Below are 50145 nucleotides of genomic sequence, written 5' to 3'. Positions count from 1 at the left end.
AGGTGTCTGGAAATATAGGGGCAAATCCAAATATCTTTAGTAAATACCAGAAACACTACCCTCTCCTGCAATGCATAATTTGATTAACAAATCTTATAGTTACTTTGCGAAACTATCTATACAACATCGTTTCAAAATCATTCCATTACTGACAATATTGGGGAATATATGAATACTTCAGGCTGGCTACTTAAAAGAGGTGAAGCAAAAACATCCGTCTTCCATCTCGGCAGATATTGTAGTGAATGGAAAGCATCAACATACTCCTATGGAGAACCGAGCTTTCATATCGTTCTGGGTGGAGAATGTTGGCTGGATTTGTTAAACCAACAACCCCGCATTATGCTGGAACAAGGAGATATTCTCTTTTTTTTTAATAACTTCCCATTTTTTCTCACCTCCTCACCAGATACAAATATTGATGACTTACCCCGCAGACAAATGGTTAAAATTGAAGATTCCTTTTCTAACTCCACCGATCTGCTATGTGGTTTCATCCAACCTAACTCTATCGCCAGCCAATTGCTGTTTGCCTTACTACCGGATATATACCTTATTAAGAAAAAAGATGACGTCAGTAACAAAATACACTCTCTATTTGAGTTATTAATGACAGAAGTTAATGCTTCTGCCGATGAAAATAATTGCATTATTGCTCACTTAACTGACGCTATTTTGTACTATGTGGTTAGTGAATCTACCTCCTTATATGACATTGATATAAATATACTGAATACCGCTAATGATGAACCGTTAGCAAAATTAATTATTGCTATAATAGACAATCCTGAGCATTCATGGACACTGGACGATATGGCTCGCTTCACTTACATGTCTCGCTCAACATTCATTCGCCGCATATTAAAAACGACAAGCTATACACCGAATCTGGTATTAAGCAAGCTAAGAATTTATGTGTCATTAAACATGCTCAGAAGGGGAATTAAAATAGAGGATATTTACAGCCGCGTCGGGTATGAGTCATTGTCTGGATTCTATCAGGCATTCAAACGCGTTATGGGAACTGCACCCGGGGACTATCTATCTTCCTTCAAATAAAACGACCAGCGGGATGAATGTTAGGGGCTCGAGAAAAGCTCCGCATTCTGGCTTCCCACCGAACGTTAAGGTTATAATCCCTACAACGATTTTATTGGATTAGAAGCGACGATGACAAAACTTACCCTACAAGAACAGATGCTTAAGGCAGGTCTGGTCAGCAGTAAAAAAATGGCAAAAGTGCAGAGAACGGCGAAAAAATCGCGCGTTCAGGCTCGTGAAGCCAGAGAGGCGGTGGAAGAGAATAAAAAAGCACAGGTCGAACGTGATAAGCTGCTTAGCGAGCAGCAAAAGCAGGCTGCGCTGTCTAAAGAGTATAAAGCACAGATCAAGCAACTTATTGAAATGAACAAAATCACCATTACTCGTGGCGATATTGGTTACAACTTCACTGATAATAATCTGATCAAAAAAGTCTATGTTGATAAAGTGACCCAATCACAGTTGATCAAGGGCCGCCTGGCCATTGCGCGTCTGACGGCTGAAAGCAGTAGCGATAGCGAATATGCCATCATTCCGGCTGTCGTCGCCGATAAAATTGCCCAGCGCGATGCAAACTATATTGTATTAAATTGCGAGCTGAGCCAGGAAGCGAAGGACGAAGACGATCCGTATGCTGATTTTGTCATCCCTGATGATTTAATGTGGTAAGAAAACAAGCAGATAATTCAAACTTCCGTCGCGTATTTCGGTGAACGCCAACGCTACCACCGAAATACCGTTGACATCACCTCTGCCCAATCCTGTCAGCTAAAACTTATAATGTTCTTTGCTCAGCCCGTATTTTCTCATGCGTAAATACAGTTTTTTACGCGGGATTTGTAAATACTCCGCCACTTCATTAATGCGCCCCTGATGAATATTTAACGCCTCGGTAATAATCTGCCGCTCGTACTCCTCCACCCGGCGATCGAGCGGCGTCGGTTCAGGCATATGCAGCTGCGGATTTGCGGTTTCAGCCAGCGGAAGTAGCCCAACGGCAAAAAGCTCAGCGGCGTTCGCCAGTTCCCGAACATTACTTAGCCACACGCGGCGCCGCATGCCTTTCAGGAGTTCCCCTTCAACGTCAGGTACAGGATGATTCAGGCGCAGACAGGCTTTTTGCAGATAATGGCGAAACAGTGGCTCAATATCATCGGGACGCTGCGACAACGACTGACAAGCGATTTGCGTCATCGCGAAACAGTAATAGAGTTCGGCCACAATTTGGTTAGTTGCCGCCAGTTCCACCAGCGATGTGGCGCCAATACCGATCAAGCGAAACGGACGCCTCTCCTGGCTTTGCAGGTGCACCAGTTGGTGCTGCTGTTCGCGCGTCAGGCATTCAATATGGCTCAGGACCAGCGTACCGCCTTGCGCCTGGGCAATAAGATCATTGAGTTGTCCCGCATTCGCGGGCGTCAGCTCACCGCGGATAAACGGTCCCTCGGTGCTGCGCCCAAGCTGATGCAAATAACGGGCTCCCGTCATACGCCCCGTTCCCGCCTCGCCATAAAACCAGACGGCGATATCCGTTTCCGCCAGTTGCTGCAGACGCTGACGGTACTGATTGACCCAGTCACTGTAACCGATCAGCTCAACCTGCAGCTTTTGCTGACAATAGTGGCGACGCGCAATCACAGATTTTCGCTGACGCAACGCATCTTCTACCAACAACAGCAGTTTGCCGGGGTCGACCGGTTTTTGCAGAAAATCCCATGCCCCTTTCTTCACCGCTTCCACGGCCATCGGGACGTCGCCATGCCCGGTGATCAACAAGATCGGCAGCTGATTATCATCCTGATGAAACAATGTCATTAGATCGATTCCATTGCAGCCAGGCATACACACGTCGCTCAGGACAATCCCCGGCCAGTCGGCCTGGAGCCAATTTCGGGCGTCAAAAGGGTTACTGCATGCGTATACACGATAACCCTCTTGTTCAAGCAACAGCGTGTAAGCGTCGAGAACATCAGCATCGTCATCAATCAGCAAAACAGCATATTCATCACACAACATCGTTTACATCCGTCAGATTAAATTCCAGCACGACGCAGGCATTCCGCCCCGGCGTCGAGGCCAGGCGCAGCTCGCCGTTCATTTGCGTCATTAACGATACACAAATCGATAAACCAATACCGAGACCCACATCCTTACTGGTGGTAAACGGCTTTAATAGTGATGGCAACAACGCGCCTGGCCAGCCGGGGCCGTTATCACAGACTAAGACGCACAATCGGCGGCCCTCGGTCTGCCAGTGAACCTCTATTCCCGCGGCAGCCGGACAGGCATCCAGCGCATTTGTCAGTATGTTTACCAGTACCTGCTGAATACGCACTTCATCACCTGCCACCCACACGCTGTGAGCAGGAAGCGTCAGCGTGCCCTGCTGCTTATGGCGCATAGCCAGCAGTTCCCAGGCAGCAGTAAACGTTTGTCGTAGATCGACCGGATGTAAAGGCGCGCCCGGCTCAGCCCGGCGCGCAAACTGACGTAGCGAACGGATAATGGCATCGATGCGGGTAATCAGCCCCTCTGCTTTGGTTAACGTGCTTCTGGCCTGAGCGGATTGCCCCTGCTCAATTGCCTTTCCCGCCGTAAACAGGTACATCGACAGCGCATTCAGCGGTTGATTAATTTCGTGTGCCAGAGTGGTCATAGTCTGGCCGACGACCGCCAGTTTAGCCGTCTGGATCAGCTCATCCTGCGTCGCCCGGAGATCGGACTCAATCTCCTTACGCTCCGCCACTTCCTGCTCCAGCTGATTTTTTTGCGCATTCAACTGGCCCAGGGTATGGCGCAGCAAGCCCGCGATACGCCCCAATTCATCGCGCCCATAAACCGGGATAGTGGCATCCGTTCGGCCAAGACCAATTTGCACCACGGCCTGGTTGAGCGCGGTAAAACGCTTCACCAGCCGGGAACGAATGAAATAATGGTTAAGTCCCCAGGCGAGAAGGAGTGCCAGCAGCGTCGCCAACAGAATAAGTCCGCCACTGACGCGAACAATTTGTTCCAGCCGCTGGTTAAACATCTGCATTTGCTGATGGCTACTTCCCAATTGCGCTTCAAGCAGTGTTCGAAAGCGCCCGAGCGTTGCCTCTCTGGCATGGTTGGCATCAATGAGCGCCTTTTGCGCAGCGACATAATCGCGCATCGTATCGGGCATTTTATTTTTCATCATCCCGATTTCCAGCAGTTCATCAATGGTTTGCCGCAGGGTGATTGTACTGGGCCAGTCATCGAGGGTACGGATGTTTTCATCGGCGGTTTTCTTCAGATTCTCCAGGTAGCGGATATGGTTCTCCACCAGCATCCCGTCGTCGCTGCCCGACTTCAGTTCATTAAGCCGGTCGCGTAAATCATCCACGATCTGGTTTTCAATTCTTGCCAGGGTGTACACCTGCTGCTGCTCGTTTTGCACCTCTCGCGCACGTTTGAGATACAGCGCCGCATCGCCACTTTTTGCCTCGATTTGATCCAACAACGTCCCCTGCTGCCAGGTGAAATCCTGCACCAGTGAATTCAGCTCGGTGTTAAAATCATCATGTAGCCAGTCGATGCGTGCGGAGAGTTCACTCACTTTTTCACGCACGAGGAACATGTTGTAGAGCACCCGGTCCAGTTCCGCCATCAGCGCCCGGCTGTCCTGCAAAATCACCGCCAGCTGCTGTTGTTCTGCGGGTTGTAGCCCCCGGCTCAGTGCCTCAATTTTATCCAGATGCGAGATTATCTGATTGCGCAGTTGCAGCCTCACCGTCGTATTGGGGGCCAGCAGGAATTCATTAAGCTGATCCACAACCAGGTTAAGATTGCCTTCAATCAAAAAAGCGGAATGCACGCGCGGGAAGTAATCATCAAGCGAATAGCGTATTTGCGAGCTCTGCTCGTGCCATGAGTACAAACTGACGCAGCTCACGCTCAACGTCAGTAGTGCGCCCGTCAGAAAGGCTCCCCGCAGGCTGCTGCTGATGTTGAGCTGCCGCAGGCGTTGCAGTATCGATCCACCTTTCATTTTAACTCTTCCAGTTTTGCTATCGCCTGACGTTGATTTTTAAGAAACCACAGCTGCCACTCCATCATCTGCTGTTCGGCAAAGCTTTTGTTATCGAATTGAGCAAGCCAGGCCTCATCTTCACTACGCCTGGCATCTATCGGGACGCTGGTCAGTAAGGCTCTGATTTCGGGTAACGGGCGTTTCAGTCGCGCTTCCGCACTGTATAGCGCCCGCCAGGCATCTTTCAGCTGTGCGAGACGAAAACTGATGGCGGTATCAAACATTCGCTGCACCAGCCGCTGCCGCTTAAGGATCAGCCGATAATTAAGCGCAGGCTGGTTCATCAACATCGCCTGTTGAGCGGCCCGTGGGTTATCTGGCGCGAGCTGGGTAACCGGATATTTTCCCGTATTCGCATCCGCAAGGATCCGCTGTCCTTCCGGACTTAATAAGTAGCGGATAAAACGACGCGCTTCACTGGCGTGCTGGCTGTTCTTGAGCACGGCGACATAGGTTGGCGACACTGCCGAGCGTGGAAAATAGCTAAAAGCCAGATGCGGATCGTTGAGCAACAGGTTGGCATAGTTATCAATGACCGGCCCGGCAACGCCAAGACCGCTCTTAATTTTGTCGGCTACGCCAAAACTGCGTGATGAAATCGTCACCAGATTACCGGCGCTCGCTAACAGCGTCGCCCAGCCCTCTTCCCACCCTTTTTGCTGCAACAGCGACTCAACCATCAAATGGTTGGTATCGGAACGAGACGGGCTACTCATCAACAACGCATTCTGATATTTAGGCTGCGTTAAATCCGCCCAGTCAGCAGGAGGAGAAAGGTGTCGCGCCGCCAGCGCAGAACGGTTAATTAGCAGGCCAAAACCGGATATCGCCACGGCCACGGAGGTAGAACGAATAGACTCAGGCACCAGCCTCTGGCTTTCCGGCAACGCATTATCAAAGAGCGCCAGCTTCTGATGCTCCTGAAGATGCTGTAACAGCATGGGCGATGAGGTCAAAATGAGATCAACGTTTTCCGCATTCGCGGTATCAAGCAGTTGTTCCAGCGAACTGCTGGTCCGGTTTAACGTGCGAATCATCACCGACCCCGGCTCCGTCTGCCAGCGCTGAATAATCCAGGCCGTGGCTCCGGGTGAGAAGGTTGTTGCCATCACCAGCTCTTTACCCAAAGCCTGGCAGCTCGCCGACAGCGACATGAAACAGAGCGAGATTGCCCAAAAACGCCGCCAACAGTAAAGTCTGTTTGTGATCCCGTTCATAAATACCAACATATGCAAAAAATAATATTGAGACAAAACTTACCCGTTTATCCCTACAGGAGAGAAGAATAAGGTTTTTCGCAATAATAACCATACGAAAAGTGACTACATCAGCTAAGAATACCCGAAAACACAGTCTGAATTTGTTAATATCCGCACATGCCAGCAATAAAACTTCGCGCAAAAGAACAGAAATAAAATGCCATTATTTAAAAAGAGTCAAAATCTGCCGCACCATCTATAAAATGAGTCAATAGTGACCCATTTCATCGACTTGAGTTTCTCTCCTGCCTATTTCACTCTTCACCACGAAAACTCCTGATATTCACATCAATATAAATTTAGGTGATGATATGTTATCAATATTTAAGGCAGGGCCAGCGGCAAATAAAGTCCCGGCAGAGAAAGTCCAGGAAACTTATGGCCGCTACCGCATTCAGGCATTACTCAGCGTATTCCTGGGCTATCTTGCGTACTATATTGTGCGCAATAACTTCACGCTCTCAACTCCATATCTGAAAGAGCATCTGGATCTCAGCGCCACGCAGATCGGTTTACTCAGCAGTTGTATGCTTATCGCCTATGGCATCAGTAAAGGCATTATGAGCAGCCTGGCAGACAAAGCCAGCCCCAAAGTATTTATGGCATGCGGTTTGATTCTGTGCGCCATCGTCAACGTAGGTTTAGGGTTCAGTACCGGATTCTGGATTTTTGCCGCGCTGGTTGTCTTCAACGGCTTGTTCCAGGGGATGGGCGTCGGCCCTTCATTTATTACTATCGCTAACTGGTTCCCGCGTAAAGAACGTGGACGCGTTGGCGCGTTCTGGAATATCTCACATAATGTCGGTGGTGGTATTGTTGCCCCGATCGTTGGTGCCGCCTTTGCCATTTTGGGAAGTGAACACTGGCAAAGCGCCAGCTATATTGTTCCGGCCGGCGTTGCCGTACTGTTTGCAGTTATCGTGCTGATGCTGGGGAAAGGCTCACCACGCCAGGAAGGTTTACCGGCTCTGGAACAAATGATGCCGGAAGAGAAAGTTGTATTAAATGCCCGACACGCTGTCCAGGCGCCAGAAAATATGAGCGCCTTCCAGATTTTCTGCACCTATGTCCTGCGTAATAAAAATGCCTGGTATGTTTCACTGGTAGATGTCTTTGTCTATATGGTGCGTTTTGGCATGATTAGCTGGTTGCCAATTTATCTGTTAACCGAAAAACATTTCTCGAAAGAGGAAATGAGCGTCGCGTTTTTGTTTTTCGAATGGGCGGCAATTCCTTCCACATTACTGGCGGGTTGGCTTACCGATAAACTGTTTAAAGGCCGCCGCATGCCATTGGCAATGATTTGTATGGCGCTGATTTTCGTCTGTCTGATCGGCTACTGGAAAAGCGAATCGCTGTTGATGGTGACTATTTTTGCCGCCATCGTTGGCTGCCTGATTTATGTTCCTCAGTTCCTGGCCTCCGTTCAGACCATGGAAATCGTACCCAGCTTCGCAGTGGGTTCCGCAGTAGGATTACGCGGATTTATGAGCTACATTTTTGGCGCATCATTGGGTACCAGCCTGTTTGGCGTAATGGTCGACAAAATGGGATGGCATGGCGGTTTCTATCTGCTGATGGGGGGAATTGTCTGTTGCATCCTGTTCTGCTACCTCTCTCATCGCGGGGCGCTGGAACTTGAGCAACAGCGGAAAAATGCTCAGCAAGAAGAAGCATCACTCCAGTTGGCTGACGCCCGTTAATCGATTCCAGTCTCGCAAAAAGTGCCAGCACCGCTGGCACTTCCCTACGCTCAGCTAAATAAATCTCTAACCGTGATAATTCATTTCCAATCGTAACGTGCCAGGTTATTGCCTACCGTCCCCCACCATAAAGCGAATGATCAAACCGCATGTCGGGGCAAGAAAAAGGAATAATCCGGTTACCATTTCGTTACCATTAGTCAACCGCATAGTGAAAACGTAAATTAAAGCCGTGAGTATGCCCATGCCGATAAAAGCGCTTATTGACGCCGCCGCGCCCATTACCTGCCAGATGTAGCAACTGACGCTCAGAATGCTCAATGCGAGAAAGATCCAAAAATAGAGCATTGCGATACCTCCTGTTTGCCGTAAAACTTTACGTAAGTCCTTACACTCCCTTGATTTTATATTCTAAGACAATTCCCATTAGTTCGCAATTTAAGCAACATTTACGTTACAAAAATCACTCATCTGCTTACTATTTAGATATTCACCTGGATTTTATTTATTCATCATAAAAACAATGGATTATATATAGGCTTTTTTTTGTTCTTAATCGCCCCAAAAATATTTACGAAACTTGAGTAATTATTTCTGGCTGACATTAATCTTCGGGTGTACATTGTGCGTCCGATCATTCATGCCCCTCGTGGTTTTGTCCTGACTCAGTTTTACACTCTTTGCAGGAACCAATGTCGTTTATGGCGGCCTAACGATCTGTGCAGAGTGTAACGCGCCAGACCCAGCGTCTTCGCGATACATCTATTTCGTATCAACAACAGGTGCTTATGTTTCCCCAATGTAAATTTTCACGCGCGTTTTTGCATCCGCGCTATTGGCTCACGTGGTTTGGCGTCGGTGTGCTCTGGTTACTGGTACAACTTCCCTATCCCGTATTATGTTTTCTTGGTACCCGTACAGGAACACTGGCTCGTCCATTTTTAAAGCGCCGTGAATCTATTGCACGTAAAAACCTCGAACTCTGTTTCCCCAATCTGTCGCAGGAAGAGAGAGACAAACTGGTCGATGAGAACTTCCGTTCACTCGGCATGGGACTGCTTGAAACAGGTATGGCCTGGTTCTGGCCGGATCACCGCGTTCGCAAATGGTTTGATGTAGAAGGGTTGGACAACCTGAAACGCGCCCAGATGGAAGACCGTGGCGTGATGGTCGTAGGCGTACACTTTATGTCGCTCGAATTAGGTGGCCGCGTAATGGGGCTGTGCCAGCCGATGATGGCAACCTATCGCCCACACAACAATAAGTTGATGGAGTGGATCCAAACCCGCGGTCGTATGCGTTCCAACAAAGCCATGATCGGCAGAAATAATCTGCGTGGCATTGTCGGCGCCCTGAAAAAAGGGGAAGCGGTATGGTTCGCTCCCGATCAGGACTACGGCCGTAAAGGAAGCTCGTTCGCGCCCTTCTTCGCCGTTAAAAACGTGGCAACCACCAATGGTACTTACGTGCTGTCACGCCTATCGGGCGCAGCGATGCTGACCGTAACCATGGTGAGAAAAGCAGATAACTCAGGTTACCGCCTGTTTATCACACCACAAATGGAAGGTTACCCGGCAGATGAAAGCCAGGCTGCGGCTTATATGAATAAAATTATCGAAAAAGAGATCATGCGCGCGCCCGAGCAGTATCTCTGGATCCACCGTCGCTTCAAAACCCGCCCCATGGGTGAAGCCTCGTTATATATCTAAAAAGAAAGGCCTTACGGCCTTTCTTTTTGTCTGTGGCTGAATTACTTAACGCCCCACTCGTTCTGTAGTTCAGCCATGCGCTCATTGTAGTTACGAGCAATACAGGCTGGTTTATCCTGCTCTTTCCAGCACTCGTTTCGTCCTTTAACCCAGCCGCGCTGCTCAGCTTTCAGCGTTGGGTTATTTTTCGATTTAACCAACGCCTGTTTGTAGACCCCGTTCAACTTAACATCCAGCGCGGAGAGTGATGGACTCTGGCAAATAACCTCTTCAATACTTCCCTTTGCCACCGCTGAGCAAGAGAAAGAAGGACCGCTGTAGGTCGATTTTTCCCCCGGAGCGTAGTCAATATTGTCTTCAGGCTGACAAATTCCGTGCTTACGATTAGGTCCTGTCCATGAAACTTCCGGGTTGCCGTCATCTTTACGGGAGATGGAAAGCGTATTTTTCCCGCTTTTGGCTTCCCAGTAGTTGTCATTGAAGCTCTTTACGGTTGCCTTTGAGCCATCAATCCAAACGTTGCCTTTACCATCACTATTCACACCACCAATACTTGCGCAGCTGAAATTAAACGCCAACGGAGAGGCCGCCATCGACGCCACTGGCGTAAGAACGAGTGCTAACATCATTAATCTGGTCATTTTTAACCTTTTCATTATTGAATTCCGCGAAAAATTAACCGTATTCATATTATGGTGATATGAGAATTCTCCGACTAATCATTACGTCGCTCAATAGCAATTTATTACCGGCAGAAATTAAACTGTCGCCGAATCACGACACTTGTAAGTTATTAAAATTAAATAGAAAAATGCCTCTTGTCTCACCTCATTTTTAGGCGTACATTAGCGCCGTCTGGAGCACTAAAGCTCAGAATTCTGAGGTGATGCAGCCAGGCAAACGAGGGATATTCTCCATTTCGTTTGCGCGTGCATCAGCTCTCTGTCAGGTAAGCATATGTTCATTCAGACGTACCCAGGTACGCGGAGAGATGAAAAGTGAAATATTTCTTTATGGGCATTTCTTTTATGGTCATCGTTTGGGCCGGTACGTTCGCCCTGATGATCTAAATAAAAGACGCAGCAAAAAAACAGGAGCCATCAGGCTCCTGTTTGCTTTTGGGGATCTCACGATTGGTTAGTCGGTACTTTCAATAGCCGATTTCGCACTGGCAGGCAGTAAGCCATCTGCGCGAAACATCGCTTTGATGCCGCGGATCGCCTGGCGGGTACGGTCACGGTTTTCAATTAAGGCAAAACGCACGTGTGTATCGCCATAATCACCAAAGCCAATCCCCGGCGAAACGCATACTTTCGCTTCGTTCAACAATTTTTTGGCAAACTCAAGTGACCCCATCGCGGCATATTGCTCAGGAATTTTCGCCCAAACGTACATTGAGGCCTTTGGCATCTCAACCATCCAACCGGCCTCATGCAGCCCTTTAACCAGCACATCGCGACGGCGTTTATACTGCTCGGCAATATCCCGTACGCATTGCTGATCGCCTTCCAGCGCCGCGATTGCCGCAACCTGCAACGGTGTAAACGTCCCGTAATCGTGATAGCTCTTGATGCGTGCCAGCGCATTGACCAGCGTTTTATTGCCGACCATAAAACCGATACGCCAGCCCGCCATGTTGTAGCTTTTCGACAGGGTGAAAAATTCAACCGCGACATCACGAGCGCCTGGTACCTGCATAATCGATGGCGCTTTCCAGCCATCGTAAACGATATCGGCATAGGCGAGATCGTGAACCACCAGCACGTCATAGCGTTTAGCCAGCGCGACGACTTTTTCGAAAAATTCCAGCTCGACGCACTGTGCTGTCGGGTTGGACGGGAAACCTAAGATCATCATCTTCGGTTTCGGGTAGCTTTCACGGATCGCGCGCTCCAACTCATTAAAGAAATCGACACCTTCCACCAGCGGCACTGACCGTACCTGCGCCCCGGCAATCACCGCGCCATAAATATGGATCGGATAGCTCGGGTTGGGTACGAGAACCGTATCACCATGATCGAGCGTTGCCAGCATCAGGTGCGCCAGTCCCTCTTTGGAACCAATAGTCACAATCGCTTCGGATTCGGGATCAATTTCAACGTCATAGCGTTCCTGATACCAGCGGGAAATCGCCCGACGCAGACGCGGGATGCCGCGAGACGTGGAATAGCCATGCGTGTCCGGGCGCTGCGCCACGGTACACAGTTTTTCAACAATGTGAGGAGGTGTGGCCCCATCCGGGTTCCCCATACTGAAATCGATAATATCTTCGCCGCGCCGACGCGCAGCCATCTTCAGTTCAGCGGTAATGTTAAAAACGTAAGGGGGAAGGCGATCAATACGCGTAAAGCGACGTTCAGGGCGGGAGTCAGCCATAATATCCTCAGATTAACGTTAGCGCCCGGACCGTCCGAGCGACGCTGCCACGATGGTGGCACGTTTAGAAAATAGCCTGAATAATTTCCTTCTGTCGAGAGGCAATACAAAATATTTTTTTTCGACACAAATGAGGAACAGGCAAACAAAATGAGGAAATATTCAATTTCACACACAGCCAAAAATTACCATCATTTAACATTTTGTTGTGAAAAACATTACCTTGATCTTTGCGCTTAGAAGACAGGTATTGTAAATACAACAACAATGCAACAATCCCCTTTTAATATTAAGGTTTTTCCTCATTAGCCGCAGGCTGAGCGGGCGCTGGTCATCCAGACTCAGGTTGCCTATCATAGAGGTTTAACCCCTGCGCAAGAGTCACCCGTGCACGAAATATTTAATATGCTGCTGGCGGTATTTGACCGGGCAGCGCTGATGCTGTTTTGTCTGTTTTTCCTGATTCGTATCCGCCTGTTTCGCGAACTGTTGCACAAGTCAGCTCACTCCCCGAAAGAGTTGCTCGCCGTCACCGCGATTTTCTCGATGTTTGCCCTGTTCAGTACCTGGTCCGGCGTACCGGTTGAAGGCTCACTGGTTAACGTACGTATTATCGCGGTCATGTCAGGGGGAATTCTGTTCGGTCCGTGGGTCGGCATCATTACGGGGCTCATCGCCGGCACCCACCGCTACCTGATTGATATTGGCGGCGTCACCGCCCTACCCTGCTTTATTACCAGTATTCTGGCAGGCTGCATTGCCGGGTGGATCAACCGTAAGATCCCCAAAGCGCAACACTGGCGCGCAGGTATTTTAGGCGGAATGCTGTGCGAATCCCTGACCATGATCCTCGTCGTTGCCTGGGCGCCTACGACCGCGCTGGGGCTGGATATCGTCTCGAAAATCGGTATCCCAATGATCCTGGGCAGCGTCTGTATTGGCTTTATCGTTATGCTGGTTCAAAGCGTGGAAGGTGAGAAAGAAGCCAGCGCCGCGAAGCAGGCCAAGCTGGCGCTGGATATCGCCAACAAAACCCTGCCGCTTTTCCGTCACGTCAACAGCGAGTCGCTCCGCCAGGTATGCGAGATTATTCGCCATGATATTCATGCTGATGCCGTCGCTATTACCAATACTCAGCACGTTCTGGCCTACGTTGGCGTGGGTGAACTGAATTACCGCGATAACGATGATTTCGTCAGCCCTACCACGCGACAGGCGATCAATTACGGTAAAATCATCATAAAAAACAATGATGAAGCGCATCGGACACCGGAAATACACTCCATGCTGGTGATCCCGCTGTGGGAGAAAGGCGTTGTTACCGGCACGCTAAAAATCTACTACTGTCACGCTCACCAGATCACCTCCTCATTGCAGGAAATGGCCATCGGCCTGTCGCAGATTATCTCGACTCAGCTTGAGGTTTCTCGGGCGGAACAGTTACGCGAAATGGCAAATAAGGCAGAGCTAAGAGCACTGCAGAGTAAAATAAATCCCCATTTCCTGTTTAACGCCCTGAACGCTATTTCCTCGTCGGTGCGGCTTAACCCGGACACTGCGCGTCAGCTCATTTTTAATTTGTCGCGCTATCTTCGCTATAATATTGAATTAAAAGATGATGAGCAGATCGACATCAAGAAAGAGCTGTATCAAATCAAAGATTACATCGCCATCGAACAGGCCCGTTTTGGCGACAAGCTGACGGTTATTTATGATATTGATGAAGAGGTAAGCTGTTATATTCCCAGCCTGCTGATTCAGCCGCTTGTTGAGAACGCCATCGTCCATGGTATTCAACCCTGCAAAGGGAAAGGCGTGGTCACCATCAGCGTTGCAGAGTGCGGGAACCGGGTACGGATTGCCGTGCGGGATACCGGTCATGGTATCGATCCGAAAGTGATTGAACGGGTCGAATCCAATGAAATGCCGGGGAATAAAATCGGTCTGTTGAATGTCCATCATCGCGTTAAGCTGCTCTATGGCGAAGGATTACTGATCCGCCGTCTGGAGCCGGGCACAGAGATTGCCTTTTATGTGCCTAATCAGCACTCGCCCGCAGCCGCACCGGCCACATTATTGCTTTAACCAGGAGTGAAGTCGTGAAAGTCATCATTGTCGAAGATGAATTCCTGGCCCAACAGGAACTAAGCTGGCTGATAAAAGAGCACAGCCAGATGGAGATTGTCGGTACATTTGACGACGGTCTTGACGTGCTGAAATATCTCCAGCACAACCGCGTTGACGCTATTTTTCTGGATATCAATATTCCCTCGCTGGATGGTGTACTGTTGGCGCAAAACATCAGCCAGTTCGCGCATAAGCCCTTTATTGTGTTTATTACCGCATGGAAAGAGCACGCTGTTGAAGCTTTCGAACTGGAGGCCTTTGACTATATTTTGAAACCGTATCAGGAATCGCGCATTGTCGGCATGCTGCAAAAGCTGGAGGCCGCCTGGCAACAGCAGCAAGCGGGAACCTCACCATCTGGCCCAGCGCCCCGTGAAAACGATACGATCAACCTGATCAAAGATGAGCGGATCATCGTAACCCCGATCAACGACATCTACTACGCTGAAGCCCATGAAAAGATGACCTTCGTCTATACCCGGCGCGAGTCGTATGTGATGCCCATGAACATCACCGAGTTTTGCAGCAAGCTGCCTGCTGCGCATTTCTTCCGCTGCCACCGCTCATTCTGTGTGAATTTGAATAAAATTCGCGAGATCGAACCCTGGTTTAACAACACCTACATTCTGCGCTTAAAAGACCTGGAGTTTGAAATCCCGGTGAGTCGGAGTAAAGTGAAAGAGTTCAGACAGTTAATGCACTTATAGCGCAGAGAAAGAGCAATGAAAGAGCCAGGCCTGCCCGCCGACCAACAGTTTTTCGCCGATCTGTTCAGCGGCCTGGTGTTAAACCCGCAGCGTCTGGGGCGCGTATGGTTCGCCAGGCAACTAGCCACATTACCGACCGGCAGTTTATGTATTGACCTGCCCCGCCTGGATATCGTGTTGCGCGGAGAGTACAGCAACCAACTGGAAAAACAGCAGCACAGCCTGGCGGAAGGCGACATGCTGTTCATCCCGGCGAAAGCGGCGAATTTACCAGGCAGCGATAAACCGGTGATGCTCTTGAGCCTGGTATTTTCACCGGCCTGGCTGGGCCTCTCTTTTTATGACAACCGAACCGCATCGCTGCTACGTCCCGTACGTCGCATTGAGTTACCGCATCCGCAGCGCGGTGAAGGCGAGGCGATGCTTACCGCATTAACCCATTTAAGCCGCTCACCACAGGCCCAGGATATTATTCAGCCGCTGGTGCTGAGTCTGCTGCACCTGTGCCGCAGCGTGGTAAACACCCGGCCTGATATAGCGCGCCCGCGCTCTGAATTTCTCTATCACAGCATATGTAATTGGGTCCAGGACAACTATGCCCAGCCGCTGAACCGGGAAAACGTAGCGCAGTTTTTTAATATCACACCGAATCACTTATCAAAAGTATTTACCCAGCATGGCACCATGGGATTTGTTGAGTATTTGCGGTGGGTGAGAATGGCGAAGGCGCGCATTATCTTACAGAAATATCATTTGTCGATTAGCGAAGTCGCACAGCGTTGCGGGTATCAGGACAGTGATTATTTTTGCCGCCTGTTCCGCCGTCAGTTTGGCCTGACGCCGGGCGAGTACGGCGCCCGTTTTCAGTCAGCACGTTGATTGAGGCAATACCAACGAGTTAGTCATATCCACTTGTATCGTTGTAAAATAATGCCCTTTCGCGCATAACGTGCAGGCTTACTCAACAAAGTGAATATTCGATGAAAAACAGACGTGCACTTTCCCTGATGTGTCTTCAGATGCTGGAATCAGGTGCGGATCGTCGGACCGTAAAAAGAGCGCTCACCGCCCGACGCGTAAAAGGTCGCCAGGCGGTAGTACTGCTCTGCAAACAAGAGATGATACTGTTAAGGGCCGGGAAACTGCCGATTCAACACACCGCAGATTAATAATTCTTCTTGTAAAACCGTTTTGCCCAGCCTGCAATCCCATTACCGTAGGCTGGAAAACGCTCCTCACAGTGGCGTTTAAAACGTCAGTTCCGCCTGCAGCAACGCCAGAATACTTTCGGCATCGGTAGCGGCAAACAACGACTGGCGGAACTGCTTGTTCACCAGCTTACGCGCCAGCTGCGAGAAGACCTTCACGTGGTTAATGCCTTCATCAGCCCCCAGCGTTAGCATGATCACCAGCTCAACATCGCCCATTTCGGACTGCCAGTCTATCGGCTGAGCAAGCCGGGCAATGCTGATACTGGAATGGTTGATCCACTGGGATTTAGTATGTGGGATAGCAACCCCGAAACCAACGGCAGTAGTCACTATCTCTTCGCGCTGCCAGACATCTTCCTCCAGCTCAAACGGATGTTCGGTGCGTCCATTTACCCCAAGATTGCCACATAAGAACTGGATCACCTGCTCTTTGTTGGCAAGAGGCTCGCCAACAAAAATATTCTCCAGCGCCAGTAGCGGGCGCACGTCTTTCTGCGGTGCAAACTGCTTCAGCAAATCTTCTATCTCCTGAGCACTGCGACACTCGCAGGCCTGCATAGCGAGTTCGCGACACGCCTGGCCGTCCAGTTGACGAAGCTGACTTTTCACCGCCGGGATCCGTGGGCTGCTCATACTTAACTCGTCAAGCCCTAAGCCCAACAGCAACGGTAGGTAACGACTTTCCCCGCCCAGTTCACCGCAAATGCCTACCCATTTACCGCGTTCGTGCGCCACGAGGACAATCTGCTGCAACATCCGCAAGAACGAGGGCGTAATCGGGTTATATAGCGGCGACACGCGAGGATTATTACGATCGACAGCGTACAGATACTGGGTCATGTCATTTGAACCAATGCTGAAGAAATCCACCTCGTCACAGAAGTGGTCGATGATGTAACACACCGACGGTACTTCAACCATAATCCCCAATGAAATTGTCGGAGCATGACGTAAACCCTCCGCTTTCAGCTCCACCAGCGCTTTTTGCAATTCGCTTTTTACCCATAAAATCTGGTCGAGGCTGTGCACCATCGGGATCATCAACTGCGCATTACCGAAGGTGGCCGCGCGTAAAATGGCGCGCAACTGCGTGCGAAACAGCCCGGCAAATTCGGGATAAATCCGCACCGCGCGATAGCCCAGGAACGGATTTTCTTCTTGCGGAATATTGAGATAACGGATGTTCTTATCGCCGCCAATGTCCATCGTGCGAAAGATAACCGGCTTGTCGCCCGCAGCCAACAACACCTGTTGGTAGGCTTCAAACTGTTCCTGCTCGTCGGGAGCACTGTCGCGATCCATAAACAGCATTTCTGTGCGAAACAACCCAATCCCTTCCGCGCCATTGGCAAACGCCCCCGGCGCTTCCAGCGCGGTGCCAATATTCGCTGCAACGTCAATTCGTTGATTATCTTTGGTTAACGCGGGCTGGGCGGCGTCAAGGGCTTGCCGACGCTGGCATTCATCAGCCAGCTTCTGCGCAATCGCGTAGTAGCCGCGAACCGCCTCGTTTGGATTAATGGCCAGGACGCCACATCGGGCATCCAGTACCGCGGGTTGCCCGGCATAGCGGCTAATCGCGTCCAGCGGCAAGCCGCTAAGCACCGGAATTGCCGACGCCCGAGCGAGGATCAGCGTATGCGAGGTGCGCCCTGTTTTCTCAAGGATCATGCCTGACAGATGCTGCAAATCGAGGCTCAAAAACTGACTGGGCGTCAGATCTTCAGCAACCAGAATCGTTGGTTTTTCCAGCACCAGCGCATGGCGTGGCCGCTTTTCAGGCCAGGTAATGTGCAACAATTGTTCGCTGATATCACGGATGTCGCTGACGCGTTCGCGCAAATAATCGCTGCCGGAAGCCGACAGCTTATCGCATACTTGTTCCATATTGGTGATAATCGCCGCCCCTAACCCCAGATGCTGCTCGAGCATTAATCGGCGAATATTCCCGGCGAACTCATCGTCCTGAATCAGAGACAGATGCGCGCTGAGAATGGTTTTACTCTCACCATCGCGCTGGCGGAGTTGCTGATTGAGCAGCTCCGCCAGCGTCGCCAGACTGTGCTCCAGCCTGGCGTTGTCTTCCGCACTCGCCGCAATCGCGCGATAGCTCTCCAGATTATCACTCTGCCACAGCGTGAGCTGACCTGCCCCCACGCCGCCTGCCAGCACGGTGCCATACAGCAAATCCGGGTTGAGCCGAATCAGCGAACGCGGCAACGGATGCGCCGCCAGTTCCGCCGCCCCAGGCTGAACGCTGTCGCTGTCGATAAACCGCTGCTGAATGTACTCCTCCAGCGCCCGTCTGGCCTGTTCTTCATCATGACCGGTGATGGTTAAGCTACAGCTGTCGTTAAACAGCGTCCCGGTGCCAATCAGCGCCAGCGAGCTTTTCGCATCCGCTTTGGCGTTTTGACGATGGTTGAAAAACATCACCTCACTTTGCCACTGGCTGCACTGCTCTTTCAGCTCCCATGCTGGACGCGCATGCAGGCCATTGGGTAACGGGCAAAGAAATTGAATCGTTAGCATAACAACTCCTGATTAGCGCGAAATCAGCACCTGAAGTCCGTCAGATGAGCCACGGTTTCGCACGTAAGATGTGAAATAAGTGCCGACAGCAACTGCTGCGTCTGGATGATGTCACGACAGTCGGCAATCGATGCAGCACAGTGCCCATGCCGCGTGGCTGGCCCCATAACAACCGTCGGGATCCCCGTTCCGCTGACGTGTACAGCCCCGCCATCGGTGCCGCCATTACTGAACATATCGAGCTGTAACGGTATACCCGCGTCAGCGGCCACACTTTCAATCCATGCCGTCAGCTTTGGCGGCGCAATCAGCGATTTATCGCTCAGCACCAGCATCGGGCCTTTGCCGAGCTGTCGGTGGTTGGCCGCGCCACAATCAAAATTTTTCGCCCAGCAGGCGGTGTCCAGCACGATCGCCACATCGGGGGCAACTGCACGCGCGGCCGTTTGCCCTCCGCGCAGTCCAACTTCCTCACTGGAACTGGCTACCAGCCACACCTCGCAAGGGAGATCGGCGCCATGCCATTCGCGCAGCAGCGCGACCAGCAAATAACATCCAAGCCGGTCATCAAAGGCTTTGCCCATGACGCGTTGGTGCGGCAAAACCTGAAAAGTCGTGTCAAAGGTAACGCGATCGCCTGGGTGCACGCCGGCCTGAAGTACTTCGTCATAAGACCGTGCGCCAATATCCACCCGTAGCGCATTCACCTCATTGCCACTGCGATCTCCGTCGAGCAGGCCCGGGATTTTGCTCTCTTCGCGAGTGGTAATTCGCACCGGCTGCAACTGTCTGGCCGCCATACGCACATTTCCCACCGGCAAGACATCGATCGCCCCGTCACTGGAGACACTGCGCACAATAAATCCCACTTCATCCATATGCGCACAGATCATTACCTTCGGACCGGTTGATTCATTCAGGCGGATCAACACCGATCCTAACCCATCGAAGCGCACTTCTTTGTGCAGACGATCTGCTTCTTCGAGCAAGATCTGCCGCACCTCCTGTTCTGAGGAGGCGATCGCATCAGCCTCGCTCAGCGCCTTCAGTAGCGATAAGTCCATCACGCCTCTCCCGTGTGTAACAATGTTTTCGCCATGGTGTAGAGCACCTCGCCGCCGTCTGGCGTAACCAGTACCACGTCCTCAATACGTACTCCGCCCTGCCCCGGCAGATAAATACCTGGCTCAACGGTGAGCAGCATTCCCGCCACCAAAGGTGTCGAATCGGTGGGCGAAAAACGTGGGTTTTCATGGACCTCAATGCCGATAGCGTGTCCGGTATTGTGACCAAACTCATTACCATAGCCCGCCTGCGTAATAACTTGCCTGGCGGCGGCGTCCACCTCATGGCAACGTACACCGGGTCGAATTGCCGCCACCGCCGCCAGTTGCGCTTCCAGAACAACCTGATAAATCGAAAATAGTGCGCTTTCTTCTGCAGATTGGTTGGCGTCGGGTATGCGAAACGTTCGCGTCATATCCGAACAATACCCCTGATACTGTGCGCCAAAATCCAGCGTAATGAACTCACCCGCCTCGACACGCTTGTCGCTGGCTTTGCCGTGCGGCAGCGCCCCGCGCCAGCCGCTGGCGACAATGGTGTCAAAAGAGGCTTTATCTGCGCCGAGCGTACGCATGTACCACTCCAGTTCGGCGGCAATCTCGCGCTCACGCAGACCAGGTTTAATAAAACGCCGTATGTGCTCAGCGCTGAGGTCGGCAATCCGACAGGCTTCACGGATACAGGCTATTTCCTGGGCCGTTTTCACCTGCCGAAGCACGTCCGGCAAGGCGCTCACCAGTCTTCCATGCAGTTTGTCTGCCCATGTCTTTGCCGTTTCCCAGCTTACCTGCTCGCCTTCGAACCCCACCGTCTGCAGCTTTTCGTCAGCAATGATGTGATTCACCCGTGAATACAGCGTCTGTGTTCCATCAAGGAGATGGATCTGGTAGCCCTGGGTACGCGTGTCGACATCGGTGTAGTAACGGGCATCGACCAGGATATGCGCGCTTTCATGGCTGATAAACACAAACCCTGAACTGCTGGAGATCCCCATATGCGGCTGTTTATTCTGTCGCGATGACAGCAGCATCGCATCGAGATGTTGCGCTGTCAGCCAGTCACGCAGCGAGGCAAGTAAGCTCATGGTTACAATCCTTTTGATCAGAGGCTTTCGATCAGCAATTTGCCTTTGCGGTACATCAGATGACGCAGGAACACCACCATCAGCGCGGTAATCACCGCACCTAACAGGATCCCTGCCATATAGACACCGAGATTGGTCACCAGCGGCCATGCCCAGATCGCCGACTCAGGGAACCATTGCACCGCACCCAGCCAGACGGCAGCCGTCGATCCGACAATGGCGCCAACCATGTAGGAGGGAATTGCCGTGATGGGGCTTTCCAGCGCAAACGGGATAGCCCCTTCGCTGATGCCCATAAATGCGAGGAACATTGCCGTTTTTCCCTGCGGGTAGAGCTGGGCGCTGAACAGACGCTTACCCGTTAAGCGGCGGTCAAGCAGCGTTGCCAGCCCGAGGCCAATCGGCGGAATAACAATCGCAATAGAGCGCGCGGTGACCGGCAGAACGTGATCGGTGGTAAAGCTGAAGGCGACAAATCCAGCGGCTTTATTAATCGGCCCGCCGAGGTCAATCGCTGTGGCCGCGGAAATCCCCATCGCATACATCAGCGTGCCTTTCTCTCCTGCTGCAGTCAGCAGAGTACGGATGCCGCCGTTGATCCAGCCGCCAAACGGCGTGATCACGTAATACATCGCCAGCATGACGAAAATGGCAGAGAGAATGGGCAGCAAAAAGGTGGTCTTGAACGCCAGCAGGAAATCAGGGAGCTGGATTTTTTGGTTCATCCATTTCACCAGATACCCGGCAACAATCGAGATAATTAGCGCGCCAATAAAGGTAGAGGGTACGGGTGCACTGGTTACCCATTGCAGCGTTGATGGGTCAAAATTCAGCAGCTGCGTAGGCTGAGTAGACATCAGCCCACCGATGAACCCCGCCGGAAACGCCAGCTTGCCGCCGATGGAGTTGGCAACGAACGCGGCAAACATCGGAATAGCAAAACCAAACAGCACGCCGCCAAAAGATTGCGACAGCCAGGCAAACTTCAATAATGAGAGATTAAAACCGGTAAATTTTCCGCTGTTCAGCGCATCCATGATGCCAGTGTCAGCATGAATATCGAGCCAGCTATAAGCGATCAGTTGCGAGAAGGCGAGAATTACCCCGCCCATAATTAACGTCGGCACCATGCGTGAAATACCCGACATCACATGTTGCGGAAGTTCGCCCCAGAAGCTGTTGCGGGAGACCGGTGGATTTTTTATTGCCGCTGCCGCACCAGATGCGCCAGGCACAACGGTTGCACTGCGTTTTTTAATGGCCATACGTAGTTCCCTGTCGATGATTATTGTTGTTCAGCGGCAACCATCTCTTCGATCTCTTTAATGATGCCGGCCGCATTTTTTATCGCGTCCTGTAGCGTAATTTCGTAGACATCACGCGACTCAAAACGCTCGTTATCTTCCGGAGTTACGGCAACTGAATGGATGATTAACGTCGCCTCAGCAATATCCTGCGCCGTCAGACGATTTTGAATTCCGTCAGCGCCCTGAGTTTCGATTTTCACTTCATAACCGGCTTCAACCGCCGCTTCTTCCAGAGCCTGCGCCGCCATAAAGGTGTGAGCCAGCCCCATCGGACACGCACAGACAGCAATTAATTTTTTGCTCATATTCATTTCCTCGTAATAGTTAACGAGAGAAATTATGGTCCGAGGCAAGTAGCGACCGTTATCAGACAAATAATGCTTTTACTGGACATATAATCCAGTAATCAGGAAGTGTGACGAAGGTCGGAAAGCTGGGCGGCAGGCATAAAAAAACCGCGTGATTTACGCGGTTATGCGGGGGAGTGATTGAGGAATTAAAGAATATGCCCCAGCGTCTGGCGCAGATGTGCGCCGGAGCCAAGCAGACCCGGATTATCATGCACAATCAGATACACCGGAATATCCTGAACGTAAGCTTTAAAACGTCCTTTATCTTCAAACCCACCGCGGAAACCGGAAGCTTTAAAGAATTCAAGGAAGCGCGGCACGATCCCGCCAGCGATGTACACGCCGCCAAACGTGCCCAGCGTTAACGCCAGATCGCCGCCAAAGCGTCCCATAATCACACAGAACAGCGACAGCGCGCGGCGGCAGTCGATACAGGAATCTTCCAGCGCACGGGCGGTGATATCCTTCGGCTGCAGATTTTCCGGCAGGCGACCGTCTGATTTGACGATGGCGCGATACAGGTTCACCAGTCCGGGTCCTGAGAGCACTCGCTCAGCAGAAACATGACCGATTTCCGCACGCAGGACCTCAAGGATAATCCCCTCTTCTTCGCTGTTAGGCGCAAAATCCACGTGCCCGCCTTCACCGGGCAGGCTTACCCAGCGTTTATCAACATGCACCAGATGCGCCACGCCGAGGCCAGTTCCCGCGCCATACACCGCAATCGGTTTGCCTTCGACAGGTTCCGCGCCGCCAAACTGGATCAAATGCTCTTTTTTCAGCATGGGGATTGCCATCGACACGGCGGTGAAATCATTGATGATTTCCAGATGGCTAAAGCCCAGATTTTTTTTCATCTCCGCAATAGAGAATGCCCAGGTATGGTTGGTCATTGCCACCCAGTCGCCGGTGATCGGACAGGCAATGGCAATGCAACCATCTTCGACGCTGACGCTATGCTCATCCAGGTACACGCGCACCACGGCCTCCAGACTGGGGTAATCCAGCCCGGAATACGTTTTTGCCTGCGAAATCTCGCCGCTGGCAATGTCGCACAGAGCAAGACGTGCGTTGGTGCCGCCAACATCACCTACTAAAGCATATTTTGTCATTCTTCCACTGCTCCGCTAAAGTCAGAATAAATCTTTGCCACACTGTAAATTCATGGGGGCATAACAACAACGGCCTGAAGGCTGATGCCCGTAGAAAATCGATCCAGATCACACAATTACTTTATCGTTTCAGCACCATTTGCAGCGATGCGGCCGCGCAGGCTGTGCAAACTATATCTATGACTCTGTTTGAAGGAATTGAAAATGCTCCATCCGCGAGCCAGAACGATGCTCTTGCTATCAACTCCCGCGATAATCATTGGCATAGCGTCCAGCCTGGTGTTGATCGTTGTGATGAAAGTCGCTTCCGTTTTACAGCAATTTTTATGGGAGCGTCTGCCGATTAGCATCGGAATTGCCCAAGACTCTCCGCTGTGGATCATCGGTATGCTCACGTTAACCGGACTGATGGTCGGGCTTGTCATCCGCTACAGCCGGGGCCATGCCGGCCCGGATCCGGCTTGTGAACCGTTAATCGGAATGCCGGTGGCCGTTTCGGCGCTGCCAGGCCTGCTGGCGGCGCTAATCCTCGGTCTGGCGGGCGGCGTCAGTTTAGGGCCGGAACATCCCATCATGACCGTGAATATCGCCCTCGCAGTGGCGCTTGGCAGTCGCCTCTTTCCGCGCATTGCTAAGCTGGACTGGACCATTCTCGCCTCTGCCGGCACCATCGGGGCGTTATTTGGTACTCCCGTTGCCGCCGCGTTGGTGTTTTCGCAAACGCTGAATAGCTCGAACGATGTTCCTTTGTGGGATCGCCTGTTTGCGCCATTAATGGCCGCCGCCGCAGGTTCACTGACCACCAGCCTGTTCTTTCATCCCCATTTTTCATTGCCCATAGCGCACTATACGCAAATGCATCTGATCGATATCCTCAGCGGTGCGGTCGTTGCTGCTATCGCCATTGCCGCGGGCATGGTGGCCGTCTGGTGTCTACCGCGCTTGCATCAATTGATGCATCGGCTTAAACACCCGGTACTGATCCTTGGGGTTGGTGGTTTTATTCTCGGTATTTTGGGTGTAATTGGCGGACCGCTTACCTTATTTAAGGGACTGGATGAAATGCAGCAAATGGCGTTTAGCCAGACACTGGGGACATCAGATTATTTGCTGCTTGCCGTGATCAAACTGGCGGCATTGGTGGTCGCCGCAGCGAGCGGTTTTCGCGGCGGGCGAATTTTTCCGGCGGTCTTCGTGGGCGTCGCGCTGGGTCTGATGCTGCACGCCCATGTTGAAGCCGTTCCGGCAGCCATCACGGTCTCCTGCGCAATTCTCGGGCTGGTGCTGGTCGTTACCCGCGACGCGTGGCTGAGCCTGTTTATGGCGGCAGTCGTGGTGCCAGACACCACTCTGCTACCGCTGCTTTGCGTCGTTATGCTCCCTGCGTGGCTGTTATTGGCCGGAAAACCAATGATGATCGCCAGCCGCCCCGAGGAGTAGCTATCCTCCGTTGCGAGATTCCAGCGCACGGGTCACCGTGCGCAATAACTCAGGAAGATCCGCTTTCGGTAGCACTACTTCAATTAATGACAACCGTTGCGGACGGGACAGCCGGGCCAGCACTTCCTCCAGTTGTACCGCCTGCTTCACTCGCCAGCATTCCGCCTGACATTCATGACTTAACGCCTGCGGCACCTGCGTCCAGTTCCATCCGGCGATGTCGTTATAGCGCTGATTTGCCCCGTGAATAGCCCTCTCCACGGTATAGCCGTCATTGTTTAGCAGTAAAATCACCGGTGATTGCCCATCTCTGAGCATAGAGCCCAGTTCCTGGATAGTGAGCTGCGCTGCGCCATCGCCAATAATCAGGATCACCCGGCGCTCCGGGCAGGCTGTTTGCGCGCCAAATGCCGCCGGGAGCGCGTAGCCGATGGAACCCCACAGCGGTTGGACCAGGACTTCCGCACCGCTGGGTAGCGAGAGCGCAGCCGCACCAAATGCCGCCGTTCCCTGGTCGACGAGGATGATGTCATCCGGCGCCAGATAATGCTGCACCGTTGGCCAGAAATTTTCCTGGGTCAGCAGCCCCTTCTCAACCTGGATACGCCTAACTGGCGGACGTTCGGGCGGCAGTGAAAACGACATCTCCAGACACAACTCGCGTAACGTAGTGACGGCCTGTTCCATCGGAACGTTAAACCATTGGGTACCAACACGTGACGCATGGGGCTGAACTTCAATAGTACGCTCCGCTGGTAACCGTTGCGTAAACCCAGCGGTCAGGGTGTCGACAAATTGTGTACCGACGCAAATAATCGTATCGGCATCTTCAATCGCCTGGCGCACATAATCGCTACTGGCTCCGGCGCTGTACGTACCGACAAACGCCGGGTGACGCTCATCAAATAACCCTTTCCCCATCAACAGCGTGGCGTGGGCCATCGGCGTTTCCGCCATCCAACGCTGCAAAACAGGCTGTAAACCAAAGCGCTGCGCGAGAAAGTCGGCCAACAGCGCTACGCGCGGACTGTCCAACAGCCGCTCGCGGGCATAATAGCGAAACGCTTCTGCCACGCTGCTTTCCGGTTCGCTCAGAGGAACAATCAGAATGTCATTCGGCGGCGTAGCGGGCTGTTTGGCCACATCAGCAGGCAACATCAGGTAGCCTGGCCTGCGCTCTGTTAACATCGCCCGCAGCACACGGTCAATTTCATAACAGGCGTTTTGTTCATCCAGCACTGCGCTGGCCGTCGTTACCGCCTGCTGCATACGGTAAAAATGCTGAAAGTCACCGTCGCCAAGGGTGTGATGCATCAGTTCCCCGCGACGCTGCGCACCGCGACAGGGCGCGCCGACAACATGTAAGACAGGAACATATTCCGCATAGCTTCCGGCGATACCGTTGATTGCACTTAACTCTCCCACGCCAAACGTGGTGAGCAATGCTCCTGCCCCTGCCACCCTGGCATAGCCATCCGCGGCATAAGCCGCATTTAATTCGTTCGCACACCCAACCCAACGTATGCTGGGATGTTCAATCACATGGTCAAGAAACTGCAAATTATAATCACCAGGCACACCAAAGAGGTGGCCGACGCCACAGCCTGCCAGCCTGTCCAGCAGATAATCAGCAACGGAATATTGGGTTTGCATGACAGCTATCCTTCTGACGGTAACCTCAATGTTGAGTATCGAAGAACTGTGTTGACTGTCCAGAGAAACCATAGTGAAGGGGGTGGAAAGCAAGATGTACAGTTTTGCCGATTAAAAATTCATTGCCGCCTGCTTTATGTAAACGTATACACTCAATGACACACGTTATCCGACAGGAGGCTACATGGTTTATCAGGCTGATGAAAATCGCTATCAAACAATGGAGTATCGCCGCTGCGGCCAGAGCGGCCTCAAACTCCCGATTGTCTCTTTGGGTTTGTGGCATAATTTTGGTGATGCCACGCAGGTAGAGAACAGTCGGGCTCTGTTACAGCGCGCATTCGATCTGGGAATTAATCATTTTGACCTGGCGAATAACTATGGTCCACCGCCGGGCTCAGCGGAGCGAAATTTTGGCCGCATTCTGCAGGAAGATTTTTTACCGTGGCGGGACGAGCTGGTCATCTCCACCAAAGCTGGTTACACCATGTGGGAGGGGCCCTACGGCGACTGGGGATCACGCAAATACCTGATTGCCAGCCTCGATCAAAGCCTCAAACGCCTGGGGCTGGAGTATGTTGATATCTTCTATCACCACCGGCCCGATCCTGAAACGCCGCTCAGAGAAACCATGCGCGCGCTGGATCATATTGTCCGTCAGGGTAAAGCGCTATATGTCGGACTGTCTAATTATCCGGCGGAGCTTGCCAGGCAGGCGATTGAAATACTCGACGATTTAGGCACTCCCTGCCTTATCCACCAGCCTAAATATTCCCTGTTTGAACGTTGGGTCGAAAGTGGCCTGCTGTCGCTATTACAGGAAAAGGGGGTTGGCAGTATCGCCTTCTCGCCACTGGCGGGTGGGCAATTAACCGACCGCTACCTGAACGGTATTCCTGCGGACTCGCGCGCGGCAAGCTCCAGCCGTTTTCTTAACCCGGACCAGTTAACGCCACAAAAACTGGAAAAGGTCCGTGCGCTGAACGCGCTGGCAGAACGTCGGGGACAAAAACTTTCTCAGATGGCGCTCGCGTGGGTATTACGGGAAGACAAGGTCACCTCGGTGTTGATTGGCGCCAGTAAACCCGCGCAAATTGAAGACGCCGTTGGCATGCTGGCAAACCGTCATTTCTCTGCCGAAGAGTGCGCGGAAATTGATGCCATTCTGAGCTGATTGAAATAAAGACACATTTATTAACAAAAAGTGCTCTCGCTCGCGATTTAAGAGTTAAGGCGATGAAACGGGGCTTTACTGCCCCGTAATATTACGTTAACAGGCCGGCTACGGCTCGATCGTGAAGGAGAGTAAAAATGTTCAGGTCACTGATTCTGGCGGCAGTCTTATTGGCTTTTACCCCGCTGGCCGCGAACGCTGGCGAAATCACCCTGCTGCCATCAATAAAATTGCAAATTGGCGATCGCGATAATTACGGTAACTACTGGGATGGCGGCCGCTGGCGCGACCGGGATTACTGGCATCATAACTATGAGTGGCGCAAAAACCGCTGGTGGCGTCATGACAACGGCTATCATCGTGGCTGGGATAAACGTAAAGCTTATGAGCGCGGCTATCGCGAAGGCTGGAATGACCGTGACGACCATCGCGGTCGCGGGCGCGGCCACAAACATCATCATTAATGTAACAAAAGAGCCTGCGGGCTCTTTTGTTTTTACAAACCCAGCGCGGTTCCCACCAGTAACCAGATATTGAGTGCGACCACTAACACCACAATCATCCAGCCAATGTATTTGACCCAGGCGGTGTTAACCAAATCCCCCATCAATGGGCCGTTGCTGGTAAAGATTAGTAGCGGCACCAACGCAAGGGCAATCCCGAAACTGAGCAACACCTGGCTCATCACCAGAATACGGGTGGGATCCAGCCCCATCAGAATCACAATAAATGATGGCATCATGGTGACAGTACGGCGTACCCACAGCGGAATGTGGAAGCGGATAAACCCCTGCATCACCACCTGCCCCGCCAACGTGCCGACCACAGTAGAAGACAGTCCCGCTGCCACCAGGCTTAAACCAAACACCGTCGCCGCCGCGTGGCTCAACAGCGGTTCAAGGGTCAGGTACGCCTGATCGAGATCGGCGATACCGGTATGCCCGCTAAAATGAAATGCGGCGGCAGCTGTCGCCATCATCGCCAGATTCACAAATCCGGCAATCGTCATGGCGATAGCCACATCCCATTTCGTGGCCGCATAGCGTTGTTGCCGCGTTCCGCCGTGCAGATGCTGGGTTAAAGAAGAATGCAAATAGATCACATGCGGCATGATGGTCGCGCCAAGCACGCCAGCAGCCAGGAACACAGCCTCAGAATTGGGCAGGTTGGGAATAATCATCCCTTTGCTAAGCTGCGCCAGATTGGGTTGGGAAAAGACCAGTTCCACGATGTAAGCCGCTGCCACAAACAACAGCAAGCCGCCAATGACTTTTTCCAGCGGTTTTTGCCCGCGGCGCTGCAGCATCAGAATTAAAAACGTCGCGATACCGGTAAGTACGGCCCCCTGCAATAATGAAACACCCAGGATCAGTTTGAAACCAATCGCAGCGCCAATAAACTCAGCAAGGTCGGTCGCCATGGCGATAATTTCAGCCTGCACCCAGTAAAACCACACCACCGGACGAGGGTAATGATCGCGAATTTGCTCCGCCAGGTTTTTACCCGTGGCAATACCCAGTTTTGCCGACAGCACCTGAATCAGCATTGCCATCAGGTTTGCCCAGACCACAACCCACAACAGTTTATAGCCAAAGCTGGCCCCTGCCTGGATATTGGTGGCAAAGTTACCCGGATCGATATAGCCGATCGCCGCGATGAACGCAGGTCCCATTAATGCGAGCTTCAACTTGCGCGCTGCCCGTCCACTGCTACTCTCAACGCGATCGTTAGTCATTTTAGTGCCTCAGAAACATAGCCTTTGCTATGTTTCAAGCTACGCTTATTGAGAATGATTATCAAATTCATTTTAATGGGTGAAGTTGATTTCTCTGATAGCGTTTGTCTATGGATCGATAAGGATTCTGGAAATACCGGTGAGATGTTTAATTATTGTTATGAGATTAGCACAATGACATAACTTTTCACTTCCCTACTCAACATAACGGAAGTGTATCACCGATCACTAATTTTGAATCTCGTCACAGGTCCTTATTATAGTGTGTGTTTGATCTCGTTTTCTTTATGGTTGTTACATAGAATGTGCACGAAAACTAAACCTGCCTCATATTTGGAGCAAATATGGACCGCGTTCTTCATTTTGTCCTGGCCCTTGCCGTGGTTGCGGTACTCGCACTGCTGGTAAGCAGTGACCGTAAAAAAATCCGCATTCGTTATGTTATTCAACTGCTTGTTATTGAAGTGTTACTGGCATGGTTCTTCCTGAACTCTGATGTCGGTCTGGGCTTCGTGAGAGGCTTCTCCGAGATGTTTGAAAAACTGCTCGGCTTTGCTAATGAAGGGACAAACTTTGTCTTCGGCAGCATGAACGACAAAGGCCTGGCATTCTTCTTCCTGAAAGTGCTTTGCCCGATCGTCTTCATTTCCGCGCTGATCGGTATTTTGCAGCACATCCGCGTTCTGCCGGTTGTCATTCGCGCGATTGGTTTCCTGTTATCCAAAGTCAACGGTATGGGCAAGCTGGAATCCTTCAACGCCGTCAGCTCCCTGATCCTGGGTCAGTCCGAGAACTTTATCGCCTATAAAGATATTCTCGGCAAAATGTCCCGCAACCGTATGTACACCATGGCTGCAACGGCGATGTCGACCGTTTCCATGTCTATCGTCGGCGCGTATATGACCATGCTGGAGCCGAAGTACGTGGTTGCTGCGCTGGTTCTGAACATGTTCAGCACCTTCATCGTGCTGTCGCTGATCAACCCCTACACCGTTGATGCCAGCGAAGAAAATATTCAGATGTCTAACCTGCACGAAGGTCAGAGCTTCTTCGAAATGCTGGGTGAATACATCCTGGCAGGTTTCAAAGTAGCCATTATCGTTGCAGCCATGCTGATTGGTTTCATCGCGCTGATCGCCGCCCTGAACGCCCTGTTCGCTACCGTAACCGGTTGGTTTGGCTACAGCATCTCCTTCCAGGGCATCCTGGGCTACATCTTCTACCCTGTTGCATGGGTGATGGGTGTGCCGTCCAGCGAAGCGCTGCAGGTGGGCAGTATCATGGCAACCAAACTGGTTTCTAACGAATTCGTCGCGATGATGGATCTGCAGAAAATCGCCTCTACGCTCTCTCCACGCGCCGAAGGCATCATCTCTGTGTTCCTGGTCTCCTTCGCTAACTTCTCTTCTATCGGGATTATCGCCGGCGCGATTAAAGGCCTGAACGAAGAGCAAGGTAACGTGGTGTCCCGCTTTGGTCTGAAGCTGGTATACGGCTCTACGCTGGTGAGCGTACTGTCTGCATCCATCGCAGCTCTGGTGCTGTAAGCGTAAGACAATATCGTTGTAAAAAAGCCGGGGATTTCCCCGGCTTTTTTATGCCTGCTATTCAGCAAACCGAAGAGTTACAAGGTGAGAACTGGCAGGATGCAGAAACAAAAAACCCCCGCTTTACAGCGGGGGTTTAAATTTTGGTGGAGCTAAGCGGGATCGAACCGCTGACCTCTTGCATGCCATGCAAGCGCTCTCCCAGCTGAGCTATAGCCCCACGATGCTTTTACGTACATACCAAATTTATTGGGATTAAATTTGGTGGAGCTAAGCGGGATCGAACCGCTGACCTCTTGCATGCCATGCAAGCGCTCTCCCAGCTGAGCTATAGCCCCACGATGCTTTTACGTACATACCAAATTTATTGGGATTAAATTTGGTGGAGCTAAGCGGGATCGAACCGCTGACCTCTTGCATGCCATGCAAGCGCTCTCCCAGCTGAGCTATAGCCCCACGATGCTTTTACGTACATACCAAATTTATTGGGATTAAATTTGGTGGAGCTAAGCGGGATCGAACCGCTGACCTCTTGCATGCCATGCAAGCGCTCTCCCAGCTGAGCTATAGCCCCACGATGCTTTTACGTACATACCAAATTTATTGGGATTAAATTTGGTGGAGCTAAGCGGGATCGAACCGCTGACCTCTTGCATGCCATGCAAGCGCTCTCCCAGCTGAGCTATAGCCCCACGATGCTTTTACGTACATACCAAATTTATTGGGATTAAATTTGGTGGAGCTAAGCGGGATCGAACCGCTGACCTCTTGCATGCCATGCAAGCGCTCTCCCAGCTGAGCTATAGCCCCGTCACGTAAAGCTTGTCGAGTTGACGGGCGGCATCATATGAATTCCCTTCGCGTGTGTCAACGGCAAAATTAGCTCATAGAATTCAATCGCTGAAAAAGCAGTCAAATGAAGAACATTGCGTAACAACTCGCATTCAGTAGTTAAACGCGTCACGGTTTCTACTAAAATGGTGCTATAAAATGAACCACTAATTAACCCCACGACTATTCAGGGAATCGTTATGTTCAAGGAACGGATGACGCCAGAAGAGCTTGCTAATCTGACCGGATACAGCCGACAGACCATCAATAAATGGGTGCGCAAGGAAGGTTGGGCTACATCACCAAAACCAGGCGTTCAGGGCGGTAAAGCCCGTCTGGTTCACGTCACCGAACAAGTTCGTGAATACATTCGCAGCGCCGAGCGTTCAGCCGAAGGTTTATCAGATAACTTATCGTTATCCGGCGATACCTCTATTGAAGCTCTGCTGATTAGGCTCGCCAAAGAGATGACACCGTCAGAACAGAAAATGTTTACGTCACTGATCCTGCGTGAAGGCATTACGGGTTTATTACAACGCTTAGGGATCCGCGATAACAAATAATATGAAAAAATTACGCAGCAAAATGACGACCGAAGAACTAGCGGAATGTCTTGGGGTCGCCAAACAAACCGTCAATCGTTGGATCAGAGAACAAAACTGGACCACCGAAAAATTTCCCGGTGTTAAAGGTGGTCGTGCAAGACTTATTCATATCGACTCCGGCGTCCGCACGTTTCTGCTCAACATTCCCGCTTTTCGCAAAGTTCCTGAGGTTTATCAGGCTGAAGAGCCGCTGGCAGAATACACCCATGTAGTGCGCAGCCATGCCTGCCGCCAGATAATTAGCGCGCTGGATAATATGTCTCCAACGGAACAAGAAAAGCTGGCGATGTATATCTCGCGCGAAGGGATTCGTAATTTCCTTATCCGTCTGGGGATTGATGAGTCTGAATAACGGATAAAAAAACGGCAGGAGTGCATCCTGCCGTTGTGTCATCAATCAGCCTGAATTACTGCTGACTTTCACGCTCTGCAATAAACGCCAGCGCTTTGTTAATACGCTCAACGCTGCGGGATTTGCCAATCGCATGCACCGTGACGTCTAACGCCGGGGACTGACCCGCGCCGGTTACCGCGACACGCAGCGGCATCCCAACTTTACCCATGCCCACTTCCAGCTCATCAGCGGTTGCCTGAATCGCGTGGTGGACGTTTTCTGCCGTCCACTCGGTAATGGCGGCCAGTTTGTCGCGAACCACTTCCAGAGGCTGACGCGCAACCGGACGCAGGTGTTTCTTCGCCGCGTCGGCATCGAACTCAGCAAAGTCTTCGTAGAAGTAGCGGCAGCTCTGCGCCATCTCTTTCAGAGTCTTACAACGCTCGCCCAGCAGTTTCACCAGCTCAGACAGTTGAGGCCCAACGCGGGTATCGATATTTTCCTGCTCAATGTGCCATTGCAGATGCGTTGCCACATATTCCGGCGCCAGCGCATTAATGTAGTGATGGTTCAACCACTGCAGTTTTTCAGTGTTGAACGCGCTCGCAGACTTGCTCACCGCACCGAGGGAGAACAGTTTAATCATCTCTTCACGGGTGAAGATTTCCTGATCGCCGCTGGACCAGCCCAGGCGTACCAGATAGTTCAGCAGCGCTTCCGGCAGGTAGCCGTCATCGCGGTACTGCATCACGCTGACCGCACCGTGACGTTTAGAGAGTTTTTTACCGTCGTCGCCGTTGATCATCGACACGTGCGCGTAAACCGGCACCGGCGCGTTCAGCGCTTTCAGGATGTTGATCTGACGCGGGGTGTTATTGATATGGTCTTCGCCACGAATAACGTGGGTAATTTCCATATCCCAGTCGTCGACCACCACACAGAAGTTGTAGGTCGGGGAACCGTCGGTACGGCGGATGATCAGATCGTCCAGCTCCTGGTTACTGAATTCGATCGGCCCACGGATCTGATCGTCAAAAATAACGGAACCGTCCTGCGGGTTGGCAAAACGCACCACGCACGGCTCGTCGGCGGCATGGTGCTCATGACCATGGCGGCAGCGGCCGTCGTAACGCGGCTTCTCACCGTTCGCCATCTGCTCTTCGCGCAGCGCATCCAGGCGCTCTTTGGAGCAGTAGCACTTATATGCGGTGCCTGCTTCCAGCATTTCATCAATAACAGCGTTGTAGCGATCAAAACGTTTGGTCTGGAAGTACGGGCCTTCATCCCATTCCAAATTCAGCCAGTTCATACCATCCATAATGGCTTCAATAGCTTCCGGCGTGGAGCGTTCGAGATCGGTGTCTTCAATACGCAGCACAAACTCACCGCCATGGTTACGTGCAAAAAGCCAGGAATAAAGAGCAGTACGCGCACCGCCGACGTGCAGGTAACCTGTCGGGCTTGGCGCGAAGCGAGTTTTGATTTTCATGAAATGGCCTTACGTTTATAAAGATGCCGACAACCGGCAAATCCAGGGAAGATTATCAGGCTCGTATTCTATCACTGTGGTCTGATTCCTCAATGTTGATCGGGTTGGAACATCACGCTTTGCCATTTTCGTATACAAATCATGCTGCATGGATTGTTTTGCGATCGTTTTGTTTAAATTTACGACGAACGAACAATTTCTTTAGAAAATGCGTTGACTCATTTTCAACTCTCCCTATAATGCGACTCCACACAGCGGGGGTGATTAGCTCAGCTGGGAGAGCACCTCCCTTACAAGGAGGGGGTCGGCGGTTCGAACCCGTCATCACCCACCAACTACTTTATGTAGTCTCCGCCGTGTAAAACAAGAAATTGAGAAGTGGGTGATTAGCTCAGCTGGGAGAGCACCTCCCTTACAAGGAGGGGGTCGGCGGTTCGATCCCGTCATCACCCACCACTTTCTCGCCAGCTGGATTTCTTGTTAAAATGTGAAGTACCGAAGTGGGTGATTAGCTCAGCTGGGAGAGCACCTCCCTTACAAGGAGGGGGTCGGCGGTTCGATCCCGTCATCACCCACCACTTCGGGTCGTTAGCTCAGTTGGTAGAGCAGTTGACTTTTAATCAATTGGTCGCAGGTTCGAATCCTGCACGACCCACCAATGTAAAAAGGCGCCCTAAAGGCGCCTTTTTGCTATGCGCAAAATTCAACGATTCAGAATCTGCTTGCCTGATGCACTGCGCTTATCAGGCCTACAGACGGCCTGACACGTAGGCCGGATAAGACTTTAGTCGCCATCCGGCACAGTCATCATACCGTTAACGCTGCCACCAGTTTCTCCAGTGCTGGCGTCGCCTGTTGCTGGTCATACACAATATACAAATCTGCCGGAATACGTTCCTCTAACGGACGGAACACCACACCCGGCCAGCTCATCTGCGCATAACTGTCTGCAATCAACGTAATTCCAACCCCCATACTGATCATCGCCAACACCGTTTGCGGCTCCTTCACCTCGCGAATAATCATTGGCGAAAATCCGGCGCTTTGGCAAACGCGCTGTAAAAATGCCCAGTCGGTATGAATGGACGGCATTGTGACAAAATATTCGTTCCGCAACGCTTCCAATGGTATCGCGGCAAGTTCAGCCAGGGGATGCTCTTCTGGCATCGCCACCAGAAAAGAGGATTCGTGCAAACGCAGGCTGGTAAATCCAGGAGAAGGCTCAGTGGCCATCCGCCAAATTCCCGCATCCAGTTCACGTCGTTCCAGCATCGTCATCTGCATTGCAGGCATGTTCTCGCGAAACAGCACCTCAACGTTAGGGTTATCTTTTAAGAAACGCCGCATCACGGGGCGCATTTTCCCCCACATCGCCGTCCCGATAACACCAAGCTCAATCCGCCCCGCCTCGCCGCGACCAATCTGCTCGACTCTCGCCAGCGCCTGATTCGCACTGGATAGCAATCGGCGCGACTCTTCCATCAAAATTTTTCCGGCGTGAGTTAAGGCTACACTGCGAGAATGTCGGATAAATAGCAAAGTGCCGAGCTGTTGTTCCAGCTCTTTAATATGCGTACTGAGCGGTGGTTGCGACATATTCAGGCGAGCAGCAGCGCGTCCAAAATGCAGTTCTTCTGCGACAGCAAGAAAATAACGCAGTAACTTCAGATCGATACGGTGCGTGCGTTCCATGGATAGTGCGCTCCTGAGGACAAAGGATAATGCGCAAAGTTACCACATCGCAGCGCAGAACATGAAACGGCAGGTATCAGGACCCCGCCGCTAATGTCACGTTAATGTGCCAGTGATTTCTGCACCCGCCGTTCAGGGTCATGTTTATATTTGAAGAACAACGCAAAGATAACCGCAAGCGCTAACGCATACGCGGCAAACACCAGCCAGATGGTTTGCCAATCCTTAACGCCATCGACAGAGAAGTAATCTACCGCCATCCCGCTCAGGATTGAACCCACCCAAGCGCCCACGCCGTTGACCATCGTCATAAATAGCCCCTGCGCACTGGCGCGAATGTTAGAACTCACTTCCTGCTCTACAAACACCGATCCTGAAATATTGAAGAAATCAAACGCGCAACCGTAGACAATCATCGACATCAGCAGCATAACAAAGCCGACCGGGGACGGATCGCCAAAGGCAAAAAAACCAAAGCGCAGCGTCCACGCCAGCATGCTCATTAGCATTACCGTTTTAATACCAAAGCGTTTGAGGAAGAACGGGATGGTGAGGATAAAGCCCACTTCCGCCATCTGCGAAACTGAAAGCAGGATAGAGGGATACTTCACCACAAAACTGTCGGCAAACTCAGGATTACGGGCAAAATCATGCAGGAACGGATTGCCGAAAACATTAGTGATTTGCAGTACCGCCCCCAACATCATCGCAAACAAAAAGAAGATAGCCATGCGTGGATTTTTAAACAAAACAAAAGCATCCAGCCCAAGCTTGCTGGCAAGCGTTGTGTTCGCTTTCTTCTCTGCAACCGGAATTTTCGGCAACGTCAACGCATACAGCGCCAGCAATAACGATGCGCCAGAAGCGATATACAGTTGCGCACTGCTGAGCTCCAGTCCCATCAGGCTCACCGTCCACATGGCCACAATAAACCCTATAGTGCCAAACACGCGAATGGGGGGGAAAGCGGTGACCGGATCCTGACCCGATTGTGCAAGGCATGAGTATGAGACGCTGTTCGATAACGCAATCGTCGGCATATATGCCATCGCGTTAACCAACATCACCCAAAACATCGTCTGGGGATCAGTAACGGTGGTGGCGTATAGCAACACCCCCGCGCAGACCAGATGACAAAGCATATAGGCGCGTTCGGCGCGTAGCCATTTATCGGCGATGATCCCCATAATGCCCGGCATGATTATCGCCGCCAGCCCTTTTGAACTGTAGACCATACCCACATTCGCGCCGGTAAAATCAAGGGTATTAATCATGTAAGAACCCAGGGTGACCAGCCAGCTTCCCCAGATGAAATATTGCAAAAACGACATGAGCTTTAAGCGAGATGCGATACCCATTTTCCCGTTCCTTGCCAAAAAAGTAAGACCCCGCAAGCGGGGTCATTTTCTAATTATTCAGGCCAGTTTGCGCAAAAAGCCGCAGATCAGATTGATAAAATTCTGCCGAGAAAGTTCAGCTGCCGCCAGCGTCTGCGCGTGAGATAATTTCACATCGCCCAACCCTTCAGCCAGGTTAGTGATAGCTGCGACCGCAACCACTTTCAGACCGCAGTGGCGTGCAGAGATAACTTCAGGCACCACCGACATCCCCACCACATCGCCACCAATGATTTGCATCATGCGAATTTCTGCCGCGGTTTCAAAATTTGGCCCCGGATAAGAGACAAATACGCCTTCGCTCAGCGGGAAACCTTCTTCTGCGGCAACGGTTTGTAGGATTGCACGATATTCAGCATCATAGGCATTCGCCAGCGAAAAGAATCGCTCGCCAAAACGCTCATCGTTAAGTCCCACCATCGGTGTACCAGGCATCGTATTGATGTGATCGCTAAGCGCAACCAGACTACCTGGCCCAACTTCAGGGCGGAGGGAGCCTGCGGCATTAGTACAAAATAACAGTTCACAGCCCAGCAGCTTCAGTGTGCGAATGGCATCGGTCATCACCGTCATACCGCGCCCTTCATAAAAATGCCCGCGACCTTTCATACAGGCCACCGGTACGCCCGCCAGATTTCCCAGCACAAGTTCACCGGCATGACCGTGAACGGTGCTCACCGGGAACCCGGGAAGTTTCTCGTAAGAGATGGCCACCGCATCCTCAATTTGATCCGCCAACGCGCCCAGGCCTGAGCCAAGAATAAAAGCGACACGTGGAGTGAAATCCGGCTTATAGCTACGAATAATATCGGCGCTGTACCAGGGATTTTGCGAGAAAAGAGAGTGGCTCATGAGATATCCTTAATACTGAGTAATCGAAATAACATCGCGTACCGGACTGTTATAGCGGGACTACGCAATCGATTACCAATACCGTTTATCCCGATAAGCGATAGTAAATCTGTATCGATGAGTTGCACTAAATCAGCTTGAAATCACATTATTTTCGAGCCAGAAATGGCACAGGAATACAGATACATGAAGGTTTGGGATTTTAATGATTAAACTCCACTCGGCCGTATTGTCGCTGAAGTTCTGTTCGCTGATGCCGATACTCATGTTTTATGGCACGAGGAATCCGTATGACAACTATCAACGTTTCCACCCCAACTGTTCAAAGCAGTAGCGGCGGTGGAAAAGCATCAGCCGGGAATGACATCTCCGCAAAAATTGCACAAATCACCCAAAAGATAACCAAGCTAACCCAGCAGCTCAAAGATATCCCCAATAGCAGTGGCAGTGTTGAGCAGAAACGCGAGCAGCAAGAGCTTATTCAGACTCAAATCAAGATGTTACAAGCACAGCTGGCTCAATTGTTGCGCCAGCAGGCCGAGGAGTCACAGCAAAAGCAAAGCGCCGATCAAAGAAAAGCTGAGGGCGTCAACAATGCTACCGGCCAACATCAGGTCGATATTTATATCTGATACAACGGATCTCGGGCACGACCGGCGGTTAATTCACTGGCCTGCATCCGCACTACGTCCCACAGCGCCTGGGCTGCAGTCGATAAAGAACGATTTTTACGTCGTGCCAGCATCAATTGTCGTTCCACAACCGGCGTCAGGCGTTTTACCTGCAAATGGCTGCCCTGTGGCAGAGGAAGCGCCAGCGCGGGCAGTACGCTGATACCAATGCCCGCCTCTACCATCGGAAACAACGTAGCCGGGTGACCAATCTCCTGAACAATATTGGCATCAATCGAAAAGTGGGCCAGCGCCGCATCGATCAGCGGTCGACTGCCGGAAGCGTAATCCTGTAGCACCAGACGCTCATGATAGAGATCCTGCCAGTTTACCCATTCCCGCTGGGCTAACGGATGATCCTGCCGACACAGCAACAGGAAAGGTTCGGACAGTACGGCTTCACACTGCAGATCGGTCACAGCACCAGGATCAATCACAATGCCAAAATCGACTTCTCCCTGGCGAATGCTTTCCAGCACCCACTGCTGTGGCCTGTCGTGCAGCACAAAATCGATCGCAGGATAAAGCTGATTACTCTGGGCAATACACTGTGGAATCAGGTGCGCGGAGATCGTCTGGCTGGCGGCAACGCGCACCGTTCCGGTTAACTGTGTCCCCACCTGGCCTGCTTCACGCAGGGTGCTGTGCAGTTCATCCAGAATACGCTCCAGTCGTGCCGCCAACTGATGCCCGGCTTCTGTCAGTACCACTTCTCGCGTTGTTCTATCTAATAACCGGACGCCCGTCTGCCCTTCCAGCTCTTTAACGCTATGGCTGACTGCCGACTGGCTTAAGCCAATGATATCCCCCGCCCGGCTAAAACTTTTAGCCTGAGCGACGGTAACAAAAATACGGAGCTGACGCAGAGAGTAATTCATCTATTCGATTCATATATGGATGCAATAAATCAATTTTATTTCTCAAACGGAAAAACGCAAAATGTTCCTACCGAATTTCAGGAGCTTTTATGAAACTATTTCGTATTCTTGATCCGTTCACGATAACGCTAATTACCGTCGTTTTACTGGCTTCCTTTTTCCCGGCCGAGGGCGGTTTTGTCCCTTTTTTTGAAGGCTTAACCACCGCCGCCATTGCCCTGCTGTTTTTTATGCACGGGGCAAAGCTGTCGCGTGAGGCCATTATTGCCGGTGGTAGCCACTGGCGTTTGCATCTGTGGGTCATGTGCAGCACTTTCGTCGTCTTCCCGGTATTGGGTGTTCTGTTCGCGTGGTGGGCACCGGTCAATGTTGACCCGATGCTGTATTCCGGTTTCCTGTATCTGTGTATTTTGCCGGCCACGGTGCAGTCGGCCATCGCCTTTACATCGCTGGCCGGAGGTAACGTCGCCGCCGCCGTGTGCTCCGCTTCGGCCTCCAGCCTGCTGGGTATTTTCCTTTCACCACTGCTGGTAGGCCTGGTGATGAATATGCACGGCGCGGAAGGCAGCCTGGAGCAGGTGGGGAAAATTATGCTGCAACTGCTGCTGCCATTCGTGTTGGGACATCTTTCGCGTCCATGGATTGGTAACTGGGTATCACGACATAAAAAATGGATCGCCAAAACGGACCAATCCTCCATTTTACTGGTGGTGTACTCCGCCTTTAGCGAAGCCGTCGTTAACGGGATCTGGCACAAAGTAGGAATTGGCTCACTGCTTTTTATCAGCGTGGTCAGCATCGTTCTGCTGGCAATTGTGATTGGCATAAACGTCTTTGTTGCCCGGAAATGCGGCTTCAATAAAGCCGATGAAATCACCATTGTCTTCTGCGGTTCGAAAAAGAGCCTGGCGAATGGGATCCCAATGGCAAATATTCTGTTCCCGACTTCGGTGATTGGCATGATGGTGCTGCCGTTGATGATCTTCCATCAAATTCAGCTGATGGTCTGCGCCGTATTGGCCCGTCGCTACAAGCAACAGACGGACGCATTGCAGGCGCAGCAGAAAAGCCCCGCCGCAAAAGCTTAAAGCGGGCGTTTCAGGGGCTGCACCAGTTGCGTCAGCCCCTCAGTTTTAATCAGCAGCGTGATTTGCATCAGCTCGCCCAGTTTACCCGGCGGGAATTCATCCTTACGGGCAAACCACAGCAGATACTCTTCCGGGACATCAATCAGCCGACGCCCCTTATATTTGCCAAAGGGCATCACGGTGTTGGCGATTTCAACCAGCTGCTCTTTTTCCATCTCAGGCACCCAGTAAGCGGATCATTTCAGCTTCATCAATCACGCTAATACCGAGTTCCTGCGCTTTTGCCAGTTTCGAACCCGCCGCTTCGCCGGCAATAACCAGATCGGTTTTCTTCGACACGCTACCGGCCACTTTCGCGCCCAGTTCGGTCAACCGTGCTTTGGCGTCATCACGCGACATCAGGCTCAGGCTTCCGGTCAGCACCACCGTTTTGCCCGCGAAGGGGCTGTCGATTTCCTCAGCGTTGATAACCACTGGCGCGGGCCAGTGAATGCCCTGCGCCAGTAACTGGCCTATCACCTCGCGGTTGCTCTCTTCGGCAAAGAAATTAAACACGTGCGTCGCCACCACAATGCCGACATCCGGCACTTTTTGCAGCTCGTCAATAGAGGCCGCTTCCAGCGCTTCAAGCGTGCCGAAATACGCCGCCAGACCTGCGGCTGTGGCCTCGCCGACTTCACGAATGCCCAGCGCGTAGAGGAAACGGGCAAACGTCGTTTCTTTCGCTTTTTCCAGCGCATTCACCACGTTTTGCGCCGACTTCGGCCCCATCCGATCGAGCCCGGTCAGCTTGCCTGCCGTCAAGGTGAAGAGATCTGCTGGCGTATGGACATACTCTTTCTCGACCAGTTGATCGATAATTTTGTCGCCCATACCGTCAACGTCGAGCGCACGGCGGGAAACGAAATGTTTCAGCGATTCCTTACGCTGTGCCCCGCAAATCAGGCCACCGGTACAGCGAGCGACCGCTTCGCCTTCCACACGTTCAACATCAGACCCGCACACCGGACAATGCTGTGGAAACACGATTTCACGCGTCTCTTCCGGGCGCTCGGAAAGCACCACGTTGACGACCTGCGGGATCACATCGCCCGCCCGGCGAATAACGACTTTATCGCCAATACGCAACCCCAGACGATCGATTTCATCGGCATTATGCAGAGTGGCGTTACTGACCAGAACCCCGGCAACCTGAACCGGCTCAAGACGAGCGACGGGCGTAATCGCCCCGGTACGTCCGACCTGAAACTCAACCTCGCGTACAAAGGTCATCTGCTCCTGCGCCGGAAACTTAAAAGCCACTGCCCAGCGCGGCGCGCGAGCGACAAAGCCCAGTTGCTCCTGCAACGCCATGGAGTTGACTTTAATCACCACACCGTCAATATCGAAGCCCAACGTCGGTCGGTCTTCTTCAACCTTGTGATAGTAAGCGAGTACTTCCTCCGGTGAGTCACACAGCGCTACCCTGTCGCTTACCGGCAGTCCCCACTCTTTAAATTGCAGCAGACGGCCGAGGTGAGTATCAGGCAGCACGCCGCCTTCCAGCACACCAACGCCATAGCAGAAGAAAGTAAGCGGTCGCTTCGCCGTGATACGTGGATCAAGCTGACGTAATGACCCGGCTGCCGCGTTGCGCGGGTTAGCAAACACTTTATTGCCAGTGCGGCGGGCTTCTTCATTAATTTTTTCAAATCCGGCCTGTGGCAGGAACACTTCCCCGCGCACTTCCAGACGGGCGGGAATATTTTCGCCACGCAGTTTTAACGGGATCGCGCGGATAGTGCGCACGTTAGAGGTAATGTCCTCCCCCGTGGTGCCATCACCGCGCGTTGCGGCGCTGACCAGCACGCCGTTTTCATACAGGATACTGACCGCCAGGCCGTCCAGTTTCAGTTCACAGCACCAGGTCAGCTTATCGGTGCTCTTCAGTCGGTCCTGCACGCGCTTGTTGAAGGCGAGAAAACTCTCCTCATCAAACACGTTATCCAGCGACAGCATTGGCACTTCATGGCGAATCTGGCTGAACGCCGACAACGGAGCGGCGCCAACGCGTTGGGTTGGCGAGTCAGGGGTAACCAGGTCCGGGTGCAGCGCTTCCAGCTCGCGCAGTTCGCGCATCAGACGATCATATTCCGCATCGGGAATTTCCGGCGCGTCCATCACATGGTAGAGATACTCATGATGGCGAAGCGTGGTTCGCAGTTCTGTCAGTTGTTGTTCGATTGATTCCATATCGCACCATCAATGATAAAAAACCCCCGACAGGCGGGGGTTTAGCAAGGAGATGTCACGCCAGAAGTAAATCAGGCGTGAGATTCTTTAACTTCGCGGATGCGGTCCTGATATTCGCGCAGTTTCTGCGGCGTCATCATACGACGTTGATCGTCGAGCACCACACCGCCAACTTCATCAGCAATGTGCTGCGCGGACTGCAGCATCAGCTTAAAGTTTTGCAGCTCGTCGCCATAGGACGGAACCTGCATAAAAATAGTCACGCCAGGCGTGCTGAAGTCGCCCGTCATCTCCGGGTCAAACGTCCCAGGATTAACCATGTTGGCAAGACTGAACAGCGACGGACCACTACCATCCGGGCTCAAATGGCGATGGAAAATATTCATATCGCCAAATTTAAAACCGGCTTGCTGAATGCTGTTAAGCAGCACATCACCGTTGAGCTCGCTACCATGGTGGGCCGCAACGTTCATAATGATGACCGCTTCTTTACGCTGCGGTTTTTCTGCAACAGGCGCTTCTTCGACTACCGGCTCAGGCTGCGGTTGATGTTCAACGACAGGCTCTGCTGGCTGGAAGGTTTGTGGCGCAGGTTGCGGAGCCTGCTGCACCGGCTGCTGAACCTGAGGGGCAACAGGCTGATGCTGCACCGGCTGTTGCACCGGTTGCGGCTGAACAGGCTGATGTTGCACAGGCTGTTGCGGTTGAACAGGCTGAGGCGGCTGCTGAACATGCGGCGGCGGTACCGGCTCTTGTGCAGGCTGCTGCGCGGTTGGACGCGGCTGAGCAGACGCATAAGGCGGCTGGTACTGGTGTTGCGGCGACTGAGGAGGAACACCATGTTCCTGCGCGTTACCGGGAGCATGATTCACACGATGAACGCGAACTTCGCCCACGCCTTCGTCTTCCTCGACGTTGTCGTCGAACGAATCCTCGTCTTCACGTTTAGACTTCATGCGTTTCAGTGGGCGATCGCGGAATATAGAAGACCGCTCTTTACGGCTAGTCCAAAAACCATGTACCAGTAAAGCGATTATGGCGATCGCGCCAACAATGATTAATATCAGACGCAAATCCTGCATCATTATATTCTCTGTTGTTCTAACACCTTGCCACCACGGCAAACATTTACTCACTAAGAGTATTTGTCGATTACGCCAAGTGCAAGTGCACTCTTGGCTTTCACGGCATAAAGATGAACAAAATTGTGCTTTTTGCTGTTTTTTCGAACATTTCCGAACAGCTTAACGCTCAACAACCCGGTAAGATACACCAGGTTTACCAGAGCTTATATAACAAGGAGTATGTCCTGACCATGGTTTCATCATCTGCAGTTGTACCTCGCAGCGGCCTTTATTACTTTTCTCAGGGATGGAAGCTCATCTCCCAACCGGGCATTCGTCGGTTTGTTATTCTGCCTTTGCTGGTGAATATCCTGTTGATGGGCGGCGCATTCTGGTGGTTATTTACCCAACTCGATAGCTGGATCCCTGCGTTGATGAGCCACGTACCTGACTGGCTTCAATGGCTCAGCTATTTACTGTGGCCGATCGTCACCATCTCCGTACTGTTAGTGTTCGGCTACTTGTTCTCCACCATTGCCAACTGGATTGCCGCACCGTTTAACGGTTTACTGGCGGAGCAACTTGAAGCGCGCTTAACGGGCGCAACGCCACCCGACACTGGCGTTCTCGGCATCATGAAAGACGTTCCACGCATTATGAAGCGTGAATGGCAAAAGCTGGCGTGGTATCTCCCGCGCGCTTTCGTGTTGCTGATCCTCTATTTTATTCCCGGCATTGGACAGACCGTCGCCCCGGTGCTGTGGTTCCTGTTCAGCGCGTGGATGCTGGCCATTCAGTATTGCGATTATCCGTTTGATAACCATAAGGTTCCCTTTAAGGAAATGCGCATTGCGCTGCGTACGCGTAAGGTGACCAATATGCAGTTTGGCGCGTTGACCAGCCTGTTCACCATGATCCCGGTGCTCAATCTGTTCATCATGCCGGTGGCGGTTTGTGGCGCCACGGCGATGTGGGTAGACTGCTATCGTGCTAAGCACGCGTTATGGAAGTAATGCAAAAATGTGTAAAAGCGGGCTGGCTTATGCCCGCTCTTATTCCATACTGCAAGGCATTATTTCCCATCAGCATATAGATATGCGATTTCCTTACTTCCCCATACTTTCTCAACAGGTATGCTGAAGCGGTATCCCAATTTCATACAGTTAAGGACAGGCCATGAGTAAGATTTTTGAAGACAACTCGCTGACTATCGGTCATACGCCGCTGGTTCGACTGAACCGTATCGGTAACGGACGCATTCTGGCGAAGGTGGAATCACGTAACCCGAGCTTTAGCGTTAAATGCCGTATCGGTGCCAATATGATTTGGGATGCCGAAAAACGTGGGGTGCTGAAACCGGGCGTTGAGCTGGTTGAACCGACCAGCGGCAACACCGGGATTGCGCTGGCCTACGTTGCCGCCGCACGTGGTTACAAGTTGACGTTAACCATGCCGGAAACCATGAGCATTGAGCGCCGCAAGCTGTTAAAAGCGCTGGGCGCGAATCTGGTGCTGACCGAAGGCGCAAAAGGGATGAAGGGCGCGATCCAGAAAGCGGAAGAAATTGTGGCCAGCGATCCGGAAAAATTCCTGTTGCTGCAGCAGTTCAGCAACCCGGCCAACCCGGAAATCCACGAAAAAACCACCGGCCCGGAAATCTGGGAAGATACCGATGGCCAGGTTGATGTCTTTATTTCCGGCGTCGGCACCGGCGGTACGCTGACTGGCGTGACCCGTTACATTAAAGGCACCAAAGGTAAAACGGATCTGATCACCGTCGCGGTAGAACCGACCGACTCACCGGTTATCGCCCAGGCCCTGGCGGGCGAAGAACTCAAACCAGGCCCGCATAAAATACAGGGTATCGGCGCAGGCTTCATTCCAGGTAACCTTGATCTGAAGCTTATCGATAAAGTCGTTGCCATCACCAACGATGAAGCTATTTCTACCGCGCGTCGCCTGATGGAAGAAGAAGGTATTCTGGCGGGGATCTCTTCCGGTGCCGCGGTTGCTGCCGCGCTTAAGCTCCAGGAAGATGAAACCTTTACCAATAAGAATATAGTGGTTATTCTACCGTCATCGGGTGAGCGTTATCTGAGCACTGCACTGTTTGCCGATCTCTTCACTGAGAAAGAACTGCAACAGTAATGCCAGCATGTTAAAAACGCGTAAAAAAGCACCCTTTTGGGTGCTTTTTTGTGGCCTGCTTCAAAGTTTCAACTCTCCTGGCATTGATTCAACCCGCCGGAACTGGTATTTAACCAAGCTAATTATTTTGATGCGCGAAATTAATCGTTACAGGAAAAGCGCTAGCTGAATCGATTTTATGATTTGGTTCAACTCTTCCTTTCGCTGCATAATGTTTAATGACGAACGAAACGTCAGCGGCAAGAAGTTGCCAGCAACGGATTGCACCGAACTCCTTTTGTGTCGCGTCCAGTTTACGCCGATGCTAACAATACAGGCTAAAGTTGAGCCGCCAGGCTAGACTTTAGTTCCACAACACTAAACCTATAAGTTGGGGAAATATAATGTTCCAGCAAGAAGTTACCATTACCGCTCCGAACGGTCTGCATACTCGCCCTGCTGCTCAGTTTGTTAAAGAAGCAAAAGGTTTTACTTCTGAAATTACTGTGACTTCCAACGGCAAAAGCGCTAGCGCCAAAAGCCTGTTTAAACTGCAGACTCTGGGCCTGACTCAGGGTACCGTTGTCACCCTGTCCGCAGAAGGTGAAGACGAGCAGAAAGCAGTTGAGCATCTGGTAAAACTGATGGCTGAACTCGAGTAAGTTCAACGAGTTCTTTTAAATATCAGTCACAAGTAAGGTAGGGTTATGATTTCAGGCATTTTAGCATCCCCGGGTATCGCTTTCGGCAAAGCATTGCTGCTGAAAGAAGACGAAATCGTCATTGACCGGAAAAAAATTTCTGCCGACAAGGTTGATCAGGAAGTTGAACGTTTTCTGAGCGGTCGTGCCAAGGCATCTGCGCAACTGGAAGCGATCAAAACCAAAGCTGGTGAAACGTTCGGTGAAGAAAAAGAAGCCATCTTTGAAGGGCATATCATGCTGCTCGAAGATGAGGAGCTGGAGCAGGAAATCATAGCCCTGATTAAAGATAAGCACATGACGGCTGATGCAGCTGCGCATGAAGTTATCGAAGGTCAGGCCACAGCCCTGGAAGAGCTGGATGATGAATACCTGAAAGAACGTGCGGCTGACGTACGTGACATCGGTAAACGCCTGCTGCGTAACATTCTGGGTCTGGCAATTATTGACCTGAGCGCTATCCAGGAAGAAGTTATCCTGGTTGCCGCAGACCTGACCCCGTCTGAAACCGCACAGCTGAACCTGAACAAGGTACTGGGTTTCATCACTGACGCGGGTGGACGTACTTCCCACACCTCCATTATGGCGCGTTCCCTGGAACTGCCTGCCATCGTCGGTACGGGTAGCGTCACCTCTCAGGTGAAAAACGACGATTATCTGATTCTGGATGCCGTAAACAACCAGGTTTACGTCAATCCGACCAACGACGTTATCGAGCAACTGCGTGCCGTTCAGGAGCAGGTTGCGACCGAGAAAGCGGAACTCGCAAAACTGAAAGATCTGCCGGCTATCACGCTGGACGGACATCAGGTTGAAGTTTGCGCCAACATCGGTACCGTTCGTGACGTTGAAGGCGCTGAGCGTAACGGCGCTGAAGGTGTTGGTCTGTACCGCACCGAATTCCTGTTCATGGACCGTGAATCGCTGCCGACTGAAGAAGAACAGTTCGCTGCGTATAAAGCCGTGGCGGAAGCCTGTGGCTCTCAGGCGGTCATCGTCCGTACCATGGACATCGGCGGCGACAAAGAGCTGCCGTACATGAACTTCCCGAAAGAAGAGAACCCGTTCCTGGGCTGGCGCGCCGTGCGTATCGCCATGGATCGTAAAGAGATCCTGCGTGACCAGGTTCGCGCTATCCTGCGTGCCTCTGCTTTCGGTAAACTGCGCATCATGTTCCCGATGATCATCTCTGTTGAAGAAGTGCGTGCACTGCGCAAAGAGATTGAAATCTACAAACAGGAACTGCGCGACGAAGGTAAAGCATTTGACGAAAGCATTGAGATTGGCGTGATGGTGGAAACACCGGCTGCGGCAACGATTGCGCGTCATTTAGCCAAAGAAGTTGATTTCTTTAGTATCGGCACCAATGATTTAACGCAGTACACCCTGGCAGTTGACCGTGGTAATGATATGATTTCACACCTTTACCAACCGATGTCGCCATCTGTGCTGACGCTGATCAAGCAAGTTATTGATGCTTCTCATGCTGAAGGCAAATGGACTGGCATGTGTGGTGAGCTTGCAGGCGACGAACGTGCTACACTTCTGTTGCTGGGGATGGGTCTGGACGAATTCTCTATGAGCGCCATTTCTATCCCGCGCATTAAGAAGATTATCCGTAACACGAACTTCGAAGATGCGAAGGTGTTAGCAGAGCAGGCTCTTGCTCAACCGACAACGGACGAGTTAATGACGCTGGTTAACAAGTTCATTGAAGAAAAAACAATCTGCTAATCCACGAGATGCGGCCCAATTTACTGCTTAGGAGAAGATCATGGGTTTGTTCGATAAACTGAAATCTCTGGTTTCTGATGATAAGAAAGACACCGGAACTATTGAGATTGTTGCTCCGCTCTCTGGCGAGATCGTCAACATCGAAGACGTGCCGGATGTAGTTTTTGCTGAAAAAATCGTTGGTGATGGCATCGCTATCAAACCAACCGGTAATAAAATGGTCGCCCCTGTTGATGGCACCATCGGCAAAATCTTTGAAACCAACCACGCTTTCTCTATCGAATCCGACAGCGGCATTGAGCTGTTTGTTCACTTCGGTATTGATACCGTTGAACTGAAAGGCGAAGGCTTCAAGCGTATCGCTGAAGAAGGTCAGCGCGTTAAAGTGGGCGACCCGGTTATTGAATTCGATCTGCCGCTGCTGGAAGAAAAAGCCAAGTCTACCCTGACTCCGGTTGTTATCTCCAACATGGACGAAATCAAAGAGCTGATCAAACTGTCCGGTAGCGTGACCGTGGGTGAAACTCCGGTTATCCGCATCAAGAAGTAATTCTTGCCGCAGAGAAGAATGGCGCCAGATGGCGCCATTTTTTTATCTAACGGATGGCGGCGTTAAATTTGTGAGGTCATCGGCCGATAACACGCCTCGCGCATCAGGATTTTCATCCCTTCCGGTCCACTTTCCAGCATCCGCCTTTCGGAATCAGACACCAGCAGTTCACAATCATACCCACCCGCAATACCAAACATCGCCCGCGCTACGCAAATATCTTCCAGCGCCTCTGTCCCACTGGTATCAAAATGCCCGACTAAACGTCCATGCTGGCGAACCACCAGCCGATAACTCTTCATCGCGCCTCCCCTGCCGGTGGCAGAATTAATTCATCACAACCGCACTGATGCGTCCAGCTCATGACGTCCAGCACGCGCTGCGCGGCATCGTATGCCGCCGTAGTCAGCTCTTTCCCCAGCACAATGCCGCTCACCAGTTCAGCACAGAACAGATCGCCGGTGCCTTTTAAATCCGTCTTCACCCGCAGGTGAGCGAACACCTCAACCGTTTCAGCCGTCACTACCGCCACATTAATAACTTCTTCGCTATCACCCGGCGCGCTGGTGATCACCACCCATTTCAGTGTGTCGCTAAGCAGAGATTTTGCCGCTGCGATTGCTTCATCAAGCGTACGACACGGCTTTCCGCTCAGCATTTGCAGCTCGAATACGTTCGGCGTCAGTAGACTGGCCCCCTGAATCACCAGACAAC

Annotated in this window: 46 protein-coding genes and 10 tRNA genes; 25 read left to right on the top strand and 31 right to left on the bottom strand. The window is 51.8% G+C overall.

Going from position 1 to position 50145, the window contains the following annotated elements:
* Nucleotides 1-168 precede the first annotated feature (168 nt).
* Together FDX14_RS18180 and FDX14_RS18175 are read left to right on the top strand one after the other, a co-directional pair.
* Complete coding sequence (locus FDX14_RS18180; RefSeq protein ID WP_072014718.1) at nucleotides 169-1059, top strand: AraC family transcriptional regulator; 891 nt, start codon at nucleotides 169-171, stop codon at nucleotides 1057-1059.
* Nucleotides 1060-1170: 111 nt separating this feature from the next.
* Complete coding sequence (locus FDX14_RS18175) at nucleotides 1171-1710, top strand: DUF2058 domain-containing protein (protein ID WP_079223254.1); 540 nt, start codon at nucleotides 1171-1173, stop codon at nucleotides 1708-1710.
* A gap of 99 nt (nucleotides 1711-1809) precedes the next feature.
* On the opposite strand, the gene pgtA is transcribed toward FDX14_RS18175, so the two are convergent.
* Genes pgtA through pgtC form a run of 3 tightly spaced genes read right to left on the bottom strand, consistent with a single transcriptional unit; the run spans nucleotide 1810 to nucleotide 6243 of the window.
* Complete coding sequence (pgtA, locus tag FDX14_RS18170; RefSeq protein ID WP_137350011.1) at nucleotides 1810-3057, bottom strand: two-component system response regulator PgtA; 1248 nt, start codon at nucleotides 3055-3057, stop codon at nucleotides 1810-1812.
* Nucleotides 3047-5038, bottom strand: a complete 1992-nt coding sequence (gene pgtB, locus FDX14_RS18165) for a two-component system sensor histidine kinase PgtB (protein ID WP_170973600.1) — start codon at nucleotides 5036-5038, stop codon at nucleotides 3047-3049. Before pgtB ends, pgtA begins: the two co-directional genes overlap by 11 nt.
* Nucleotides 5039-5049: 11 nt before the next feature.
* Nucleotides 5050-6243, bottom strand: coding sequence for a phosphoglycerate transport regulator PgtC (gene pgtC, locus FDX14_RS18160; protein WP_137350012.1), 1194 nt, complete (start codon nucleotides 6241-6243; stop codon nucleotides 5050-5052).
* 422 nt (nucleotides 6244-6665) lie between these two features.
* Here pgtC and pgtP point away from each other — a divergent pair, with 422 nt between their 5' ends.
* On the top strand, nucleotides 6666-8057 hold the full coding sequence (pgtP, locus tag FDX14_RS18155) for a phosphoglycerate transporter PgtP (RefSeq protein WP_061382146.1): 1392 nt from the start codon (nucleotides 6666-6668) through the stop codon (nucleotides 8055-8057).
* Between the two features lie 105 nt (nucleotides 8058-8162).
* On the opposite strand, the gene FDX14_RS18150 is transcribed toward pgtP, so the two are convergent.
* The gene (locus tag FDX14_RS18150) at nucleotides 8163-8405 is read right to left on the bottom strand and encodes a DUF2545 family protein (protein WP_042306990.1); all 243 of its coding nucleotides are present in this window, start codon (nucleotides 8403-8405) and stop codon (nucleotides 8163-8165) included.
* A gap of 440 nt (nucleotides 8406-8845) precedes the next feature.
* Here FDX14_RS18150 and lpxP point away from each other — a divergent pair, with 440 nt between their 5' ends.
* The gene (gene lpxP / locus FDX14_RS18145) at nucleotides 8846-9766 is read left to right on the top strand and encodes a kdo(2)-lipid IV(A) palmitoleoyltransferase (RefSeq protein ID WP_038642416.1); all 921 of its coding nucleotides are present in this window, start codon (nucleotides 8846-8848) and stop codon (nucleotides 9764-9766) included.
* A gap of 41 nt (nucleotides 9767-9807) precedes the next feature.
* Here lpxP and FDX14_RS18140 read toward each other — a convergent pair whose 3' ends face one another.
* Nucleotides 9808-10422, bottom strand: a complete 615-nt coding sequence (locus FDX14_RS18140; RefSeq protein WP_137350009.1) for a lysozyme inhibitor LprI family protein — start codon at nucleotides 10420-10422, stop codon at nucleotides 9808-9810.
* A gap of 342 nt (nucleotides 10423-10764) precedes the next feature.
* Between FDX14_RS18140 and ypdK the strand changes: the two genes are divergently transcribed.
* Nucleotides 10765-10836, top strand: a complete 72-nt coding sequence (gene ypdK, locus FDX14_RS18135; protein ID WP_010723117.1) for a membrane protein YpdK — start codon at nucleotides 10765-10767, stop codon at nucleotides 10834-10836.
* Between the two features lie 67 nt (nucleotides 10837-10903).
* Here the strand turns inward: ypdK and alaC are convergent, their stop codons facing one another.
* Nucleotides 10904-12142 (bottom strand): alanine transaminase, encoded by a 1239-nt coding sequence (gene alaC / locus FDX14_RS18130; protein WP_042306985.1) that lies wholly within the window; start codon nucleotides 12140-12142, stop codon nucleotides 10904-10906.
* 387 nt (nucleotides 12143-12529) lie between these two features.
* On the opposite strand from alaC, the gene FDX14_RS18125 reads away from it, so the two are divergent.
* From FDX14_RS18125 to FDX14_RS18115, 3 genes are read left to right on the top strand one after another with little or no spacing between them, the layout of a single operon-like run.
* The gene (locus tag FDX14_RS18125; RefSeq protein ID WP_071888159.1) at nucleotides 12530-14227 is read left to right on the top strand and encodes a sensor histidine kinase; all 1698 of its coding nucleotides are present in this window, start codon (nucleotides 12530-12532) and stop codon (nucleotides 14225-14227) included.
* Nucleotides 14228-14241: 14 nt separating this feature from the next.
* Nucleotides 14242-14976 (top strand): LytR/AlgR family response regulator transcription factor, encoded by a 735-nt coding sequence (locus FDX14_RS18120; RefSeq protein ID WP_042306983.1) that lies wholly within the window; start codon nucleotides 14242-14244, stop codon nucleotides 14974-14976.
* Between the two features lie 15 nt (nucleotides 14977-14991).
* Entirely contained in the window at nucleotides 14992-15855 is an 864-nt protein-coding gene (locus FDX14_RS18115) for an AraC family transcriptional regulator (RefSeq protein WP_137350008.1), read from the top strand.
* 368 nt (nucleotides 15856-16223) lie between these two features.
* Here the strand turns inward: FDX14_RS18115 and ptsP are convergent, their stop codons facing one another.
* The 6 genes from ptsP to glk form a co-directional block, all read right to left on the bottom strand.
* A complete protein-coding gene (gene ptsP, locus FDX14_RS18105) occupies nucleotides 16224-18719 on the bottom strand; it encodes a phosphoenolpyruvate--protein phosphotransferase (RefSeq protein ID WP_042306976.1) in 2496 nt (831 codons plus the stop codon).
* A 23-nt stretch (nucleotides 18720-18742) separates the two neighbouring features.
* Nucleotides 18743-19783 carry an aminopeptidase gene (ypdE, locus tag FDX14_RS18100; RefSeq protein ID WP_061382150.1) on the bottom strand — a complete coding sequence of 347 codons (1041 nt, stop codon included), beginning with the start codon at nucleotides 19781-19783 and terminating at the stop codon, nucleotides 18743-18745.
* Nucleotides 19783-20868 (bottom strand): aminopeptidase, encoded by a 1086-nt coding sequence (ypdF, locus tag FDX14_RS18095; RefSeq protein WP_137350007.1) that lies wholly within the window; start codon nucleotides 20866-20868, stop codon nucleotides 19783-19785. Before ypdF ends, ypdE begins: the two co-directional genes overlap by 1 nt.
* Nucleotides 20869-20885: 17 nt before the next feature.
* Nucleotides 20886-22133, bottom strand: a complete 1248-nt coding sequence (locus FDX14_RS18090; protein ID WP_137350006.1) for a PTS fructose transporter subunit IIC — start codon at nucleotides 22131-22133, stop codon at nucleotides 20886-20888.
* Nucleotides 22134-22153: 20 nt separating this feature from the next.
* On the bottom strand, nucleotides 22154-22480 hold the full coding sequence (locus tag FDX14_RS18085; protein ID WP_003028254.1) for a PTS fructose transporter subunit IIB: 327 nt from the start codon (nucleotides 22478-22480) through the stop codon (nucleotides 22154-22156).
* 191 nt (nucleotides 22481-22671) lie between these two features.
* Nucleotides 22672-23637, bottom strand: coding sequence for a glucokinase (gene glk / locus FDX14_RS18080; RefSeq protein WP_038642435.1), 966 nt, complete (start codon nucleotides 23635-23637; stop codon nucleotides 22672-22674).
* 204 nt (nucleotides 23638-23841) lie between these two features.
* Between glk and FDX14_RS18075 the strand changes: the two genes are divergently transcribed.
* Nucleotides 23842-25077, top strand: coding sequence for an ion channel protein (locus FDX14_RS18075; RefSeq protein ID WP_137350005.1), 1236 nt, complete (start codon nucleotides 23842-23844; stop codon nucleotides 25075-25077).
* Here FDX14_RS18075 and FDX14_RS18070 read toward each other — a convergent pair whose 3' ends face one another.
* On the bottom strand, nucleotides 25078-26730 hold the full coding sequence (locus FDX14_RS18070) for an alpha-keto acid decarboxylase family protein (protein WP_137350004.1): 1653 nt from the start codon (nucleotides 26728-26730) through the stop codon (nucleotides 25078-25080).
* Between the two features lie 184 nt (nucleotides 26731-26914).
* On the opposite strand from FDX14_RS18070, the gene mgrA reads away from it, so the two are divergent.
* Both mgrA and ypeC read left to right on the top strand, forming a co-directional pair.
* Nucleotides 26915-27904, top strand: coding sequence for an L-glyceraldehyde 3-phosphate reductase (gene mgrA / locus FDX14_RS18065; protein ID WP_042306968.1), 990 nt, complete (start codon nucleotides 26915-26917; stop codon nucleotides 27902-27904).
* Between the two features lie 137 nt (nucleotides 27905-28041).
* Complete coding sequence (ypeC, locus tag FDX14_RS18060) at nucleotides 28042-28368, top strand: DUF2502 domain-containing protein YpeC (RefSeq protein WP_003834889.1); 327 nt, start codon at nucleotides 28042-28044, stop codon at nucleotides 28366-28368.
* Between the two features lie 32 nt (nucleotides 28369-28400).
* On the opposite strand, the gene FDX14_RS18055 is transcribed toward ypeC, so the two are convergent.
* A complete protein-coding gene (locus FDX14_RS18055) occupies nucleotides 28401-29639 on the bottom strand; it encodes an Nramp family divalent metal transporter (protein ID WP_137350003.1) in 1239 nt (412 codons plus the stop codon).
* Entirely contained in the window at nucleotides 29636-29710 is a 75-nt protein-coding gene (locus FDX14_RS25760; protein WP_420808581.1) for a hypothetical protein, read from the bottom strand. The genes FDX14_RS18055 and FDX14_RS25760 overlap by 4 nt, the downstream gene beginning before the upstream one ends.
* 273 nt (nucleotides 29711-29983) lie before the next feature.
* Between FDX14_RS25760 and nupC the strand changes: the two genes are divergently transcribed.
* Nucleotides 29984-31186 carry a nucleoside permease NupC gene (nupC, locus tag FDX14_RS18050; RefSeq protein ID WP_042306965.1) on the top strand — a complete coding sequence of 401 codons (1203 nt, stop codon included), beginning with the start codon at nucleotides 29984-29986 and terminating at the stop codon, nucleotides 31184-31186.
* Nucleotides 31187-31330: 144 nt separating this feature from the next.
* Here the strand turns inward: nupC and FDX14_RS18045 are convergent.
* From FDX14_RS18045 to FDX14_RS18020, 6 genes are all read right to left on the bottom strand, one after another.
* Nucleotides 31331-31406 (bottom strand) — tRNA-Ala (locus FDX14_RS18045).
* Between the two features lie 42 nt (nucleotides 31407-31448).
* Nucleotides 31449-31524: transfer RNA gene (locus tag FDX14_RS18040), tRNA-Ala, on the bottom strand.
* A gap of 42 nt (nucleotides 31525-31566) precedes the next feature.
* Nucleotides 31567-31642 (bottom strand) — tRNA-Ala (locus tag FDX14_RS18035).
* Nucleotides 31643-31684: 42 nt separating this feature from the next.
* Nucleotides 31685-31760 (bottom strand) — tRNA-Ala (locus FDX14_RS18030).
* Between the two features lie 42 nt (nucleotides 31761-31802).
* A tRNA-Ala gene (locus FDX14_RS18025) sits at nucleotides 31803-31878 on the bottom strand.
* Nucleotides 31879-31920: 42 nt separating this feature from the next.
* A tRNA-Ala gene (locus FDX14_RS18020) sits at nucleotides 31921-31996 on the bottom strand.
* Nucleotides 31997-32217: 221 nt separating this feature from the next.
* Between FDX14_RS18020 and FDX14_RS18015 the strand changes: the two genes are divergently transcribed.
* Both FDX14_RS18015 and FDX14_RS18010 read left to right on the top strand, forming a co-directional pair.
* A complete protein-coding gene (locus tag FDX14_RS18015) occupies nucleotides 32218-32580 on the top strand; it encodes a YfeC-like transcriptional regulator (RefSeq protein ID WP_003028277.1) in 363 nt (120 codons plus the stop codon).
* A gap of 1 nt (nucleotide 32581) precedes the next feature.
* The gene (locus FDX14_RS18010; RefSeq protein ID WP_042306962.1) at nucleotides 32582-32974 is read left to right on the top strand and encodes a MerR family transcriptional regulator; all 393 of its coding nucleotides are present in this window, start codon (nucleotides 32582-32584) and stop codon (nucleotides 32972-32974) included.
* Between the two features lie 55 nt (nucleotides 32975-33029).
* Here FDX14_RS18010 and gltX read toward each other — a convergent pair whose 3' ends face one another.
* Nucleotides 33030-34445: a glutamate--tRNA ligase gene (gene gltX / locus FDX14_RS18005; protein WP_038642458.1), complete on the bottom strand. Its 1416-nt coding sequence runs from the start codon at nucleotides 34443-34445 to the stop codon at nucleotides 33030-33032.
* A gap of 258 nt (nucleotides 34446-34703) precedes the next feature.
* On the opposite strand from gltX, the gene FDX14_RS18000 reads away from it, so the two are divergent.
* The 4 genes from FDX14_RS18000 (at nucleotide 34704) to FDX14_RS17985 (ending at nucleotide 35103) form a co-directional block, all read left to right on the top strand.
* Nucleotides 34704-34779, top strand: a tRNA-Val gene (locus FDX14_RS18000).
* A 46-nt stretch (nucleotides 34780-34825) separates the two neighbouring features.
* Nucleotides 34826-34901, top strand: a tRNA-Val gene (locus tag FDX14_RS17995).
* A 46-nt stretch (nucleotides 34902-34947) separates the two neighbouring features.
* Nucleotides 34948-35023 (top strand) — tRNA-Val (locus FDX14_RS17990).
* 4 nt (nucleotides 35024-35027) lie between these two features.
* Nucleotides 35028-35103, top strand: a tRNA-Lys gene (locus FDX14_RS17985).
* Between the two features lie 149 nt (nucleotides 35104-35252).
* On the opposite strand, the gene FDX14_RS17980 is transcribed toward FDX14_RS17985, so the two are convergent.
* The 3 genes from FDX14_RS17980 to xapA all read right to left on the bottom strand — a co-directional run bounded on the left by FDX14_RS17980 (nucleotide 35253) and on the right by xapA (nucleotide 38386).
* Nucleotides 35253-36137 carry a LysR family transcriptional regulator gene (locus FDX14_RS17980; protein WP_042306959.1) on the bottom strand — a complete coding sequence of 295 codons (885 nt, stop codon included), beginning with the start codon at nucleotides 36135-36137 and terminating at the stop codon, nucleotides 35253-35255.
* A gap of 101 nt (nucleotides 36138-36238) precedes the next feature.
* Complete coding sequence (locus tag FDX14_RS17975; RefSeq protein ID WP_042306957.1) at nucleotides 36239-37495, bottom strand: nucleoside permease; 1257 nt, start codon at nucleotides 37493-37495, stop codon at nucleotides 36239-36241.
* A 57-nt stretch (nucleotides 37496-37552) separates the two neighbouring features.
* Nucleotides 37553-38386, bottom strand: a complete 834-nt coding sequence (xapA, locus tag FDX14_RS17970) for a xanthosine phosphorylase (protein ID WP_042306955.1) — start codon at nucleotides 38384-38386, stop codon at nucleotides 37553-37555.
* A 290-nt stretch (nucleotides 38387-38676) separates the two neighbouring features.
* Between xapA and FDX14_RS17965 the strand changes: the two genes are divergently transcribed.
* Nucleotides 38677-39018, top strand: coding sequence for a FlxA-like family protein (locus FDX14_RS17965; protein ID WP_042306953.1), 342 nt, complete (start codon nucleotides 38677-38679; stop codon nucleotides 39016-39018).
* On the opposite strand, the gene FDX14_RS17960 is transcribed toward FDX14_RS17965, so the two are convergent.
* Nucleotides 39009-39935, bottom strand: a complete 927-nt coding sequence (locus FDX14_RS17960) for a LysR family transcriptional regulator (protein WP_042306952.1) — start codon at nucleotides 39933-39935, stop codon at nucleotides 39009-39011. The genes FDX14_RS17965 and FDX14_RS17960 overlap by 10 nt on opposite strands.
* Nucleotides 39936-40024: 89 nt before the next feature.
* On the opposite strand from FDX14_RS17960, the gene FDX14_RS17955 reads away from it, so the two are divergent.
* Nucleotides 40025-41023: a bile acid:sodium symporter family protein gene (locus tag FDX14_RS17955; protein WP_042306950.1), complete on the top strand. Its 999-nt coding sequence runs from the start codon at nucleotides 40025-40027 to the stop codon at nucleotides 41021-41023.
* Here the strand turns inward: FDX14_RS17955 and FDX14_RS17950 are convergent.
* The 3 genes from FDX14_RS17950 to zipA all read right to left on the bottom strand — a co-directional run bounded on the left by FDX14_RS17950 (nucleotide 41020) and on the right by zipA (nucleotide 44340).
* Nucleotides 41020-41238: a DUF3820 family protein gene (locus FDX14_RS17950; protein ID WP_003038102.1), complete on the bottom strand. Its 219-nt coding sequence runs from the start codon at nucleotides 41236-41238 to the stop codon at nucleotides 41020-41022. The genes FDX14_RS17955 and FDX14_RS17950 overlap by 4 nt on opposite strands.
* 1 nt (nucleotide 41239) lies before the next feature.
* Complete coding sequence (gene ligA, locus FDX14_RS17945; RefSeq protein WP_042306947.1) at nucleotides 41240-43255, bottom strand: NAD-dependent DNA ligase LigA; 2016 nt, start codon at nucleotides 43253-43255, stop codon at nucleotides 41240-41242.
* A 71-nt stretch (nucleotides 43256-43326) separates the two neighbouring features.
* Entirely contained in the window at nucleotides 43327-44340 is a 1014-nt protein-coding gene (gene zipA, locus FDX14_RS17940) for a cell division protein ZipA (protein ID WP_042306945.1), read from the bottom strand.
* Between the two features lie 230 nt (nucleotides 44341-44570).
* Between zipA and cysZ the strand changes: the two genes are divergently transcribed.
* The 5 genes from cysZ (at nucleotide 44571) to crr (ending at nucleotide 49431) form a co-directional block, all read left to right on the top strand.
* Nucleotides 44571-45332, top strand: a complete 762-nt coding sequence (gene cysZ / locus FDX14_RS17935) for a sulfate transporter CysZ (RefSeq protein ID WP_137350002.1) — start codon at nucleotides 44571-44573, stop codon at nucleotides 45330-45332.
* Nucleotides 45333-45495: 163 nt separating this feature from the next.
* On the top strand, nucleotides 45496-46467 hold the full coding sequence (gene cysK / locus FDX14_RS17930) for a cysteine synthase A (RefSeq protein ID WP_003038091.1): 972 nt from the start codon (nucleotides 45496-45498) through the stop codon (nucleotides 46465-46467).
* Nucleotides 46468-46850: 383 nt separating this feature from the next.
* Nucleotides 46851-47108, top strand: a complete 258-nt coding sequence (gene ptsH, locus FDX14_RS17925) for a phosphocarrier protein Hpr (RefSeq protein WP_002913505.1) — start codon at nucleotides 46851-46853, stop codon at nucleotides 47106-47108.
* A 45-nt stretch (nucleotides 47109-47153) separates the two neighbouring features.
* Nucleotides 47154-48881: a phosphoenolpyruvate-protein phosphotransferase PtsI gene (gene ptsI, locus FDX14_RS17920; protein ID WP_003038080.1), complete on the top strand. Its 1728-nt coding sequence runs from the start codon at nucleotides 47154-47156 to the stop codon at nucleotides 48879-48881.
* 40 nt (nucleotides 48882-48921) lie between these two features.
* Nucleotides 48922-49431 carry a PTS glucose transporter subunit IIA gene (gene crr / locus FDX14_RS17915; protein WP_000522253.1) on the top strand — a complete coding sequence of 170 codons (510 nt, stop codon included), beginning with the start codon at nucleotides 48922-48924 and terminating at the stop codon, nucleotides 49429-49431.
* A gap of 62 nt (nucleotides 49432-49493) precedes the next feature.
* Here the strand turns inward: crr and FDX14_RS17910 are convergent, their stop codons facing one another.
* Nucleotides 49494-49733: a hypothetical protein gene (locus FDX14_RS17910; RefSeq protein ID WP_038642483.1), complete on the bottom strand. Its 240-nt coding sequence runs from the start codon at nucleotides 49731-49733 to the stop codon at nucleotides 49494-49496.
* On the bottom strand, nucleotides 49730-50145 hold a 416-nt coding region (locus tag FDX14_RS17905; protein ID WP_170973599.1), incomplete at its 5' end, for a PfkB family carbohydrate kinase. The genes FDX14_RS17910 and FDX14_RS17905, both read right to left, overlap by 4 nt.

The sequence above is a fragment of the Citrobacter sp. wls710 genome (assembly GCF_005281115.1).
Taxonomy (GTDB): Bacteria; Pseudomonadota; Gammaproteobacteria; order Enterobacterales; family Enterobacteriaceae; genus Citrobacter; species Citrobacter werkmanii.
Note: the sequence above shows the minus strand (reverse complement) of the source record. Positions and strands in the feature narration are given on the sequence as shown.

What these genes read in the sequence shown, in the direction of transcription:
- FDX14_RS18180 (WP_072014718.1), top strand. Translation starts at nt 169, where the DNA reads ATGAATACTTCAGGCTGGCTACTTAAAAGAGGTGAAGCAAAAACATCC.
- FDX14_RS18175 (WP_079223254.1), top strand. Translation starts at nt 1,171, where the DNA reads ATGACAAAACTTACCCTACAAGAACAGATGCTTAAGGCAGGTCTGGTC.
- pgtA (WP_137350011.1), bottom strand. Translation starts at nt 3,057, where the DNA reads ATGTTGTGTGATGAATATGCTGTTTTGCTGATTGATGACGATGCTGAT.
- pgtP (WP_061382146.1), top strand. Translation starts at nt 6,666, where the DNA reads ATGTTATCAATATTTAAGGCAGGGCCAGCGGCAAATAAAGTCCCGGCA.
- FDX14_RS18150 (WP_042306990.1), bottom strand. Translation starts at nt 8,405, where the DNA reads ATGCTCTATTTTTGGATCTTTCTCGCATTGAGCATTCTGAGCGTCAGT.
- lpxP (WP_038642416.1), top strand. Translation starts at nt 8,846, where the DNA reads ATGTTTCCCCAATGTAAATTTTCACGCGCGTTTTTGCATCCGCGCTAT.
- FDX14_RS18140 (WP_137350009.1), bottom strand. Translation starts at nt 10,422, where the DNA reads ATGAAAAGGTTAAAAATGACCAGATTAATGATGTTAGCACTCGTTCTT.
- alaC (WP_042306985.1), bottom strand. Translation starts at nt 12,142, where the DNA reads ATGGCTGACTCCCGCCCTGAACGTCGCTTTACGCGTATTGATCGCCTT.
- FDX14_RS18115 (WP_137350008.1), top strand. Translation starts at nt 14,992, where the DNA reads ATGAAAGAGCCAGGCCTGCCCGCCGACCAACAGTTTTTCGCCGATCTG.
- ptsP (WP_042306976.1), bottom strand. Translation starts at nt 18,719, where the DNA reads ATGCTAACGATTCAATTTCTTTGCCCGTTACCCAATGGCCTGCATGCG.
- ypdE (WP_061382150.1), bottom strand. Translation starts at nt 19,783, where the DNA reads ATGGACTTATCGCTACTGAAGGCGCTGAGCGAGGCTGATGCGATCGCC.
- ypdF (WP_137350007.1), bottom strand. Translation starts at nt 20,868, where the DNA reads ATGAGCTTACTTGCCTCGCTGCGTGACTGGCTGACAGCGCAACATCTC.
- FDX14_RS18090 (WP_137350006.1), bottom strand. Translation starts at nt 22,133, where the DNA reads ATGGCCATTAAAAAACGCAGTGCAACCGTTGTGCCTGGCGCATCTGGT.
- FDX14_RS18085 (WP_003028254.1), bottom strand. Translation starts at nt 22,480, where the DNA reads ATGAGCAAAAAATTAATTGCTGTCTGTGCGTGTCCGATGGGGCTGGCT.
- glk (WP_038642435.1), bottom strand. Translation starts at nt 23,637, where the DNA reads ATGACAAAATATGCTTTAGTAGGTGATGTTGGCGGCACCAACGCACGT.
- FDX14_RS18075 (WP_137350005.1), top strand. Translation starts at nt 23,842, where the DNA reads ATGCTCCATCCGCGAGCCAGAACGATGCTCTTGCTATCAACTCCCGCG.
- FDX14_RS18070 (WP_137350004.1), bottom strand. Translation starts at nt 26,730, where the DNA reads ATGCAAACCCAATATTCCGTTGCTGATTATCTGCTGGACAGGCTGGCA.
- mgrA (WP_042306968.1), top strand. Translation starts at nt 26,915, where the DNA reads ATGGTTTATCAGGCTGATGAAAATCGCTATCAAACAATGGAGTATCGC.
- ypeC (WP_003834889.1), top strand. Translation starts at nt 28,042, where the DNA reads ATGTTCAGGTCACTGATTCTGGCGGCAGTCTTATTGGCTTTTACCCCG.
- FDX14_RS18055 (WP_137350003.1), bottom strand. Translation starts at nt 29,639, where the DNA reads ATGACTAACGATCGCGTTGAGAGTAGCAGTGGACGGGCAGCGCGCAAG.
- nupC (WP_042306965.1), top strand. Translation starts at nt 29,984, where the DNA reads ATGGACCGCGTTCTTCATTTTGTCCTGGCCCTTGCCGTGGTTGCGGTA.
- FDX14_RS18015 (WP_003028277.1), top strand. Translation starts at nt 32,218, where the DNA reads ATGTTCAAGGAACGGATGACGCCAGAAGAGCTTGCTAATCTGACCGGA.
- FDX14_RS18010 (WP_042306962.1), top strand. Translation starts at nt 32,582, where the DNA reads ATGAAAAAATTACGCAGCAAAATGACGACCGAAGAACTAGCGGAATGT.
- gltX (WP_038642458.1), bottom strand. Translation starts at nt 34,445, where the DNA reads ATGAAAATCAAAACTCGCTTCGCGCCAAGCCCGACAGGTTACCTGCAC.
- FDX14_RS17980 (WP_042306959.1), bottom strand. Translation starts at nt 36,137, where the DNA reads ATGGAACGCACGCACCGTATCGATCTGAAGTTACTGCGTTATTTTCTT.
- FDX14_RS17975 (WP_042306957.1), bottom strand. Translation starts at nt 37,495, where the DNA reads ATGGGTATCGCATCTCGCTTAAAGCTCATGTCGTTTTTGCAATATTTC.
- xapA (WP_042306955.1), bottom strand. Translation starts at nt 38,386, where the DNA reads ATGAGCCACTCTCTTTTCTCGCAAAATCCCTGGTACAGCGCCGATATT.
- FDX14_RS17965 (WP_042306953.1), top strand. Translation starts at nt 38,677, where the DNA reads ATGACAACTATCAACGTTTCCACCCCAACTGTTCAAAGCAGTAGCGGC.
- FDX14_RS17960 (WP_042306952.1), bottom strand. Translation starts at nt 39,935, where the DNA reads ATGAATTACTCTCTGCGTCAGCTCCGTATTTTTGTTACCGTCGCTCAG.
- FDX14_RS17955 (WP_042306950.1), top strand. Translation starts at nt 40,025, where the DNA reads ATGAAACTATTTCGTATTCTTGATCCGTTCACGATAACGCTAATTACC.
- FDX14_RS17950 (WP_003038102.1), bottom strand. Translation starts at nt 41,238, where the DNA reads ATGGAAAAAGAGCAGCTGGTTGAAATCGCCAACACCGTGATGCCCTTT.
- ligA (WP_042306947.1), bottom strand. Translation starts at nt 43,255, where the DNA reads ATGGAATCAATCGAACAACAACTGACAGAACTGCGAACCACGCTTCGC.
- zipA (WP_042306945.1), bottom strand. Translation starts at nt 44,340, where the DNA reads ATGATGCAGGATTTGCGTCTGATATTAATCATTGTTGGCGCGATCGCC.
- cysZ (WP_137350002.1), top strand. Translation starts at nt 44,571, where the DNA reads ATGGTTTCATCATCTGCAGTTGTACCTCGCAGCGGCCTTTATTACTTT.
- cysK (WP_003038091.1), top strand. Translation starts at nt 45,496, where the DNA reads ATGAGTAAGATTTTTGAAGACAACTCGCTGACTATCGGTCATACGCCG.
- ptsH (WP_002913505.1), top strand. Translation starts at nt 46,851, where the DNA reads ATGTTCCAGCAAGAAGTTACCATTACCGCTCCGAACGGTCTGCATACT.
- ptsI (WP_003038080.1), top strand. Translation starts at nt 47,154, where the DNA reads ATGATTTCAGGCATTTTAGCATCCCCGGGTATCGCTTTCGGCAAAGCA.
- crr (WP_000522253.1), top strand. Translation starts at nt 48,922, where the DNA reads ATGGGTTTGTTCGATAAACTGAAATCTCTGGTTTCTGATGATAAGAAA.
- FDX14_RS17910 (WP_038642483.1), bottom strand. Translation starts at nt 49,733, where the DNA reads ATGAAGAGTTATCGGCTGGTGGTTCGCCAGCATGGACGTTTAGTCGGG.